General features: G+C 63.1%; 52 protein-coding genes and 2 pseudogenes (1 of these 54 running past the window's edge). 26 read left to right on the top strand and 28 right to left on the bottom strand.

The features are described 5' to 3' along the window. Positions 1-65: 65 nt before the first annotated feature. The 4 genes from AC1RKI_RS25500 to AC1RKI_RS25485 all read right to left on the bottom strand — a co-directional run bounded on the left by AC1RKI_RS25500 (position 66) and on the right by AC1RKI_RS25485 (position 5348). Positions 66-1880 (bottom strand): M61 family metallopeptidase, encoded by a 1815-nt coding sequence (locus AC1RKI_RS25500; RefSeq protein WP_492798274.1) that lies wholly within the window; start codon positions 1878-1880, stop codon positions 66-68. 186 nt (positions 1881-2066) lie between these two features. Continuing rightward, entirely contained in the window at positions 2067-3068 is a 1002-nt protein-coding gene (acuI, locus tag AC1RKI_RS25495) for an acrylyl-CoA reductase (NADPH) (protein ID WP_061953254.1), read from the bottom strand. Between the two features lie 107 nt (positions 3069-3175). Continuing rightward, positions 3176-3934 carry a DsbC family protein gene (locus tag AC1RKI_RS25490; RefSeq protein WP_244786175.1) on the bottom strand — a complete coding sequence of 253 codons (759 nt, stop codon included), beginning with the start codon at positions 3932-3934 and terminating at the stop codon, positions 3176-3178. A gap of 151 nt (positions 3935-4085) precedes the next feature. Next, positions 4086-5348 (bottom strand): UbiH/UbiF family hydroxylase, encoded by a 1263-nt coding sequence (locus AC1RKI_RS25485; RefSeq protein WP_061953258.1) that lies wholly within the window; start codon positions 5346-5348, stop codon positions 4086-4088. A 185-nt stretch (positions 5349-5533) separates the two neighbouring features. On the opposite strand from AC1RKI_RS25485, the gene ychF reads away from it, so the two are divergent. Together ychF and AC1RKI_RS25475 are read left to right on the top strand one after the other, a co-directional pair. Then, entirely contained in the window at positions 5534-6625 is a 1092-nt protein-coding gene (gene ychF, locus AC1RKI_RS25480) for a redox-regulated ATPase YchF (RefSeq protein ID WP_061953260.1), read from the top strand. 244 nt (positions 6626-6869) lie between these two features. After that, a complete protein-coding gene (locus AC1RKI_RS25475) occupies positions 6870-9812 on the top strand; it encodes an autotransporter family protein (RefSeq protein ID WP_492798271.1) in 2943 nt (980 codons plus the stop codon). Between the two features lie 152 nt (positions 9813-9964). On the opposite strand, the gene AC1RKI_RS25470 is transcribed toward AC1RKI_RS25475, so the two are convergent. Genes AC1RKI_RS25470 through AC1RKI_RS25460 form a run of 3 tightly spaced genes read right to left on the bottom strand, consistent with a single transcriptional unit; the run spans position 9965 to position 12599 of the window. Beyond that, entirely contained in the window at positions 9965-10465 is a 501-nt protein-coding gene (locus AC1RKI_RS25470) for a GDYXXLXY domain-containing protein (protein ID WP_150980947.1), read from the bottom strand. Beyond that, positions 10462-11589, bottom strand: a complete 1128-nt coding sequence (locus AC1RKI_RS25465) for a DUF4401 domain-containing protein (protein WP_492798269.1) — start codon at positions 11587-11589, stop codon at positions 10462-10464. Before AC1RKI_RS25465 ends, AC1RKI_RS25470 begins: the two co-directional genes overlap by 4 nt. Continuing rightward, positions 11586-12599, bottom strand: a complete 1014-nt coding sequence (locus tag AC1RKI_RS25460) for a DUF2157 domain-containing protein (protein WP_492798267.1) — start codon at positions 12597-12599, stop codon at positions 11586-11588. Before AC1RKI_RS25460 ends, AC1RKI_RS25465 begins: the two co-directional genes overlap by 4 nt. Before the next feature lie 178 nt (positions 12600-12777). Here AC1RKI_RS25460 and AC1RKI_RS25455 point away from each other — a divergent pair, with 178 nt between their 5' ends. Then, complete coding sequence (locus AC1RKI_RS25455) at positions 12778-13545, top strand: 5'-methylthioadenosine/adenosylhomocysteine nucleosidase (RefSeq protein WP_061953270.1); 768 nt, start codon at positions 12778-12780, stop codon at positions 13543-13545. A gap of 49 nt (positions 13546-13594) precedes the next feature. On the opposite strand, the gene AC1RKI_RS25450 is transcribed toward AC1RKI_RS25455, so the two are convergent. Continuing rightward, the gene (locus tag AC1RKI_RS25450) at positions 13595-13837 is read right to left on the bottom strand and encodes a hypothetical protein (RefSeq protein WP_061953370.1); all 243 of its coding nucleotides are present in this window, start codon (positions 13835-13837) and stop codon (positions 13595-13597) included. A gap of 156 nt (positions 13838-13993) precedes the next feature. On the opposite strand from AC1RKI_RS25450, the gene hemA reads away from it, so the two are divergent. From hemA to AC1RKI_RS25420, 6 genes are all read left to right on the top strand, one after another. Next, complete coding sequence (hemA, locus tag AC1RKI_RS25445; protein ID WP_061953272.1) at positions 13994-15298, top strand: glutamyl-tRNA reductase; 1305 nt, start codon at positions 13994-13996, stop codon at positions 15296-15298. 104 nt (positions 15299-15402) lie between these two features. Further along, complete coding sequence (gene prfA / locus AC1RKI_RS25440) at positions 15403-16485, top strand: peptide chain release factor 1 (RefSeq protein WP_150980943.1); 1083 nt, start codon at positions 15403-15405, stop codon at positions 16483-16485. Positions 16486-16657: 172 nt separating this feature from the next. Beyond that, positions 16658-16981 (top strand): hypothetical protein, encoded by a 324-nt coding sequence (locus AC1RKI_RS25435; protein ID WP_061953277.1) that lies wholly within the window; start codon positions 16658-16660, stop codon positions 16979-16981. Positions 16982-17127: 146 nt separating this feature from the next. Next, positions 17128-17991, top strand: a complete 864-nt coding sequence (gene prmC, locus AC1RKI_RS25430; RefSeq protein WP_061953279.1) for a peptide chain release factor N(5)-glutamine methyltransferase — start codon at positions 17128-17130, stop codon at positions 17989-17991. Positions 17992-18137: 146 nt separating this feature from the next. Next, positions 18138-18449 (top strand): Grx4 family monothiol glutaredoxin, encoded by a 312-nt coding sequence (grxD, locus tag AC1RKI_RS25425; RefSeq protein WP_061953372.1) that lies wholly within the window; start codon positions 18138-18140, stop codon positions 18447-18449. A 14-nt stretch (positions 18450-18463) separates the two neighbouring features. Next, entirely contained in the window at positions 18464-19081 is a 618-nt protein-coding gene (locus tag AC1RKI_RS25420) for a UbiX family flavin prenyltransferase (protein ID WP_244786180.1), read from the top strand. 168 nt (positions 19082-19249) lie between these two features. On the opposite strand, the gene AC1RKI_RS25415 is transcribed toward AC1RKI_RS25420, so the two are convergent. The 3 genes from AC1RKI_RS25415 to AC1RKI_RS25405 form a co-directional block, all read right to left on the bottom strand. Then, a complete protein-coding gene (locus AC1RKI_RS25415) occupies positions 19250-19474 on the bottom strand; it encodes a hypothetical protein (protein WP_492798264.1) in 225 nt (74 codons plus the stop codon). Positions 19475-19628: 154 nt separating this feature from the next. Continuing rightward, complete coding sequence (amaB, locus tag AC1RKI_RS25410) at positions 19629-21116, bottom strand: L-piperidine-6-carboxylate dehydrogenase (RefSeq protein ID WP_492798295.1); 1488 nt, start codon at positions 21114-21116, stop codon at positions 19629-19631. Between the two features lie 32 nt (positions 21117-21148). Continuing rightward, positions 21149-22342 (bottom strand): saccharopine dehydrogenase family protein, encoded by a 1194-nt coding sequence (locus AC1RKI_RS25405; protein WP_492798262.1) that lies wholly within the window; start codon positions 22340-22342, stop codon positions 21149-21151. 138 nt (positions 22343-22480) lie between these two features. Here AC1RKI_RS25405 and AC1RKI_RS25400 point away from each other — a divergent pair, with 138 nt between their 5' ends. Both AC1RKI_RS25400 and dapB read left to right on the top strand, forming a co-directional pair. Then, positions 22481-22930 (top strand): Lrp/AsnC family transcriptional regulator, encoded by a 450-nt coding sequence (locus tag AC1RKI_RS25400; protein ID WP_244786184.1) that lies wholly within the window; start codon positions 22481-22483, stop codon positions 22928-22930. A 118-nt stretch (positions 22931-23048) separates the two neighbouring features. Next, complete coding sequence (gene dapB, locus AC1RKI_RS25395) at positions 23049-23858, top strand: 4-hydroxy-tetrahydrodipicolinate reductase (RefSeq protein WP_492798260.1); 810 nt, start codon at positions 23049-23051, stop codon at positions 23856-23858. Between the two features lie 39 nt (positions 23859-23897). Here the strand turns inward: dapB and AC1RKI_RS25390 are convergent, their stop codons facing one another. From AC1RKI_RS25390 to AC1RKI_RS25380, 3 genes are all read right to left on the bottom strand, one after another. Then, entirely contained in the window at positions 23898-24668 is a 771-nt protein-coding gene (locus AC1RKI_RS25390) for a hypothetical protein (protein ID WP_492798258.1), read from the bottom strand. A gap of 100 nt (positions 24669-24768) precedes the next feature. Beyond that, positions 24769-25065, bottom strand: a complete 297-nt coding sequence (locus tag AC1RKI_RS25385) for a hypothetical protein (protein ID WP_150980939.1) — start codon at positions 25063-25065, stop codon at positions 24769-24771. Positions 25066-25262: 197 nt separating this feature from the next. Beyond that, positions 25263-26618: a chloride channel protein gene (locus tag AC1RKI_RS25380; RefSeq protein WP_233474140.1), complete on the bottom strand. Its 1356-nt coding sequence runs from the start codon at positions 26616-26618 to the stop codon at positions 25263-25265. Between AC1RKI_RS25380 and AC1RKI_RS25375 the strand changes: the two genes are divergently transcribed. Continuing rightward, positions 26536-26850 (top strand): hypothetical protein, encoded by a 315-nt coding sequence (locus AC1RKI_RS25375; RefSeq protein WP_223505969.1) that lies wholly within the window; start codon positions 26536-26538, stop codon positions 26848-26850. The genes AC1RKI_RS25380 and AC1RKI_RS25375 overlap by 83 nt on opposite strands. Before the next feature lie 177 nt (positions 26851-27027). Here the strand turns inward: AC1RKI_RS25375 and AC1RKI_RS25370 are convergent, their stop codons facing one another. After that, positions 27028-27978 (bottom strand): Bug family tripartite tricarboxylate transporter substrate binding protein, encoded by a 951-nt coding sequence (locus tag AC1RKI_RS25370; RefSeq protein ID WP_492798293.1) that lies wholly within the window; start codon positions 27976-27978, stop codon positions 27028-27030. A 120-nt stretch (positions 27979-28098) separates the two neighbouring features. Next, positions 28099-29592, bottom strand: coding sequence for an AMP-binding protein (locus AC1RKI_RS25365; RefSeq protein ID WP_061953299.1), 1494 nt, complete (start codon positions 29590-29592; stop codon positions 28099-28101). 129 nt (positions 29593-29721) lie between these two features. Between AC1RKI_RS25365 and AC1RKI_RS25360 the strand changes: the two genes are divergently transcribed. The 3 genes from AC1RKI_RS25360 to AC1RKI_RS25350 all read left to right on the top strand — a co-directional run bounded on the left by AC1RKI_RS25360 (position 29722) and on the right by AC1RKI_RS25350 (position 32617). Then, complete coding sequence (locus AC1RKI_RS25360) at positions 29722-30642, top strand: LysR family transcriptional regulator (RefSeq protein WP_492798256.1); 921 nt, start codon at positions 29722-29724, stop codon at positions 30640-30642. Between the two features lie 78 nt (positions 30643-30720). Continuing rightward, complete coding sequence (locus AC1RKI_RS25355; protein ID WP_061953303.1) at positions 30721-31263, top strand: winged helix-turn-helix transcriptional regulator; 543 nt, start codon at positions 30721-30723, stop codon at positions 31261-31263. Between the two features lie 4 nt (positions 31264-31267). Then, the gene (locus AC1RKI_RS25350; protein WP_411800733.1) at positions 31268-32617 is read left to right on the top strand and encodes an MATE family efflux transporter; all 1350 of its coding nucleotides are present in this window, start codon (positions 31268-31270) and stop codon (positions 32615-32617) included. Between the two features lie 50 nt (positions 32618-32667). Here AC1RKI_RS25350 and AC1RKI_RS25345 read toward each other — a convergent pair whose 3' ends face one another. Further along, positions 32668-35088: a carbohydrate-binding family V/XII gene (locus AC1RKI_RS25345; protein WP_492798254.1), complete on the bottom strand. Its 2421-nt coding sequence runs from the start codon at positions 35086-35088 to the stop codon at positions 32668-32670. Positions 35089-35349: 261 nt separating this feature from the next. On the opposite strand from AC1RKI_RS25345, the gene AC1RKI_RS25340 reads away from it, so the two are divergent. Next, positions 35350-36492 (top strand): metallophosphoesterase, encoded by a 1143-nt coding sequence (locus AC1RKI_RS25340; RefSeq protein ID WP_061953307.1) that lies wholly within the window; start codon positions 35350-35352, stop codon positions 36490-36492. A gap of 158 nt (positions 36493-36650) precedes the next feature. On the opposite strand, the gene ettA is transcribed toward AC1RKI_RS25340, so the two are convergent. After that, on the bottom strand, positions 36651-38318 hold the full coding sequence (ettA, locus tag AC1RKI_RS25335) for an energy-dependent translational throttle protein EttA (RefSeq protein WP_061953309.1): 1668 nt from the start codon (positions 38316-38318) through the stop codon (positions 36651-36653). Positions 38319-38457: 139 nt separating this feature from the next. Here ettA and AC1RKI_RS25330 point away from each other — a divergent pair, with 139 nt between their 5' ends. Together AC1RKI_RS25330 and AC1RKI_RS25325 are read left to right on the top strand one after the other, a co-directional pair. After that, on the top strand, positions 38458-38682 hold the full coding sequence (locus AC1RKI_RS25330) for a hypothetical protein (protein WP_061953311.1): 225 nt from the start codon (positions 38458-38460) through the stop codon (positions 38680-38682). Positions 38683-38724: 42 nt separating this feature from the next. Further along, entirely contained in the window at positions 38725-39222 is a 498-nt protein-coding gene (locus AC1RKI_RS25325) for a M48 metallopeptidase family protein (RefSeq protein WP_492798251.1), read from the top strand. A gap of 19 nt (positions 39223-39241) precedes the next feature. Here AC1RKI_RS25325 and AC1RKI_RS25320 read toward each other — a convergent pair whose 3' ends face one another. Beyond that, entirely contained in the window at positions 39242-40135 is an 894-nt protein-coding gene (locus AC1RKI_RS25320; RefSeq protein WP_420868778.1) for an endo alpha-1,4 polygalactosaminidase, read from the bottom strand. Positions 40136-40140: 5 nt separating this feature from the next. On the opposite strand from AC1RKI_RS25320, the gene AC1RKI_RS25315 reads away from it, so the two are divergent. The 4 genes and pseudogenes from AC1RKI_RS25315 (at position 40141) to AC1RKI_RS25300 (ending at position 42828) form a co-directional block, all read left to right on the top strand. After that, positions 40141-40353 (top strand): hypothetical protein, encoded by a 213-nt coding sequence (locus tag AC1RKI_RS25315; protein ID WP_492798249.1) that lies wholly within the window; start codon positions 40141-40143, stop codon positions 40351-40353. A gap of 390 nt (positions 40354-40743) precedes the next feature. Continuing rightward, positions 40744-42107: pseudogene (locus tag AC1RKI_RS25310) on the top strand (tyrosine-type recombinase/integrase). Positions 42108-42137: 30 nt separating this feature from the next. Next, positions 42138-42521, top strand: coding sequence for a type II toxin-antitoxin system RelE/ParE family toxin (locus AC1RKI_RS25305; protein WP_492798247.1), 384 nt, complete (start codon positions 42138-42140; stop codon positions 42519-42521). Beyond that, entirely contained in the window at positions 42505-42828 is a 324-nt protein-coding gene (locus tag AC1RKI_RS25300; RefSeq protein ID WP_492798245.1) for a helix-turn-helix domain-containing protein, read from the top strand. The genes AC1RKI_RS25305 and AC1RKI_RS25300 overlap by 17 nt, the downstream gene beginning before the upstream one ends. Before the next feature lie 357 nt (positions 42829-43185). Here AC1RKI_RS25300 and AC1RKI_RS25295 read toward each other — a convergent pair whose 3' ends face one another. The 6 genes from AC1RKI_RS25295 to dndC are packed head-to-tail and all read right to left on the bottom strand — an operon-like array spanning position 43186 to position 49913. Continuing rightward, the gene (locus AC1RKI_RS25295; protein WP_492798243.1) at positions 43186-44397 is read right to left on the bottom strand and encodes a DGQHR domain-containing protein; all 1212 of its coding nucleotides are present in this window, start codon (positions 44395-44397) and stop codon (positions 43186-43188) included. 15 nt (positions 44398-44412) lie between these two features. Next, complete coding sequence (locus AC1RKI_RS25290; protein ID WP_492798242.1) at positions 44413-44940, bottom strand: hypothetical protein; 528 nt, start codon at positions 44938-44940, stop codon at positions 44413-44415. Positions 44941-44956: 16 nt separating this feature from the next. Then, positions 44957-46498 carry a DNA translocase FtsK gene (locus AC1RKI_RS25285; RefSeq protein ID WP_492798240.1) on the bottom strand — a complete coding sequence of 514 codons (1542 nt, stop codon included), beginning with the start codon at positions 46496-46498 and terminating at the stop codon, positions 44957-44959. Next, positions 46495-48564, bottom strand: coding sequence for a DNA sulfur modification protein DndD (dndD, locus tag AC1RKI_RS25280; protein ID WP_492798238.1), 2070 nt, complete (start codon positions 48562-48564; stop codon positions 46495-46497). The genes AC1RKI_RS25285 and dndD overlap by 4 nt, the downstream gene beginning before the upstream one ends. Before the next feature lie 16 nt (positions 48565-48580). Beyond that, positions 48581-48793 (bottom strand): DNA modification system-associated small protein, encoded by a 213-nt coding sequence (locus AC1RKI_RS25275; RefSeq protein WP_492798237.1) that lies wholly within the window; start codon positions 48791-48793, stop codon positions 48581-48583. Further along, entirely contained in the window at positions 48786-49913 is a 1128-nt protein-coding gene (dndC, locus tag AC1RKI_RS25270; RefSeq protein WP_492798236.1) for a DNA phosphorothioation system sulfurtransferase DndC, read from the bottom strand. The genes AC1RKI_RS25275 and dndC overlap by 8 nt, the downstream gene beginning before the upstream one ends. A 386-nt stretch (positions 49914-50299) precedes the next feature. Here dndC and AC1RKI_RS25265 point away from each other — a divergent pair, with 386 nt between their 5' ends. The 4 genes and pseudogenes from AC1RKI_RS25265 (at position 50300) to AC1RKI_RS25250 (ending at position 54467) form a co-directional block, all read left to right on the top strand. Next, positions 50300-50626 carry a hypothetical protein gene (locus tag AC1RKI_RS25265; RefSeq protein WP_492798235.1) on the top strand — a complete coding sequence of 109 codons (327 nt, stop codon included), beginning with the start codon at positions 50300-50302 and terminating at the stop codon, positions 50624-50626. Between the two features lie 121 nt (positions 50627-50747). Then, on the top strand, positions 50748-51716 hold the full coding sequence (locus AC1RKI_RS25260) for a DUF932 domain-containing protein (protein WP_492798234.1): 969 nt from the start codon (positions 50748-50750) through the stop codon (positions 51714-51716). 73 nt (positions 51717-51789) lie between these two features. Further along, positions 51790-52482, top strand: a pseudogene (locus tag AC1RKI_RS25255) (YqaJ viral recombinase family nuclease); the annotation flags it as partial. 795 nt (positions 52483-53277) lie between these two features. Further along, a protein-coding gene (locus AC1RKI_RS25250; protein ID WP_492798291.1) for an IS3 family transposase occupies positions 53278-54467 on the top strand; the annotation gives its coding sequence in 2 pieces (ribosomal slippage) (positions 53278-53584 and positions 53584-54467; 1191 coding nt in all). On the opposite strand, the gene AC1RKI_RS25245 is transcribed toward AC1RKI_RS25250, so the two are convergent. The 3 genes from AC1RKI_RS25245 to AC1RKI_RS25235 form a co-directional block, all read right to left on the bottom strand. Then, positions 54459-55547, bottom strand: a complete 1089-nt coding sequence (locus tag AC1RKI_RS25245) for an AAA family ATPase (protein WP_492798232.1) — start codon at positions 55545-55547, stop codon at positions 54459-54461. The two genes, AC1RKI_RS25250 and AC1RKI_RS25245, sit on opposite strands and share 9 nt — an antisense overlap. A gap of 130 nt (positions 55548-55677) precedes the next feature. Next, positions 55678-55926 carry a hypothetical protein gene (locus AC1RKI_RS25240; protein ID WP_492798231.1) on the bottom strand — a complete coding sequence of 83 codons (249 nt, stop codon included), beginning with the start codon at positions 55924-55926 and terminating at the stop codon, positions 55678-55680. 154 nt (positions 55927-56080) lie between these two features. Continuing rightward, positions 56081-56733, bottom strand: partial view of a hypothetical protein gene (locus tag AC1RKI_RS25235; protein WP_492798229.1) — the 3' portion only. Its footprint extends 190 nt past the window's final position; the window shows 653 of its 843 coding nt (coding positions 191-843); its start codon lies off the right edge, out of view; it ends in the stop codon at positions 56081-56083.

Raw genomic sequence — 56733 nt, 5'->3', positions numbered from 1 at the left:
GTCAGTAGCCGAAGCGGTTGGGGTGATGCCGTGGCGACGCGCGCCACGACATCGTGACAATCAGATTACTGGCCCAGCCAGCGCGATCGTCCCGCATGCTTGCCCGCCTCCACTACCACCTTGTACTGCATGGCCGGCTCGCGCGCCAGTGTGACCGTCAGAATTTGCAGCTCGTCGCGGCGGAAGACGTGCAGTTCGACCGAATCGCCCGGCCGATAGCGCGCCAGCAATTTGTCGAGCTGGCCCGGCGCCACGCGCAGGCCGTCCACCGCAGCCAGCAGGTCGCCGGCGGACAGCCCGGCCGCCTGGCCCGCGCCGCCGTCCAGCACCTGGGTGACGCGCACCCAGCCATCTTCGGTGCGCGACTTGATGCCAAGCGCCGCGCCGACGGCCGGCTTCTGCGGCTGCGCGGCGATGCCAAAGGCGCGGAACAACGGCGCCAACTGGATCTCGCCGGTGCCTTCGGTCAGCGCGCGCAGCAGGCCGCCAAGCCGCAGGCCGGTGATCTCGTCGAACAGCGCGTAAATCTCGGCCTCGGTAACGCCGCGCTGCACCGCGCCAGGCGCGTAGAAATCGCGCCCGTAGCGCTGCCACAGCGCGCGCATGATGTCATCGAGCGATTTGCGGCCGCGGGTCTTTTCGCGGATCGTCAGGTCCAGCGCCAGCGCCACCAGCGATCCCTTGGTGTAATAGCTGACGATGGCGTTGGGCGCGTTTTCGTCCTGGCGGTAATACTTGGTCCACGCATCGAACGCGCTTTCGGCCACGCTCTGCTTGGTGCGGCCGTTGCCACGCAGCACGCCGTTCCACGTCTTGGCGAGCATGTCGACGTATTGCTGCTCGGTGACCAGCCCCGTGCGCACCAGGATCAGGTCGTCGTAATAGCTGGTGAAGCCTTCGAACAGCCACAGCAGCGGCGAATAGGTTTCCTGCTCGAGCCGGTACGGCACATACGCGGCCGGCTTGATGCGCTTGACATTCCAGGTATGGAAATATTCGTGGCTGCACAGTCCGAGGAACGTGCGATAGCCTTCGCTGGTTTCGGGGTTGCCGCGCACCGGCAGATCGTTTCGCGCGCACATCAGCGCGGTGCTGGCGCGATGTTCGAGACCGCCGTAGCCGTCGGTCGTCACCATCGTCATGAACACATAGCGGCGATTGCTGTCCAGAAACGGCGCGCGTTCGGTGCGCGGTTCGAACAGCCGAATCTGCGCTTCGCAAATCTGTTTCAGATCGCGACAGATGCGCGCCAGATCGAGTTGCGGCACCTTGCCCGTGAACACCACGTCGTGCTGCACGCCGCAAGCGCGGAAGCTGGCCAGCGCGAACGTGCCCATCTCGACCGGATGGTCGATCAGTTCGTCGTAGTCCGCGGCCTGGTAGCGGCCGAAACCATGGCGGCGCGCGCCGCCCGGTCCGCGCGCCTCGGGCAGCGCGGTGGCCACGCGCCAGTCCGCATAGGCCTGGCCGGCGGGAGGATGGATATCGACCGTGCAGGGCAGGTCATCCTGGCCCACCACGCGCAGGAATACCGAACTGCCGTTGTAGAAGGCGTGCGTGGTGTCCAGATGCGCGCTGCGCACGGACAGGTCCCACGCGTAGACCTCGTACGACAGCGTCAGCGGACCGGCTCCCAGCGGCAAGGCCGCCGCCTGCCAGGTTTGCTTGTCGAGCTTGGTCAGCGGCACGCGCACGTCGCCGGCATCGGCGCGGATGCGCACGATATTGCGGGCGAAGTCGCGAATCATGTAGCTGCCCGGAATCCACGCCGGTAGCGTGAAGACCTGACCAGCGGGATCGGGAATGTCCACCGTCACGGTAACGGCAAACAGATGGGCTTCCGGTTGAAGCGGGGCGATGGCGTAGCGGATCGGCGTCATGGCCACGATTGTAGCGTCACGTTTTGAAACAGCGTCCGCAGTGCGACGATCCGCGGATCGGTGGATCGGCGAAACGCTGGACCGTTGGACTGCATGGTCGCCGGAACGACGCCAGGCAGGCGCGCCGGAGCCCGCGACAATCGCAGGCTCTCGCCCCACAGTCGCAGGCTCGGCAGTGGCTCGCTGTCAGGCGTTCACATCCACCACCACGCGCCCGCGCATGCCGCCCTCCATGATCCGGTGGCCGGCATCGATGGCCTCGGCCAGCCGGATCTCGCGCGTGATGGCCTGCAGGCGGTCCGGCGCGAGATCCTGCGCCAGGCGATTCCACGCGGTCTGGCGCAACGGCATCGCCGCCATCACGCTGTCGATGCCGGCCAGCGTCACGCCGCGCAGGATGAACGGCGCCATCGACGCCGGAAAATCCATGCCCTGCGCCAGGCCGCATGCGGTGACCACGCCGCCGTAGCGCACCTGGGCACATGCATTGACCAGCGTGTGAGATCCGACCGAATCGACCACTGCCGCCCAGCGTTCCTTCTGCAACGGCTTGCCCGGAGCACTCAGCTCCGCGCGATCGATCACGTCGGTCGCGCCCAGCGCCCGCAGGAAATCGGCCTCCGCCGTTTTGCCCGTGGAGGCGGTCACGCGATAGCCAAGCTTGGACAGCAGCGCGATAGCCACCGTGCCGACGCCGCCGGACGCGCCGGTCACCAGCACGTCGCCGTCATCGGGGCGCACGGGGCCGTTGACGCCGCCGCGCTCCAGCGCCAGTACCGACAGCATCGCCGTGTAGCCGGCCGTGCCGATCGCCATGGCCTGTCGCGTAGTGAATGCGTCGGGCAGCTTCACCAGCCAGTCGCCCTTGAGCTTTGCGCGCTGCGCAAGGCAACCCCAATGCGTCTCGCCCACGCCATAGCCGTTGAGCACCACGCGATCGCCCGTTTTCCAGCGCGGATCGCTCGAATCGAGGACCGTGCCCGCGCCGTCGATGCCGGCCACCATCGGCCATTTGCGCACCACCGGCGAGCGCCCCGTGATCGCCAGTCCGTCCTTGAAATTGATCGTCGAATAGTCGACGGCCACCAGCACGTTGCCGTCCTCGGGCAACTGGCTTTCGTCGAGTTGCGCGATCTGTGCCTGTGTCTTGCCGTCTGCCTGGGTCAGCAGCAGTGCCTGAAACGTCATGATGTTCTGTCTCCCGTGGAATGTGGTCTGATGATCGATGGCGCAAATGAAAAGCGGCCGGACAGTGCCGGCCGCGTCTGACAGCCGGTTGGGGTCCGGCGTGCGGTTTACTTCTTGAGGCTGGCGAGCTTGCGTTCCAGCGTAGCGGCGTCGGCGGCGCCCGGAATCCGCGTGCCGTCGGTGAAGAACACCGCCGGCGTGCCGTTGATGTTCAGGCTCTGCCCGAGCGCCAGGTTGTCGTCAACCGGCGTCTTGCAGCTGCCGTTGCCCACCAGCGCCACGTGGTTGAGCATCCAGTCGCGCCAAGTCTTGGTGCGATCGGCCGAACACCAGATCTGCTTGGCCTTGACGCCGGAATCGGGCGACAGCACCGGGTACAGGAAGGTGTACACGGTAATGTTGTCCATCTGCTGGAAGGTCTGCTCGATCTTCTTGCAGTAGCCGCAGTTCGGGTCCGAGAACACCGCCACGCTGCGGCTGCCATCGCCCTTGGTCCACTTGATGGCGCGCGCCAGCGGCAGGTCCGCCCACTTGATCTTGTTGATCTCGGCCAGGCGTTCCTCGGTCAGGTTGGTGTTGGTCTTGGTGTCGATCAGCTCGCCGTTGAAGATGTATCGCCCGGTCGCATCGGCGTAGACCAGTTGGCCGCCGACATTGACTTCGTAGAGACCCGGCACCGGCGCCTTGGTCACGCTTTTCACCTCGGCGCGGCCGCCCAGCATTTTCTGGATCGACGCCTTGATCTTGTCGGCACCCGGCTCGTCCGCGGCCAGCGCGTGAAGCGCGTATCCTGCGACAGCCACGCCGCTGGCCAGGGCGGCCATTGCGGCGACGCGGGTGGATCGGCGGCGGAACAGTTGAAACATATTGACTCCAGGTAGCGATATGCCGGTCAGTGTGCCGGCTTGTATCTCATCGGTAAATCGTGGTTGGTCGGTTTGACCGCACTGCCGCGGCCGGTTTGGATTCCATGCTGCCTGTGTGATCGCTGCCTGCGTGCCGGTGCCGATTGTGCCTCTAACCGAGCGCCCGGCTGATCAGAAACCGTTTGAGCAACCCCTGACCGCCCACCACGCGCATGCCAAGGTTGCGCACCATCCGCGCGGGCGTGCCCGGCAGCGAGAACAGCCGATGCAGCCCGTCGGTGGCGGCGGTCAGCGAGAGCAGGTCCGTGGCGCGCGCGCGCTCGTAGCGGCGCAGCAGCCGCAGGTCGCCCTCATGGCGGAACGCCTCTTTGTCGGCCATGACGCGGCCAAGTTCCACTACATCGCGCAAACCCAGGTTCATGCCCTGCCCCGCCAGCGGATGCACCACATGCGCGGCGTCCCCGATCAGCGCGACATGCGGCTGGACGAACTGCTCGGCGCGTTGCAGCACCAGCGGAAAGCCCTGTGCGGGCGTAATGCAGCGCAAAGTGCCGAAATGGCGACCCACCGCGCCATTGGCCAGTTCACCAACCGTGGCGGCCAGCGCTTCGGGCGTCAGCGCCAGCAGATCGCGCGCGTGCGCTTCGTCGGCGGACCACACCATCGACACCCGTTGCCCCGGCAACGGCAGCATCGCCAGAATCTCGCCGTTGGCCGCTTCCTCGTCGGCCATCAGTTTTTCGGGGGCGCCGAGAAACCATTGCCATGCGGTTTCCTGATGCGGCAGCTCGCAGCGAAAGTTGGCCACCACACCCAGTTGCCGATAGCGCCGCTGCGTGGTTCCGATATGGCATTGCTGACGCACCCACGACCGCGCGCCGTCGGCGCCGACCAGACAATTGGCGCGCACGCGCTGCCCGTCGCCCAGCGTCAGCGTGACGCCGTCCATGTCGCGCTCGAGCGCCTCGGCGGTGCCGTCGAACCATTGCACCTGATGCTGAAACCGCAGCGCGGTGTCGAGCACGCGTTCGACGTGGCTGGATTCGATGATCCAGGCAAGCTGCGGCACGGCGGCCGCGTAGGCCGAGAAATGCAGGTCGCCATGTGCGGTCGGGTTGGTCTGCGCAGCGCTTTCATCGCCGAACACGCGCATGTCTCGCACCGGCTGGATGCGGTCCGGATCGAGCGCCTCCCACACGCGCAGGCGCTCCAGCAGCGCCTGAGAACTGGCCGAGAACGCATAGATGCGGCTGTCCCAGTCGTCCTCGCCGGTACGCGCGGTATCGCCCACCGGACGCGGCGCGATGAGCGCCACCTGCATGCCCTGCTGCGCCAGCAACAGCGCGCAGGCCTTGCCGACGATGCCACCGCCGACGACGGCGATCTGGAAGCGGGAGGTAGATTTTGACGACATGTGGAAGGTGGCGGCGTCAGACGCCGGCACGGCAAGTGCGGATATGGCTGGATTATAGCGACGTGATGGCGACGTCATGAGCGCCGCACTCCGGGGCCGGCGCCGCGCCCGCGGATCGCCAATCGTCCCCGGCCGCGGGCCCCCATCCGCTAGAATACGGCTTTCGCCATTTCCTGCCTGACACCATGAGCCTCAAATGCGGCATCGTCGGCCTGCCCAACGTCGGCAAGTCCACGCTGTTCAATGCCCTGACGAAAGCCGGCATCGCCGCCGAAAACTATCCGTTCTGCACCATCGAGCCCAATGTGGGCGTGGTGGAAGTGCCGGATCCGAGGCTTGCCAAGCTGGCCGAGATCGTCAAGCCCGAGCGCATCCTGCCGGCAACAGTTGAATTCGTCGATATCGCCGGCCTGGTCGCCGGGGCGTCCAAGGGTGAAGGCCTGGGCAACCAGTTCCTCGCCAACATCCGCGAAACCGATGCCATCACGCACGTGGTGCGCTGCTTCGAGGATGACAACGTGATCCACGTGGCCGGCAAGGTCGATCCGCTGTCGGACATCGAAGTCATCAACACCGAACTGGCGCTGGCCGACCTGGCCACCGTCGAGAAGGCGCTGGCGCGCTACGTCAAGCCGGCCCGCGCCGGCGACAAGGAAGCGCAGCGCCTGGTGGCCGTGCTGGAAAAGGCGCAAGCCGTGCTGGACCAGGCCAAGGCGGTGCGCACGCTGGATCTGGCGCCCGAAGAATGGGAAGCACTGCGCCCGTTCTGCCTGATCACGGCCAAGCCGACCATGTACGTGGCCAACGTACGCGAAGACGGCTTCGAGAACAATCCGCACCTGGACGCCGTGCGCGAATACGCCAAGACGACCGGCTCGCCGGTGGTTGCGGTGTGCGCCGCCATCGAGGCCGAGATCGCCGACCTTGACGATGCCGACAAGGCCGAATTCCTGGCCGACCTGGGCATGGAAGAACCGGGCCTCGACCGCGTGATCCGCGCCGGCTTCAAGTTGCTGGGCCTGCAGACCTATTTCACCGCTGGCGTGAAGGAAGTGCGCGCCTGGACGATCCACGTCGGCGACACCGCGCCGAAGGCCGCCGGTGTGATCCACACCGATTTCGAACGCGGCTTCATCCGCGCGCAGACCATCGCCTACGACGACTACATCGCCTTCAAGGGCGAAAACGGCGCGAAGGAAGCTGGCAAGATGCGCGCCGAAGGCAAGGAATACGTGGTCCACGACGGCGACGTGATGAACTTCTTGTTCAACGTCTAAGCCTCTTCGCTCCCCACGAAAAAGCCCGGCAAACGCCGGGCTTTTTTTGTCTCGACGTCAGCCCGCAGACACTGATCGGCGCCTGAATGCAAGGCGTGCTTCGACGTTGCCAGAAGCTGGCGCGTCACTAGTTTGTCGCCTGCGCGACGCCTATGCTCGTTTCGATTTGTGAACGAGGAGCAGGCCAATGCAGGACGGCGTTCGCAGGCCGAGTGGGTCTCCATGTCGCCAGGCGCGCTGGTACTTGCTCGCGCTGTTGCTGTGCATGGCGTGGAGCATGCCGGCGCAGCCGTGCTCGCTCGGATCGCCCAACCAGTTGCGCGCGGACGGCTGCACGGCGATCGTGCCCGCCAACCAGACTTACGATACCGGCACGGTCGCTCTGGCCTTCGGGCACGCGTTCTATGCCACCGGCGCAGGCGTGATCGTCGCCACCGCGGGCGGCCTGCAGTTGCGCACTGGCGGCGCCGAAGCCTACGGCATCGAGGCCGATTCGAAATCGTCGGTAACCGTGGACGGCGCTAGCATCGCCATCACGGGCGCCAATTCGCGCGGCGCCGTGGCGCGCAGCGGATCGTCGGTCAGCCTCGCCAACACCACCATCGACGGCAGCGTCGGCGATCGACAGGTCGGCGCGCAAGCGACCACAGGCGGTGCGGTCCAGCTGACCGGCGTAAATGTGAATATGTCAGGGACCGGCGCATACGGCGTGGCCGCCAACGGCGTGGAGTCGGTGCTGGTGGCGCGCGACGTCACAATCCACATGAGCGGCGCGCGCTCGACGACGGGCGCGACGGGTGTGGTGTCCGAGAATGGCGCCGATGTGCTGGTGATCGGCGCCAGCACGATCACGACGGTGGGCGACGATTCCTACGGCGCGTTCGCGCAACCGGCCGGCGTGGGAACGTCGCGGCTGGCGATCGATGGCCGCGAAGGCCGGGTGGAAATCCGCACCAGCGGCTTGCGCGCCCACGCGCTGTTCTCCCGTAGCACCGCCGATGTGTTGCTGGGCACCCAGATCGTCGCAGTAACGAACGGCGATGATGCCGAAGGCGCGCGCGCCGAAACCGGCGGCAGATTGCTGCTGGTCAACGGCCTGGTGCAGACCCGCGGCGCGAACGCGGCGGGGTTTCACGCGATCGACGCGGGCAGCCAACTGGTGTCGCAAGGCGCGGGCATCTCCACGCTCGGCAGCCAGTCGCACGGCTTGTTTGCCGAATCGGGCGGCGGGGTAGAAGTGGGCAATGCAGCCGTGATCACCAGCGGCGCGGGATCATCGGCGATGTACGTGACCGGCGTCGGCAGCTATGGGCTGGCAGACAGCGCGCGACTGAACACCCAGGGGAACGCCGCGCATGGCGTCATGCTCGAAGACGGCGGCACGATGACACTGCGGGGGTCGAGCGTTCGCGCCGAATCGCCGGACAGCGTGGCGTTGATGATCCACGGCGGCGCACCCATCAGCCTGAGCGCCACAGATACGTCATTCGCCTCATCCGGCACGACGCTGGCGGCGCGCAACGGCAGCGGCGTACTGAACCTGTCCGGCGTAACGATGACCGACAACAACGGCGTGCTGGCCGATCTCGACGCGGGCAGCGTCCTCGCGCTGTCGGCCACGGCTGGATCGCGCCTGGCCGGGGACGTGACGGGCGCCGGCAGACTGTCCGTCACGCTGGACGCCGGTTCGGCATGGACTGGCGGCGGCACTAATCTCGGCGACGTGACCCTCGGATCGGGATCCGAATGGAACGTGACGCGCGCGTCGGCCGCATCGGCGCTGACGCTTGCCGGCGGCACACTGACCTTTGCGCCGCCCGCCGTCAACGGCTTCAAGACCCTTTCGGTCGGCACGCTACGCAGGGCGAATTCGAGCGGCCTGTTCGCCGCGGATGCCCGCGGCAGCACGCTGGTGCTCAACGCCGTGCTTAACGAAGGCGGCGCGGGCACACAAGCTGATGAACTGCGTGTCGGCGCCAGCGCCAGCGGCGTGTATCGCCTGCTGGTGCAGCCCGCGGGCGGCACGGGCGCACTGACCAGCGGCGACGGCATCCGGCTGGTTCATATCGGCGCTGCCAGCCCCGATGTGGCGTTCAAGCTCGCCAATGGTCCGCTGCAGGCTGGCGCTTACGAGTACTTCCTGTTCCGCGGCGGATCGAGCGGCGCGGACGACTATTTCCTGCGCACCAACTTTGCAAACCCGGGCCAGCGGCCGGAACCCTCGTACCGCCCTGCCGCCATCGGCTACATGTATGCGCCCGCGCTGATGCGCGAGTTCGGATTCGCGACCCTCGGCACCGTGCACGAGCGCGTCGGCGACGCCGCCATCGCCATTGCGGAAGGCAACGCATCGACATCGACCCGCAGGGGCTGGGCGCGTGCCGCCGTGCAAACGCTCGACCAGCGTGGCGGCGGCGCCAGCTACAACAGCACCATGTTCTCCATGCAGGGCGGCGTGGATGTGTTTCGCCGCGCGCGCCCGGACGGCAGCGGCAGCCAGGCCGGCGTGACGCTGCGCCTGGGCAGCATCGATACCAGTACTTCGTACGCACCGCGCACACGCGTTGGCCTTGGCGCATCGACGGGATCGATTTCCACCAGCGCGATCAGCCATGGCGGCTACTACACGCACTATCTTGGCGACGGCACGTACGTGGACCTCGCGGGCGAATTCAACTACTTCGAGCATCAATACCAGGACGTCTATGCGACGCAGGCGCGCCAGAACGGCTACGGCGTCACCGTGTCCGCCGAGACGGGCAAGCCCCTACCCATTGGCAACATCTGGCGGCTGGAACCGCAACTGCAGATCGCCTACCAGTTTCTGCATGCGAGCAGCTTTGGGGACGCCATCTCGCAGGTGTCCGGCGGCAACGACAATGCGGTGCGGGGTCGGCTTGGGCTGCGGCTGTTTCGCGACGGGGAGGTCGACAACCCCGAAGCCGGTCATTTCCGGCCCTACATGACGGTCGATGTGCTGCGCGACTTCACGCCGCTGCCGGTGGTGTCGATGGCCGACGCATCGCTGCGGCCCGATCTGGCGCGAAACTGGTGGCAAGCCGGCGCAGGCGTGACGCTGCAGATGACAAAAGCCGCGCATCTGTTCACCGATCTGAAATACCAGCACGCGTTCGGCAGCGGGCGCGACGGGCTGGCGTTCCGCGCGGGAATGTCGTGGCGATGGTAATGCGCGCGCGCCGCGTTTCGTTGTTCGCCGCCGCGCGCGGTCGTGGACTCGGTTGTAGGATCGCTCATCGACCCGGATGAGCGCGAATGCATGCCGCGCGCCGCTTGGTCGCTCGGACGGGACGCGCCCAGCGAGGACGCATCCGCAGCGGCTCAGAGCGGGCGCAACTGATCGTCGCGTAATCCCACCAGCAATGCCCGCCCGTCCGCGTCGACCCGGAATTCGCCGTATCGCGCGTGCGCGTAGCGATCGGCCTGCCCCTCCTGGAAGAACCACGCATCGGTGGAGACCTGCACCAACGTTCCGCCCCAGCGCGATGGCACGGACTGCACGCGCAGCAGGTGTTCGTCGGCGGCCAGCGGCTCCCCTTGCGGCAAGCGTGCGAGAGTGCCTTCGCCGCGCGCATCGAGACGGATCACGACCACCGCCTCGCGCGAGGGCGCCTTCGCCTGCCGCCCGTACGCGGCCGTGATCTCCATGCCGATGGCAAAATTCAGCGCCATGTAGTCGCCCTGCATCAGCGAGCGGGGATCGACCGGGGCCAGGCGCAGGTACACCGTATCGCCTCTGGCCAGCAGGCGCTCCTTGTCGACGATGCCGGCCGCGGCGATGCCGATGCTCAGCAGCCAGGCAACAATGATCCAGCGCTTCATGCAACGGACTCCTTGCGCGACATTGCGATGGCCAGCGCGCGCGCCATCAACAGCAATACGCCGGCGCCCGCCAACGTGGCGGACTTTGCCAGCAGCGTCCAATGCAGCGTGCCGTAGTACCACACAAAGCCGATCAGCACGGTGCCGATGGCCAGGCCCAGCCATGGCAACGACCCACGCCGTAACGCCACGGCCATTGCCAGCACACCGGCGCTCACCGCCGGCGCGTACACCATCAATGCGCCGAAGGCCAGCGCGACGGCCAATACCGACGCGCTGACGCGCGGATCGCACGCCAACCGCTTGCATTCGATCAGCACCAGCGCAGCCAGCTCCGCACCGATCAACGCGCCGGCGAGCCAGAAACCGGGCGCGGGCCGCGCCGTGGCGGTGCCAAAGAGCAGATCCACCGGATGCGCAAACGCCGTGACGATCAGCGCGCCAGCCACGGCGAACAGCAGCGTGGCGTCGGCCGCCGGCTCCCACATCGCGTGACGGCCCGACGCCGCTGCGGCTGCCTCCTGCAGCGCGAATGTCAGCACCATGGCGAGCGCCACGGCAACCAGAACGCCGAGGGCCACCGGAATCGCCGTCCAGCGTGGCGCGACCAGATCGCCCAGGCCGATGCACACCGCCAGTGCGAGCGCCGACCACATCCCCAGTGCAGCGATGAAGCGATGCAGCCGATCGGGCACCAGCAGGAACAGCACGGCCTCCAGCAGCGCCACGCCCATCCAGAACGGCGCGGTATCCACGAGCCGGTTGGCCCCGATCACTTCCCCCACGCCGACCACCAGCATGCCCTGGCCGCCCAGGCTCATGGCCAGCGCGAACTGGCCCATCGCGATGCGGCCGCTTTCCTTTGCCTTGACGCGGAATAGCAGCATCGCGATGCCAATCATGACGATGCCGGTCACCGCCATCGCCACGCCATTCTCGCGCATGGACACAAACACGGTGCCGACCAGAAACAGCTGGAAGAACAGGGCGCCAAGCCAGCCTGCGCCGCCCATCAGCAGGCGGATCGGCCACGGCACGCGCTGCGTGGCAACGTAGTCCCCGCTCACCGCGCCGCGCGCGCTCAACTGGCTCCACAGCGTTCTTTCGATACGGTCGCGATTCATGCCGCACGCTCCCCTGCCGCGCGCCATGCGCGCAACAGCCATGTGGCCGCCACCACGGCCAGTCCGATCGTGATCATCGCCAGTAACAGGAACGCGCCGAATCCACCATCCCGATCGGCCAGCCATCGCCCCGCCGCCACGACGACCAGTCCGATGCCCGTCAGGCAGGCCAGGCTGAGCACGACGATATCGAATGCGCGCCAGCGGAACCAGACGATCAGTCCGACCAATGCCGCCGCACCGGTCAGCCAGCCGATCGGCGCGAAATTCCGGGACAGCATGCTCATCACGCCAAGCCATCCCGCATATGCGCAGACCAGCGTGCCGATCAGACGCGGGCCGGTCATGCCGCGGAATCCGAGGTGGCTGGCGTAGCGGGCAAGTCCAAACCACACTGCGAGTTGCAAGAGCGACGCGCCGAGCAGGAATGTCATCGTGTCGCGCGCCTGCGGCGCCGAGAACAGCAGGTCGATCATTGCGCCCACGCCAAGCCGGACACTGCAGTAGCGCAGCAACGCGACGTTGGCGACCACCAGCACGATCCACCAGTGCGGCGCGGCGCGCGCGGCCAGCGCCCATGGCGCCGCCAGCAACGCCCACAGCGAAAACAGCTGCCACGCATCGGCCCCGGTCTGGTACGTCTGCCCGATCACCGCCAACAGCATGCCGGACACGATCTGCGCGCCGGCCAGTGCCGCGTGGCCGGCCAGATCGCCGGACGGGCGCACATATGCCACCGCCGCCAGTACGCTGAGCAGCGCCGCGAGCAAGCCGAATTTTGCGAACTTGTGGAGTTCCGCCCAGTTGTAGGCGAAGAAGACAATGACGCCGGCACAGAGCAAGGCCGTGCCAAGGATCATCAGCGCGCGATCAAGCCAGCCATGCCAGGCAGCGCGATCGGGCAGCGTGGGTGTCCATGCCGTGCGCAGCGCGTCGGCGCCGAGGCGCCCTTGCGCGCGCCAATCGGCAAGTGCCTGCTGGACGCTGCGGCGAGTCGAAAAGGTTTCCAACCGGCAATCCCCCGAGTGACGACATGGGCAGCAATGTAGCAAAGCGGCTTGCCAAAGTCTCGCCGGCCGCCGCAATCTCGTCGAACGGCGACCGTCGCGCGCGACGCGCTTTCCCTGCGGCACGGTGGCCGGTATGCTGGCGCCGGACTCGACAACGGCGGCTTGCGCCCCAGACATCATGACGCTTGGCATACTCGCCGCCCTGCACGACGAAGTGGATGGCTTGATCGCCGCGATGCGGCACGAAGACGCGCGCGCCACCCGTATCACCATCGGCATGCGCGACTACTACCGCGGCACGCTGCACGGGCAACCCGTGGTGCTGGTGCTGGCGCGCGTCGGCAAGGTGGCTGCTGCGGCCACGACCGTGACGCTGATCCGCGAATTCGGCGTGGACGAGATCGTCTTCACCGGACTGGCCGGCGGCGTCGGACCGGGGGTCAGCGTGGGCGATATCGTCGTGGCCGATCGCACGGTCCAGCACGACATGGACGCGCGACCGCTGTTTCCCCGCCATGAAGTGCCGCTGTTGGACAAGGCCGAATTTCCGGCCGATCCCGTACTCACCGCTGCATTGCGCGACGCGGTGGCGCATTTTCTGCGCGACGACCTGGCCACGGCCGTGCCGGACGCCGTGCTGGCACGCTTCGGCCTGCATGCGCCGCGCCTGCATGTGGGCATGATCGCCAGCGGCGACCAGTTCATCAATTCCCCGCAGGCCGTGGCGACGCTGCGGGCCGAGCTGCCAGCGTTGCAGGCGGTGGAAATGGAAGGCGCCGCGCTGGCGCAGATCTGCTACGAATATGGCGTGCCGTTCGCGCTGATGCGGACCGTGTCGGACCGCGCCGACGACGCGGCCCATGTCGATTTTTCGTCGTTTTTGCGCGACGTGGCCAGCCACTATTCGAGCGCCATCCTGCGCCGATTCCTCGACGCCAGGGCCTGAATCGACCCACGCATCACACCGATTACCGACTTTTTTGTCGATTCACCCGTTACCGGCGCGGGCGCAAAAGGCCCCACGCCGCCACAAACAGCGCGGCGCCGACGATGGCCGCGCCCCAACCAAAAAGTTGCCCATCGGTGAAGAAATGGGCCGCGCGGCCGGCGTAAAAAAACGCCCATGCGCCCAGCGCGCCCAGCCACAGCGCGGCCGGCAGCGTGACCACGCGCCCGGCCGGATGCAGCAGTCGCCCCGCCAGACCGACCATCGCGCCCACCACCGCCAAGCCCAACATACCGTTCTCCTGTGTCTTTTTGGCCACATCGACGAGGCCGTGGCGTAACGATACTGCATGTCGCACTAATGGCCGGGTTTCCTGCAACCTTGTGGCGTGGCGGTATAATGATCGCCGCTTCCGGACCACGCGCCGGATGGCCACGACACCCCACAAATGCAACTGCTCGCGATCGGCATCAATCACACTACGGCACCCGTCTCGCTGCGCGAGCGCGTGGCGTTTCCGCTTGAGCAGATCAAACCGGCACTTGGCGCGTTGCGCACCCATCTGGCTGGCCGCAGCGGCACCGAGGCCGCCATCCTTTCCACCTGCAACCGCACCGAGATCTACTGCGCCACCGATGTGCTGCAGCCGGGTCAGGACGGTTTCGAGCACACGCTGCGCTGGCTGGCCCAGCATCACAACGTGCCCGCGGGTGAACTGGCGCCGCATTTGTACGCACTGCCCCAGTCCGAAGCCGTGCGCCATGCGTTCCGCGTGGCCAGCGGCCTCGATTCGATGGTGCTGGGCGAAACCCAGATTCTCGGACAGTTGAAGGATGCGGTGCGCACCGCTGGCGAAGCCGGCGCGCTTGGCACGTACCTGAACCAGCTGTTCCAGCGCACCTTCGCGGTGGCCAAGGAAGTGCGCGGCCAGACCGAGATCGGCGCGCACTCGGTATCGATGGCCGCCGCCGCGGTGCGTCTGGCGCAACGGATTTTTGAAAGTGTGTCGACGCAGCGCGTGCTGTTCATCGGCGCCGGCGAAATGATCGAACTTTGCGCGACACACTTCGCCGCGCAGCAGCCGCGTCAGATCGTGGTGGCCAACCGCACCGTCGAACGCGGCGAGAAGCTCGCCGAACAACTGGCCGGACAAGGGCTGACGACGCAGGCCATCCGCCTGCAAGACCTGAACGAGCGCCTGCACGAATTCGATATCGTCGTGTCCTGCACCGCCAGTTCGCTGCCGATCATCGGACTGGGCGCCGTGGAGCGCGCAGTCAAGCGCCGCAAGCATCGCCCGATCATGATGGTCGACCTCGCCGTGCCGCGCGACGTGGAGCCCGAAGTCGCGCGCCTGAACGACGTATTCCTGTACACCGTCGACGACCTTGGCGCCGTGGTGCGCGAAGGCAATGCGCTGCGCCAAGCCGCAGTGGCACAGGCCGAAGCGATTATCGAATCGCGCGTGCAGAATTTCATGCACTGGCTGGAAACGCGCAGCGTGGTGCCGGTCATCCGCGATCTGCAATCGGCCGGCGAGGCAATCCGCCAGGCCGAGCTGGAACGCGCACGCCGCATGCTGGCGCGCGGCGACGATCCGGCAGCCGTGCTCGACGCGCTGTCGGGCGCGCTCACGCGCAAGTTCCTGCACGGCCCCACGCACGCCCTGAACCACACCCAGGGCGAAGACCGCGAGGCGCTGCTGCGCCTGGTGCCGGGCCTGTTCCGCCAGAGCAGTCACTCCGAGCGCTAGCCTCGATCCCCGCCTTGCACCGGCATCCGCCGGCGCGCGGCCAATGCCTGCCGCTTCCGCACAATCGCCTGGGTTGTGCCCATGCCACGAATTCCGCCTATCCCATGAAAGCCAGCATGCTCAACAAGCTCGACCAACTGGCCGAGCGACTCGATGAAGTCAACGCCCTGCTTGCGCACGAAAACGCCACGGCAGACATCAACCAGTACCGCAAGCTGTCGCGCGAGCACGCCGAATTGTCGCCAGTGGCCGAGCAGTACGGCCAATATCGCCAGGCGCAGGAAGATCTGGCCACGGCCGAGGCGCTGCTGGGCGATCCGGAGATGAAGGACTTTGCCGCCGACGAGATCGACGCCGCGCGCGCGCGTCTCGAAACGCTGGAAAAGAACCTGCAGACGCTGTTGTTGCCCAAGGACCCGAACGACGATCGCAATCTGTTGCTGGAAATCCGCGCAGGCACCGGCGGCGAGGAAAGCGCGCTATTTGCCGCCGATCTGCTGCGCATGTACACGCGCTATGCGGAACGTCAGCGCTGGCAGGTGGAAGTCATGAGCGAGTCCGAGTCGGACCTGGGCGGCTACAAGGAAGTGATCGTGCGGATCGCCGGCGACGCCGCGTTTTCGAAACTGAAGTTTGAATCGGGCGGGCATCGCGTGCAGCGCGTGCCGGCCACCGAGGCCCAGGGCCGCATCCATACATCGGCGTGCACCGTGGCGGTGATGCCTGAAGCCGACGAAGTCGGCGAGGTCGAGATCAATCCTTCGGACCTGCGCGTCGATACGTTCCGCGCGTCCGGCGCCGGCGGCCAGCACGTCAACAAGACCGATTCCGCCGTGCGCCTGACCCACCTGCCCACCGGCATCGTGGTGGAGTGCCAGGACGATCGCAGCCAGCATCGCAACAAGGAAAAGGCGATGAAGGTGCTGGCGGCGCGCATCAAGGACATGCAAATGCGTGCGGCGCAGGCCAAGGAGGCGAACACGCGGCGCAACCTGATCGGTTCGGGCGACCGCAGCGACCGCATCCGTACCTACAATTTTCCCCAAGGCCGCGTGACCGATCACCGCATCAACCTCACGCTCTACAAGATCGACATGATCATGGACGGCGACATGGACGAACTGATATCCGCACTTGCCGCCGAGCACCAGGCCGACCAGCTCGCCGCGCTGGGCGACGACGCGTGATGCTTTGTAACTGAGGTAAATGCTTGAAACAGCACTGGCTTGTCAAATACCGCTGTCTATAATCGATTTCGACCAGACCACCCGATACGTCACTTTTTAATAGACCGACTGACGGGCCCTCGAAGTCTGGGTGGATGCCACTCCTCCAACAAACAAACCCAAGGACGAAATCATGAAAAAGTTGCTCGCGATTCTGATGATGACCGCCGCTGTGGCGGCCTGCAGCAAGAAGGAAGAAGCCCCCCAAACCAATGCCGACAGCGCGATGCAAAGCGCTGCGGAATCGGCCAAGGCCGCCGCCAGCGACGCCGCCGCCGCGGCAGCGAATGCAGCCGACGCAGCCAAGGCAGCCGCCAGCGGCGCTGCCGCCGATGTCTCCGTGGCCGCCGAGAAGGCCAAGGTTGACGCCGGCAACGCCATGGCGCAGGCCAAGGAAGCCGCCAAGGACGCCGTCAACACCACGGCCGACAAGGCCAAGGACGCCGTCAACAAGTAAAAGCCCTACGCAGGGAGGTGTCGAATCCAAGCGCCAAACGGCTTACACTAGACACCTTCCGCGAAGCGGCGCAAAAAACCCCGTCTGGCTGACGCCCGGCGGGGTTTTTTGCACGTACGCAATCCGTTATACCCAGACGTAAAACAATGCCCTCCAATGCTCCAGGTGCGCTCTCGGCTGATCCCACCGTGCGCGAAGCCCTGATCCTCGCCGCCATGGCTGGCTTGCCGGCGCTGGAGGCGCGCATGCTGCTGTGCCACGTCACCGGGCTGACGCGCACGCAGTTGATCACACGCGATCACCAACAACTGGATGCAGCACAACGTGATGCATTTTCGACGCTGCTGGCCAAACGGCTGACGGGCGAGCCGATGGCGTACCTGCTGGGCCAGCGCGAATTTTTTGGCCGCACCTTCCGCGTCACGCCAGACGTTCTGATCCCGCGCCCCGACACCGAGGTCGCCGTGGAAGCATCGCTGGCCCGTCTTGCCGATATCCACGCGCCGCGCGTGCTGGACATGGGCACCGGCTCGGGCGTGCTGGCCGTGACCATCGCGCGCGAACGACCCGACGCCGAAGTGTGGGCCACCGATGTGTCGGCCGGCGCGCTGACGGTGGCGCAGGACAACGCCCGGGCGCTGCAGGCCGACAACATCCGCTTCCTCGCGTCCGACTGGTACAAGGCGCTGCCGGACAACGAGCGGTTCCATTTAATCGTCAGCAATCCGCCCTACATTGCCGAAAGCGACCCGCATCTGGCCGAAGGCGACCTGCGTTTCGAGCCGATCGATGCGCTGACCGATCATGACGACGGCCTGTCCGACCTTGCACAGATCGTGGCGGGCGCGCCGGATCATCTGCTGCCGGGCGGCTGGCTGTTGCTGGAGCACGGTTACGATCAGGGCTACGCCACGCGTCACCTGCTGACGACCGCCGGTTTCTTCGACGTATTCACCGCCCGCGATCTGGGCGGCAACGAACGCTGCAGCGGCGGCCGCCGGCCGCACTAGGCCCGGCAATCCGGCGGACTGGCCACGTAGCGCGTTCGCCGCAAAGCGCTGGCCTGAAGGCCGGGCGCGATTCCGGTAAAATCCCGAGCCAATCCCCCATTTCTGCGATGCCTGCCTGGCGTCGCGCGCAACCGGAACATTTGATCATGAGTGACGTACAACAGAAGATCGACCAGATCGTGAAGGGCAGCCCCGTGGTCCTGTTCATGAAGGGCACGGCGCAATTCCCGATGTGCGGCTTTTCGGGCCGCGCCATCCAGATCCTGAAGGCATGCGGCGTGGACGCCCCGACCACGGTCAACGTGCTCGAGGACGACGGCATCCGCCAGGGCATCAAGGAATACGCCAACTGGCCGACGATCCCCCAACTTTACGTGAACGGCGAGTTCGTCGGCGGTTCGGACATCATGATGGAGATGTACCAGAACGGCGAACTGCAATCGCTGCTGAAGGCCTGAGCCCGCAGCCCACCATGTCCGTGATGCATGCAGGCGGCGCGCCGCAACGGCTGATCGTCGCCATCACGGGCGCAACCGGCGCTATTTATGGCGTCCGGCTCCTGCAGGTATTGCGGGATGTGAGCGGCGTGGAAACCCACCTGCTGATCTCGCCCGCCGGCATCATGAACCTGCAGCACGAACTCGACATCGGCCGAGCGGAAGTCGAGGCGCTGGCCGATGTGGTGCACAACGTGCGCGATGTCGGCGCGACCATTGCCAGCGGATCGTTCCGCGCCCAAGCGATGATCGTCGCGCCCTGTTCGATGCGCACGCTGGCCGCCATTGCCCACGGCCTTTCCGACAATCTCATCACGCGCGCGGCCGACGTCACGCTCAAGGAGCGTCGCAAACTGGTGCTGATGGTGCGGGAAACGCCGTTGAATCTTGCGCATCTGCGCAATATGACGGCCGTGACGGAAATGGGAGGCATCATCTTCCCGCCGGTTCCCGGCTTTTATCAAAAGCCGCAGTCGATCGCCGAACTGGTCGACCACACGGTCGGGCGCGTGCTCGATCTGGTGGATCTGCGCGATGTCGGTGAAACGCTGGCGCCGGGCTGGCCCGGGCTGAACAGCGCTCCGCTTCCCTAGCACCACCGCTGGCGCGCATCCGTTGCGCCGTTCCTTGGCACCTGGTGGCGGCCATCGTCGCCTGCGATCATGCCGTCGTGCCGTCCGCCAGCCGATACCGGCGCGCGCCACGGGACGCGCGCGGGCCATCGTCGCTATTCGACACTGCCCGGCGCGCTGGACGCCCGCCTACCAGTGCCGGTAGCGGCGTCCGTATCCGTAGTAGCCGCCATAGTATCCGCCGTAATACGGCCGGACCACCACGGCGGGCGGGCCGACATAGACCGGCGCGGGCGCAACCGCGACCGGTGCGGGTTCGACGGCCGGACCATACGGCGTGGGATATACGGCGCATCCGCCCAGCATTGCCGCGCCGGCCACTGCCAAACCCGTCACCATCCATTTTGCTTTCATTGCGACGTCCTTTTTTCACAGGCATTGAGATCCATCAATGCACTGCCCTTAAGAACGTTATACGGGCGGCTTTGGTAATACAGCGTCAAGCTGCTGTAACCCTTGTTACGATTCGCAACGTCTCGCCGAATGTAAGCGCACAGCGCCTCCGGCTTCAGACATCGAAGCGGATGCCCTGCGCCAGTGGCAGTGCATCGCCGTAGTTGACGGTATTGGTGGCACGCCGCATGTAGCCCTTCCACGCATCGGAGCCCGATTCCCGCCCGCCGCCGGTTGCCTTTTCTCCGCCAAAGGCGCCGCCGATTTCCGCGCCGCTGGTGCCGATGTTCACGTTGGCGATGCCGCAGTCGCTGCCGGCCGCGGACAGGAACGTTTCGGCCTCGCGCAGCGATTCCGTAAAGATGCACGACGACAGTCCATGCGACGCGGCGTTGTTGAGCGCAATCGCCTCGTCGAGCGAGGTGTAGGGCATCAGGTAGAGAATCGGCGCAAAGGTCTCGGTCAGCATCGTGTCGTGCTGCGTGTCCGTCAGCACCAGCGCCGGCCGCACGTAGCACGCATGCGGAAAGCGATCGACCAGCAGCCGTTCGCCGCCATGCACGACGTTGCCCTGCGCGCGGCAGCTTGCCAGCGCATTGGCCATCGCGTCTCCCGCCGCGGTGTCGATCAACGGGCCGACCAGCGTGCCGCCCTGCAGCGGATCGCCCACCGGCAGGCGCGCGTACACCTGGCGCAGGCGCTGCGTCACGGTTGCAATCAAGTCCACATGCACGAAGGCGCGTCGCAGCGTGGTGCAGCGTTGCCCAGCCGTGCCGGCCGCCGCGAACGTCATCGCTCGCAGCGTCAATTCCAGATTGGCGGACGGCGCAACGATCGCGGCGTTGTTGCCGCCCAGTTCGAGGATCGCGCGCTTGAAATGCGCGGCGCAGGCCATGCCCACTTCGCGGCCCATGCGCGTCGATCCGGTCGCGCTCATCAGCCGCACCGACGGATGCTGCACCAGAAGCTGGCCAAGCTGGCGCCCGCCGATCAACACGCAACTCAGCCCCGCAAACTGTGGGGCGTGCCCGTCGATCACGCGATCGAGCAGAGCCTGCGCGGCCAGCGCGCACAGCGGTGTTTTTTCGGACGGCTTCCACACCACGCCATTGCCGCACACCAGCGCCAGCGCTGCGTTCCACGCCCACACCGCGACCGGAAAATTGAAGGCCGAAATCACACCGCACAGCCCATACGGATGCCAGGTCTCGCGCATTGCATGGGCGGGCCGCTCGGACGCAATCGTCAAACCATGTAGCTGGCGCGACAAACCCACCGCGAAATCGCTGATATCGATCATCTCCTGCACTTCGCCCAGCCCTTCCTGCAAGATCTTGCCGGCTTCCAGCGCCACCAGGCGGCCCAGCGCGTCCTTGTGGGTGCGCAGCGTTTCCCCGAAACGCCGCACCACTTCGCCGCGCGCCGGCGCCGGTGTCAGCGCCCAGAGGCTTTGCGCGGCGTGCGCCCGCGCGATCTGCGCATCGGCATCGGCCGGCGAGCACACCGGCAACGTGCCGAACATTTCGCCATCGATCGGCGAACTCACGCCCAACTGACCCGACGCGACATGTTGCGCGCCGGCCCATGGCTGCGCCAAGCCCATGGCCCGAAAGCAGTCGGCAATTTCCAGTGCCTTCATGCGAGTGTCTCCTGTAGCGGATGGCGCGCGTAATGCTGACCAAAGCGATTGGCGAGGAATCGATCCAGCGGCATCGATTCCTGCCGCACGAATCCCGCCTGCGGCAGCACACCGGTCGCGACCAGATCCAGCGCCGTGCAAATGCCCGCGGCGGTGGTCAGCTGGATCGCATTGACGTGGCCGAGGCCGGCAAAATCGTCCATGCCGCCGATGCGCGCCGAGAACGATGCCTGCGTCAGCGGCCCGCGCTTGCCCTGGCCTTTCACGCCCGGCGGATGGCCGGTGGCGCTGGCAAACACAATCACCACGTCCTGCTGGGTGACCGGGATCGCGTGTTCGAAGATATCGCGCAACCAGTCCCGCCGTTCGCGCATACGCAAATCGTTCAACAGCAGCTTCATCTGCGCACAGTGACCCGGATAACGGATCGACTTGTAGTCGACCTGGCGCGCGCGGCCGCCTAGTGTCTCGGGCAGCGTGCCCAGCCCACCCGAGGTATTAAAGGCTTCGTATTCCACGCCGTCCAGCGCAAATGTCTCGAGTCCTTCCAGCGCGGGCAGTTCCACGCGACGACCATCGACGATCGCCTCGCACGGATTGCAGTATTCGTTGATCAGCCCTTCGGTGCTCCACGTCAGGTTGTACTTGAGCGCATTGCTTGGATAGCGCGGCAACGCGCCCACGCGCATGCGAAGCTCAAGCAGTTCGCCGCCGCCGCGCAGGAATTGCCGGGCCAGGTCGTTGCCGACCAGGCCGATGAAACCGGGCGCCAGCCCGCACTGCGGCATCAGCACCGAACGTGCGTCATTGGCCAGCGCGCGGATCGCGTGCGTGGCGGCGACGTCCTCGGTCAGATCGAAATAATGCACGCCCAGGCGCGCCGCAACCGTCGCCACGTGCACCGCCGCGTGAAACGGCAAAGCGTTCAGCACCGCGTCGGCACCCGCGAGCAGCGCCGCGCACGTGCCCGGCTCGGTGGGATCGCCAGCCCGCACGGCAATCGCGCGCGGCAGGCCGTCCAGCCGATGGGCATCATGATCGACCAGGCAAACGCGGTAGTCGCCGCTATCGGCCAGCATCGTGGCGATCACGCGCCCGATCTTTCCGGCGCCCAGCACGACAACCGAAAGCGGCCGCGGCGCGGCGGTCAGGTCACGCACGGCGGCGGGACCCAGCGAGGAAAGTTGCATGGCGGACTCCGTCAGTAATCGCAGGGATGACTGAAGTATGAGCAGCGTGACGCACGTTTTATAGCCACAAGATTGACGAAAGCCCGGCATAATCGGTCGTATCGACGTAGTAATTCGACGAATCGTCAGGTGACAACGATGGCCGACCTCGATCAGACCGATCGCCACTTGCTGGCGCTGCTGCAAGCCAACGCGCGGGAAAGCGCGGCCAACCTGTCGCGCGCGCTGGGCATCGCGCGCACGACCGTGGTGGCCCGCATTGCCCGGCTGGAACGGACCGGCGTGATTGCCGGGTATGGCGTGCGCCTCGGCAGCCGGATGGAGGACAACGCCATCCTGGCCTTCTGCGGCCTGTCGGTGCAGCCGAAGGCCGCGCCCGGCGTGGTGCGCGCGCTGCAGCGGCTGCCGGAGGTGGAAGAGCTTAATTCCGTCAGCGGCCCCGTCGACTACATGGCTGTGATCCGTTGCGACACGCATGCACGGCTCGATAAATTGCTCGACGAGATCGGTATGCTCGATGGCGTGAACCACACCACGACGTCGATCGTGCTGGCCAGGAAGATCGACCGCCGACGCGCGACCGATTAGCAGGCGCCCGCGCAATCGTCCGATCACGCCCTTCGGCAACCCGCGAATGCGCCCGGCCCGGCGCGGAACATTGCGCCGCGCTATGCTTGCAGCCCTTGCAACGATTCGGAGGACAGCAATGAGCGATCGTATTCGCGTGGTGGTGGGCGGCGTGACGGGCTGGGCGGGCGCGGAACTGGCGCGCGGCGTGGCGCATGCGTCCGATATGACGCTGGTGGGCGGCCTGTCACGCGGCGCGGCAGGACAGCCGCTGGCAAGCCTGACCGGCCACCGGGACACCTCGGGCGTGGCCGCCGCCAGCATCGACGCGCTGGGCACCACCCCCTATGACGTGTATGTGGAATACACCAAGCCGGCCGTCGCCAAGCAGAACATTCTGCAGGCGCTGGCCCATGGCGCGCATGTGGTGGTTGGCACATCGGGGCTTTCCGACGAAGACTACGCCGACATCGACGCGGCCGCGCGCAAGGCCGACCGCGGCGTGCTTGCGTGCGGCAACTTCGCCATCACGGTGGTGCTGCTGCAGAAATTTGCCGAGATGGCGGCGCGCCATCTCGATCATTGGGAAATCATCGACTATGCCAAGGCTGGCAAGGTCGACGTGCCATCGGGCACGGTGCGCGAGCTTGCATTCCGGCTCGGCGAGATCAAGCAGGCGGCCCAGGCGGTGCCTGTCGATCAGGTCAGCGGCCCGCGCGAAACACGCGGCGCAACGATGTCCGGCACGCAAGTGCATGCCGTGCGGTTGCCGGGCTATCAGCTTGGCGTCGAAGTGATTTTCGGCGCCGACGGACAGCGCCTGCACATCAAGCACGAAGCGGGCGACGGATCGAAGCCCTATGTTTCCGGGGCGCTACTGGCAATTCGCCGCGTGCATACGTTGCGCGGCGTGGTGCGCGGGCTCGACAAGGTCATGGACGGCCTCTGAAGCCGCCCCGCTCGCCAAGCCCACCCGCGCGCCGCTGGCTTACCAGCTGCCCGGGTTGATCGGCTTGGCGGGCGCTTTCTTGTCGGCCTTGTCCGATTTCTCGGCTTTCTCGGATTTCTCCGGTTTGTCACCCTTCTTCGCCGCGGCGGCCGAGGCCGGCGGCGGCGCCAGCGCCTTCGCCACATCGGCATCGCGGTTGGCCATCAAGGCGCGCGCCTGCGGCAGCAGCAGTTCGATCGTGCCCTCGCTGGGATTTTCGGGAATCGCGTAAAGCTCGACAGTCAGCGGCTTGCGCATCCAGCCGGCGTGAATGCTCTTCACCGGCTTGCCCGCCTTGTCCTTCATGTCGATGTTTTCCTGGCGAAACGGTTTGCCGTACCGTGCGTTCAGGGCCTGCGCGGCAGCGTCCTGGGATCGGATGCCATCGGTCGGCACGATCAGGCCCACCAACGCATTACCGTCGACAAACGCCACCAGTCGCGGACCATCCATGAAGGTTGGACGCTTGTCACGCGGCACGCCAACCTGGCGCATGACGCCGTCACCACGCAATTCCACGCAGTAGGCGTTGACATCCTTGCCGTCCGGCGACCGATGATCTGCGCAATCGGGCAGCGCAGGCAACGGGCTACCAATTTCGAGCGTATCGAGCATCGTCGAAAACTTGTCCTTGCCTTCGATAATCGATGCGGCGCTCGGGGCCACAGCGGGCGCGGCGGTAGAGGCAGCGGCGGGCGCTGCGGGTGCGGCATGGGCGACAACATTCGCCAGCAGGGCAGCCACGGCCAGCCCGGCAACAGTAAATCTCAAAACACGCTCCTGAAATAGGCTCCGCTTTGGAGCCCGCTCCGTGTTGAGGGTTCCTGCCGGGTCTGGCCGGCATCACGGTGTGATGCCTAACCGACAGGAATTAACGGAGCATATGCTTCACGGTCTGGAAGCATACCAGTGCGATGCCGATCAGCACGGCCCAAAGGATAAGACGCGGCACGGGGCTCGGCGGCAACTGGCGCACGGGCGTGCGTTGCACCAGCGGCGCGCGCATGCGCGAGTTGGTCTGCAGACCGCGCGTGTGCCAGATGGCGGTATCCGCGGCGAGGTCCGGCGCCGGCACGGCCGGCTTGCGCGGCGCGCTTTGCGCCGAGCCGTGCGGCGGGCGTTGTTGCGCGGCGGTTGGGCGCGTACCGCCCGGTCGTTGCGTGGCCATGTCCTGCTCCCCGAAAGGCGTCGAAGCCCACTTCACCGACGAGTCAATGTGCCGCCGGTACACAGGCGCGGCTTGGCGATCTGCTGCCGCCGGTGCGCGCGCGGCACATGGTAAGACATCGCCGATAGCGCCGCCATCGGGTCGATCGTTCGAACGGACACTTCAGCGGCGCGCCCACAACGGTCTGTAACAGGCTGTTACGGCGAAGGTTGCCGGCGGCCGATCGCCATCGCTTCGCGGCGGAACGCGTGGCCCATATGGTGATAGAACGGATGCGGATTGAACTGTCGCGACAGGAACGACGCCAGCAGCGAAGCCGCGAGCAGATAGATGGTCAGATCCTGCGTGCGCGTCATTTCCATGACGATCACGCTGGCCGTGATCGGCGCCTGCGTGGCCGCCGCCAGGAATGCAGCCATCGAGACCAGCGCCAGCACGCGCGGTTCGGCCATGCCGGTCATGAAATGCGCGATGTTTTCGCCGATGCCGGCGCCGATTGCCAGCGAAGGCGTGAAGATCCCGCCGGGAATGCCGGCGAAATACGACACAACGGTCGCCACGAACTTGGCAATGCCAAACCACAGCGTGCTGTGCGATTCGCCGTTGATGAGTCCGGATGCCTGCTCATAACCGGTGCCAAAGGTGGCGCCGGCCGTGGCCCAGCCCAACGCCGCGACCACCAGCCCGCAACCGAAGGCCACCGCCACCGGATGCTCCGACAGCCAGCCGCGCCACGCGCGCGGCGCCAGGCCCGGTACGCCGGCGATCAGGATTTTTGCAAACAGGCCGCCCATCACGCCGTTGACCACCGCGCAAAGCAGCACCGGTCCCCACGCGCTGGTCAGCACCAGCATCGGCACCTTGACGCTGAAATAGGGGTTGTTGCCGAATATGGCCAATGAAAGAAAGCCCGCGGTCAGCACGCCGGACAGCACCACCCTGTCCCAGCGCACAGCCGTGCCGCGGCCCAGTTCCTCGATGGCGAACACCACGCCGGCCAGCGGCGTATTGAACGCCGCGGCGAGTCCGCCCGCCGCACCTGCGGCGATCAACGCATTCGGATGGAAGCCGATCCGGAACTGCAGCTTCTCGTGACACCAGCGTCCCCACGAGAGCATTGCCGCCGCGCCGACCTGCACCGACGGCCCCTCGCGCCCGACCGACGCGCCGGCCAGCAGCGCGCCCGTGGTCAGCAACACCTTCCACATCGACTGACGGAACGACACGAGCACGGTCTGCGCCGTACTCGCGGGCGCCAGTGTCACCGCCGCAATGACTTGCGGAATGCCGCTGCCGCGCGCCTGCGGGGCAAAGCGGATCGTCAGCCAGCGCAACGCGGCAAGGCCAAACGGCAGCATGACGAACGCCAGCCATGGCGTGGCTCTGGTGACCGAGGCATTCCAACGCAGCGCCAGTTCGGCGATATAGGCGAACACCATCGAAAACGCGGCCACGCCGCCGGCGCCGCACATGAACACCGCATACCGCATCGACGTGCGCGAGATGCGTCCAACCTGCCGGCTCTTTCGATCCGCCGCCCTGCGCGCGCGCAGACGGAGCTCGCGCAGGCGATCCGCACGCGTTGGCGGCCCCATAGCGGGCTCCGGCCGCGCCGATGATGCACCGGACGATTCAGACGGTGCGGCCGCATCGGAAACCGTTGCGCCCGATCTGGAAGCGGAAGACGAAGAAGGATGCGCAGAGCGCGAAGCGTCCGATGAAGAAGAATCAGGCGGCTCGACAGAATCTGTCATGGCGGGAATGCGGCAGCGTGCGTGGAACTGAAGGGGGCGAAGTCGTCGACGCAGCGAGACCACGTCGACCACCCCGAACTATACGCCCCATCGGCCAGCCGACTGCCGCTGGATGCCATCTGCCATCGCCACCGACTTCCAACATCGCCAGTGCCATCGACATCGACATCGACATTGGCAGTGGCAGTGGCACCCGCAGGTTCAGCCGTCAGTCCAGGCTGATGTGGTTATCCCGAATGACCTTTCCCCAGCTTTCGCGGTCGGCGGCCACGTAGCGATCGATTTCCGCCTGGGTGCGCGGCGCTTGCACCAGTAATCCCAGCGCGCTGAACGTGTTGCGGAACGCGGCTTCGGTCAGGACATGCGACGCAGCGGCCTGCAGCTTGGCGACGGCTTCCGGCGGGGTCTGCGCGGGCACCGCAAGGCCGAACCATGTCGCGGCATGGAAATTCGGATGGCCGCTTTCCGCCACCGTCGGCACGTTCGGCAGCACCTCGAGCCGCGAGCGCCCGGTCACGGCCAGCGCCTTGAGCTTGCCCGCCTTGATATGCGGCAGCGATGTGCTGACCACATCGACCATCAATTGCACATCGTTGGCCAGCAATGCCGACAACGCGGGTGCGCTGCCGTTGTACGGCACATGCGTCATGTCGATGCCGAGTTCGGACTTCAACATTTCCGTCGCCAATTGCAGCGGATTGCCAAGTCCCACCGACGAATAGTTGAGTTTGCCGCCGGCTGCCTTGGCATACGCGGCAAAGTCCTTGAGGTTGCTGGCCTGCACCTGATTGTTGGTGACCACCACCAACGGCACTTCGATGCCAATCAGGATGACCTTGAAGTCCTTCGGGTCGTATCCCGTCTTCTTGTAGAGCAGCGGATTCAGCACCATGCTGGCGCTGGTGCCCATCAGCACCGTGTAGCCGTCGGGCTGCGCACGGGCCACGCTCTGCGTGCCGACCATCGTATTGGCGCCGGGGCGATTCTCCACCACAACTGGCTGCTTCAGCCCACGCGTCATGCCTTCGGCCAGCGCGCGGCCGAACTGGTCAGTGGATCCGCCCGGCGTGTAAGGCACAACCAGTTTGATCGGACGCTCCGGCCACGCCGCGAACGTTGCAGGCGCGGCGACAGCGACGCCCAGCGCGGCGGCCAGCATCAGCACGATTCTTCGATTCATGTGTTGTCTCCTGTGTCTTCTTTGTTGTTTGTTGCGTTGGCGATGCGCTTCGAAAGCGGGCTCTGGAAAGCGGCAATCGGCGACGCCAATCGACCGCGGCTATACGCGCCGTTGGCGGCCGGCCCAATGCTGATCGCGCAATCGCCGCTTGGCGAGCTTGCCGGTTTCGTCGCGCGGCAATTGCGCGACGATCTCGATGGTGCGCGGCACCTTGAAGCCGGAAAGCCGCCCACGTAACCACTCCACAACCGCTTCAGGCGCGACGCTGGCGCCCGCAACCGGCTGGATCACGCCATGCAGTCGTTCGCCGTATTCGTCGTCAGGCACGCCAAACACCACGCAATCTGCCACGCCGGGATAGTTCGCAAGTTCATGCTCGATCTCGGCCGGGTAGATATTCACGCCGCCGGAAATCACCATGTCCGAGGCCCGATCGCAGATGAACAGGTAGCCGTCGGCATCGACATAGCCAAGGTCGCCCAGCGCGACGCGGCCGTCGACATCGATGGCGCGCCGTGCCGCATCGTTGTTCAGATAGGTGAAGTCGGGATACGCGGGCTGGCGGACATAGACCAGCCCCACTTCGCCGGGCGCGCACGGCTTGCCGTCCTCACTCAGGATCCGAATACTGGCATCGTCGACGGGACGCCCTGCCGTGCCTGGGCGCGACAACGCGTCGGCAGGCGTGGCCACGGTGATCATGCCGGCTTCGCTCGACGCGTAGGTTTCGTGAATCACCGGTCCGAACCACTCGAGCATGGCGCGCTTGGTTTCCGGGGCGCACGGCGACCCGGTCGACGCCACAAAGCGAATCGATGACAGGTCGTACCGGGCGCGCACTTCCGGCGGCAACTTCAGCAGCCGCACGTACATGATCGGCACCAGATAAAGCACGTCGATGCGGTGCTTTTCGACCAGCGCCAGGACCTGCTCCGGATCGAAGCGCGGCGTAAGGACCAGCCGCTCCGCGATCTGCAAGGCATTCTGCACAAATACGCTTGGCGCGCTGTGATAGAGCGGCGCGGACATCAGCGCGCGGCATCCGGGAACGATGCCGATCGCCTTGGCTACGACAGACCGCATGCGGGCGAGCTGATCATCGAGCTGGTCGAGCGGCACGGGCTGGCGCAGCACGCCCTTCGGCCGCCCGGTCGTGCCGGACGTATAGGCCAGGTGCCCGCGCGGCGCAACGCGCGGCCCGTCGTAGGGGGCTCGCGTCTGGAGCCACGGCTCATATTCGATTGCATCGGGGTGCGCGCCATTGACGCTCAACACCACCATTCCGGGCGGTAGCACCGCCTGCACGGCCGGAAGGAGATCGGCATCGGCAATCAACACGCGCGCGCCGCTATCGTGCAGCAGGAATCGCACTTCCTCGGCCGTGAAGTGCCAGTTGATGGGGCAGTAGTAGGTGCCCGCCGTGCGGCAGGCAAACACCACGTCGGCAAAAACGGGATCGTTACGAAGCAGCACCGCCACCACGCCGCCCTCGCCCAACCCCAACTGCCCCAGTCCGCCCGCCAGCCTCGTGCCGCGATCCAGTACGTCCGCGCCCGCGCGATGCAATGATTCGAACCAGAGGTCTGCGGCCATGCGATGTCTCCTTGTAATTGCCTTATGACTAGCAGCGGATCACTTTAACGACGCGCGCCTGCATCGACAATCCCTTCCAGCGGAATCACAATGTTGCGTCAAACTTGACGTTGCTTTCGGATTCGTCGCATGGACCTCAATCTTGTTCAAGCTTTTGTGGATATCGTCGAGGCCGGCAATCTGGCGGAAGCCGGCCGGCGGCGCGGCGTCACGCGTTCCCAGGTGAGCCGCCAGTTGGCCCAGTTGGAGGAGCAGGCCGGGACGATGCTGTTGCGGCGAACCACCCGCCGGCTCGAAATGACCGACGCGGGCCAGTCGCTGTATGAGCATGGCTTGCGCATCCTGCAGGAAGTCGCCGCCGCGCGCGCCGAAATCGACAGTCTGGGCAAAACCCTGCGCGGCCATGTGCGCGTCAGCGTGCCGACCGGCCTTGGCGATGCGTTCATCGCGCCGCTGCTGCTGCAGTTTGCCGAACGACATCCGGGCATCTCGCTGCGCGTGTTCTTTGCCAACCGCGTCACCGATCTGATCGCCGCCGAGATCGATGTCGCGTTGAAGGTGACCTCCGAACCGCCGCTAGATACCGTGGCGCGCGAAGTCTGCGCGATCCGCTGGCAACTGTGCGCATCGCCCGAGTATCTGTCCCGGCTGCCGCCACTGAACAAGCCCGCCGATCTGACCGCGTGCCGCTTCCTGTGCCCGCCATACACATCCAGACGATTCTTATTGACCCTGGGTCGGGATTCGACATGCGGGCCGGAACGCGAGGATGTCGAGATCACACCCTATCTGCAATCCGAACACTTTCCGTTCCTGATGAACGCGGTGCGCCAGGGCCACGGCATCAGCCTGCTGCCGCGCTACATGGGCTGGGACGATGTGCGGCGCGGGTCGCTGGTGCCGGTGCTGCCGGAATGGAAACCCGAAGGGCTGGGAAACCGGCTTTACATCATCACCACGCCCAACCCGCATCTGTCGATGGCCACGCGGGCCCTGATCGGATTCCTGCGCGACGCGATCGCCGGGCTGGAGGTGTTCTCGGCCGCGTAAGAACAAAATCCCGGCACACTTGCGATTTGCAAGCTATGATTCCCTGAACTTGCATTTCAAAAGTAAAAAGGGGAGACCATGGCGCCTACAGACTTTGCCAGCATGCCCTGCCCTGTCGCCCGTTCGATGGCGATGCTGGGCGAGCGCTGGGCCATCCTGCTGATGCGCGAGGCGTATTACGGCAGTTCGCGTTTCGATGAGTTCGAGAAGCATCTCGGCATTGCGCCCAACATCCTCAGCGCGCGCCTCAAGACGCTGGTGGAGCACGGGCTGCTGGCGAAAGTGCCGGCGCCGGGCGGCGGCGCGCGCCATGTGTACCAGTTGACCGAGATGGGACGCGACTTCTTTCCCGTCTACGTGGCGCTCAAGTCGTGGGCCGACCGTTGGCTGGCCGATGAAAAGGGGCCGCTGACGGTGCTGGAAGACCGGCGCGAGGGCAACGAGATCGTCGCCGGTCGGCTGACGCGGGCCGACGGCAGCGCAATCGGCGTGGACGATCTGCGCGTGCGGCCGGGCCCAGGGGCCGGCCGTTATCTGCGCGCAAGATTTGGCGATGTCGATGGCCAGGATCGGCCCGTCGAAAACGCTCCCAGCAAGGAGGCGGCCGATGAGCAAGCCTGAGGCGATGACCCTGGGCGGTGCCGCGACGCCGGCCGAACCGATTTCCTCCGCCGACATTGCGCGCCGCATTGCTGTGCTGGCCGCGCCGACCAGCCTGGTGGCCTTTCTCCAGGCCGGCGCGCAGTTGATCGAAACGTGGCTGGCCGCCCGTCAAGGCACGTCGGCGCTGGCCGGCTGGGCCGTGGTGCTGCCGTTTGCGCTGCTGCTGCAACAGATGTCCACCGGCGCGATGGGCGGCGGCGTGGTCTCGGCCATCGCACGCGCGCTGGGGGCCGGTAAGCGCGAAGACGCCTCTTCGCTGGTGATCCACGCGCTGATCATCGCGGTCACGGCGGGCTTGCTGTTTGCCATTGCGCTGGCCGGATTTCCGCGCGAAGTGTTCGGCGCAGTGGCCGGCGCGACGGCGGCCGAAGCGGCGGCGCAATACGCCATCTGGCTGTTCGGTGCGGGCGCGGTGCCCGCGTGGCTGGCCAATACGCTGGCGTCAGTGCTGCGCGGCGGCGGGCGTCATGCGTTGGCGGCGCGCGTGTTGGCCGGCATGTGGATCGCTTTTCCGATCGTGTCGTGGTGGTTTGCCGAGCCGCTCGGCATGGGCCTGGCCGGTATCGGAGCGGGGCTGGCGCTGGTGTCGTGGGGCGCGGCGCTGGCGATGGCGTGGGTGGTGATCCGCGGCGGTGCGGGGTTCGTGCCGACCCTGCGCGTCAGGCCGTCGGGTGCCCTGTTCTACCGGATCCTTTCGGTCGGACTGGTGGCCTGCGCGCTGGCGTCGGTAGCCAATCTGACGACGATTCTTGTGACCGCGCAACTGCGGCATTTCGGCACCACGGCGGTGGCCGCCTACGGCATTTCGGCGCGTCTGGAATTCCTGATGATTCCGCTGGCCTTCGGCGTGGGATCGGCGCTGACCGCGCTGGTCGGGCGCGCGGTGGGCGCTGGCGACTGGCATACGGCGCGCCGCACCGCGTGGGTCGGGGCGCTGCTTGCGCTGCTGATCGCCGGGAGCGTGGGCGCGGCCGTCGGTCTGGCGCCGGAGCAGTTCGCACGGCTGTTCACGCGAGACGCGGAAGTCGCGGCCATTGCTGCGCGCGCGCTGTCGTGGGTCGGGCCGGCGTTTGGCGGCTTCGGCCTTGGCATGGCACTGTACTTTGCGTCGATGGGTGCCGGACGCATGCGCTGGCCGATCATCGCCGGCCTGAGCCGCATCGCGCTGGCCGCGGGCGGCGGCTGGTTGCTGGCCAATATGGCCGGAATGGGCCTGGACGGCCATTTCCTCGGCGTCGCGCTGGGCATAACGTCGTATGGCCTGATCACCGCCGTCGGCGTGCGAAAGACGGAATGGTCGGCACGCCATTGACACGCGCAGCAAGCTGACCGCGCGATGCCGGCGCGGCGCCGGGCCGCCGTCTAGCGACGGAATCCGTGGAAGTGGCCGCCGCCGCCAAATCGCCCGCCGGCTCCTTGCGCGAACCTGCCCTGCCACTGCTGGGCAGCAGCGTTGCCAAAGCGCTGCTGGCCCACTTCGCGCGCCTGTCGTTGCTGTTCGAGCTGGTTGTGAACTTCACTGTTCTGTTGCACAGGTTCCCAACCGTTGCTGGTGTGCTTCTGCCATCCGCCGTCCGTGTGTTGGTAGACGTTGCCGTCGTGGCCGGCATAGACGTTACCGTTATTCCAGACCACTGCGTTGTCCTTGTTCGGATTGGCGACGAAACCGCGGCTGCCAGCGGCGTACTGCCCGGTCTGGGCGTTTCCAGCGATACCGGCTTCGGCGGCGCCCACGCGACCTGTCTGCGCGTTATAGCCGGCCGCCTGACGGCCCGCCGCGTAATTGCCGGTGTATTGATTGCCGGCCACGCCGCCGCGCGCCGCGCCTTCGCGCCCGGTGGACGGATTGGCGAACGACCCCTGCCTGCCGGCCGCAAAGTTGCCGGAATAAGGATTGAATGCCGCGCCCTGGCTACCCTGGAATCGCGCGCCGGTGGTCGGGTTATAGCCGGCGCCGGCGGTGCCGCGCCATTGCGTGCCCGTCCAGCTGTTCCAGCCCTCGGCATGCGTCACCGTACCCTGTCCCCAGCGGCCATAGAAGTTGGCTGAATTGATATTGACGAAGCTTGCGCCGCCATACCAGTACGGGCCCCAGTACGGCGCCGCCGCGCCCCAGATCGCGCCCGCCGCGAAACCGAACGCAAACCCTTCGGCCACGCCGATGCCGAATCCCGCGCCGTATCCATAAGTCACCGGATAGCCGTAGTAATAGCTGCCGACGTATGGCGGATAGACGTAGCCGGTGCCATATACCACCGTGCCGTCCGGGCTCACCACCACGCCCATATAGCCGGGCGTGTAGCCCACCACGACGGTCGTCGGCGTGACCGAATAGATCCGCACATAGGTGACGTAGTACAGCGGCGAACTGGGAGGGATCGTGTAGATCGCCGACGGCACCTCGGTGGCAACCTGCCACGGGCCGCCCGGCGCGCTGGCCGTGAACCAGACGCCGTTGGCGACCGCGTAATAGTGCGAGCTGTCGGTCTCGATGACCGGCGTGCCGGTATTCACGGCGTAGTGCAGGGACGTGCCCGAAATAGGTTCGAACTTTGGCGTGCCGTCGTAGGTGACCGCGATGGTCGCCTTGCTGCGTGACACCGACGCCGTCTGCGGAATGGTGGCGGCGATTTCCGCCTCGCGCGCCTGCGGTGTACCGGGCACCGACACCAGCACATTGGACTTGGGATCCTGTGGCGAGATCTTTGCGAAGTCGGCCGGCAGCTGCGAGCCGGGCACGTATTCCCACGGACCGTTCAGCATCGAGGCGCGAAACCATCGGCCCGATATCAGTACGTAGGTCTGATTGTTCGCGGGATCGACGAAGACCGCGTGGTCCGCATTCGCCATCGTCAGCAGCCCCGCGCCGCCCACCGGCTTCATCTGCGGCTCGCCCGTCGTGATGATCAGCTCGGCCGGCCGCGTCGCCATCAGCACGACCGGCGCGCGCGCCGGCTTTTTGCCATCGGCCGGCAACATGGGATCGGGCTTCGGCTGGCCCGTCGCCGCCGCGATCTTGCCGGCCGCGCCGAGCAGCGCAGCCGGCGGACTGGCGACGACTTCCCACGCCCCGCCCGCCGATTCCGATCGATACCAGTAACCGGCCGCCTGCAGCCACATCTCGTTGCTCGCGTCGCGCAACAGAAGTGCCCGGCTGTTGATGGCGCGCTGATAACTGCTGCCCTCCACGGCGCGCCAGACCGGGTCGCCGTCCACATGCACCAGAATCGTCGGCGTGGTGGCGAACAGGATCTGCGGCGCATCGTTCTTCACCGGTACGCGGTCGGCCTTCGCCAGTTGCTGGGACACCGCGTAGCTGGCCTGCAGTTCCTCGAGCGGCACGGTCAGGCCCTTTGACGATAGGCGGGCGATCAGCGCCTGGCGAATCTTGTCGGCGGCGTCAGGGCGTGTTGGCACATCGACGCTATCGATCTGAATATCGGACAGTTGCACCAGCGAAGACGGCTTGTCGATATCTGCCTGAGCCGAGAAACGCACCACCCCGTAGGTTGGCGTCGCCTGCTTTGCGCCGATCGCCACCGCCGCGCGACCCGAGATCCGGTTGCCGTCCCACTTTTCGATTTCCGGCTGGTATAGCTCGACATGGTCGCTGGCCACATCGAAGTTGCGCGGCCAGCTTAGCGGCGCCAGCTTCTGCGCGGTGTTGGCCGCTTGGGCGTGAGCCGTGCCGATCACGAGTGCGCCGGGCGCGGCGGTCGACACCAGTACGGCAGCAATCAGCATCTGACCGATCGGGGTACGCTTCGGCTTGGGTAAGGACATGGATTCTCCGACAGGGATGGGCAGCATGCGGCACGCGTGCAACTCGACGAATCTAATTTAGTGCGATGGCGGGAACAACGCGCATCGAAAACATTCATCGGTCATAAATAAATCGGACAGATCGCACAACACGCCAATACTATGGTGTGCATCTTGCTTCGCTGGATTGGCCCGATTTCACTGAAGATGCGAAGCATTCGCCCTTGAAGGCGAGCGGCAGCAACCTCACCTACACCCGAATCCGACTCTGAAACCCCCGCCATGAGTTCCAGGCGCTTAAGCCGCTCCCTGCTGTTTCCGGCCGCCATCGTCACCGCGCTGCATGTCTACATCGGCGTGCGGCTGTTGCCCGATCTGCCGGTGCCGATGGCGGTCCATGGCTTGGCCGTGCTCTGGCTGATCGCCTCCACGCTGCTGATTCCTGCCGCGCTGATGGCGCGTCGGTTGTCCACTACCTGGGCGGACGCGCTGAGCTGGATCGGCATGCTCGCGATGGGATTTTTCTCATCGCTTCTGGTGCTGACATTCTTGCGCGACATTGTCCTGCTGGTGGCGACGATTGCGGGCTGGCAGCCGAACTGGCTGCGCGCCGACAGCGCGACGACGGTGGCGCTGCTGGCAATCGCCGTTTGCGTGATCGGGTACATCAATGCGCGCAGTCTGGCCAAAGTGGTAAAGATCGACGTGCCCATCGCCAACCTGCCGGATGCATTCCACGGCTTCACGATCGCGCAGATCAGCGACATCCACGTCGGGCCCACGATCAAGCGGCCGTATCTGGAACGCATCGTCGAGCGCGTCAACAGCCTGCAGCCCGATGCGATCGCGGTGACCGGCGACCTCGTCGACGGGTCGGTGCGCGAGCTGTCGGCCCACACCGCGCCGTTCGCCCGGTTATCGGCGCGGCATGGCGCCTACGTGGTCACCGGCAACCATGAGTATTACTCGGGCGCTGAAGCATGGATCGCGGAATTGCGACGCCTGGGACTGCGCGTACTGCTGAACGAGCACGTGGTGGTGCGGCGTGGCGATGCGTCGCTAGTGCTGGGCGGTGTGACCGATTTCACCGCGGGCGGATTCATCGAGAGTCATCGCAGCGATCCGGCGCAAGCGCTGCTAGGCGCGCCGTCCGATGCCGCGGCACGCGTGCTGTTAGCGCATCAGCCGCGCACCGCCCCGGCCGCCGCTGCCGCGGGTTTCGATCTGCAGTTGTCGGGACATACGCATGGCGGACAGTTCTGGCCGTGGAATCTGTTCGTGCCAATGCAGCAGCCATATGTGCACGGGCTGAATCGACTCGAAAATCTCTGGATTTATGTGAGCCGTGGCACCGGATATTGGGGACCGCCAAAGCGATTCGGTGCGCCGTCGGAAATTACGCTGGTGCGGCTGGTAAGGGCATAACGAAAGGCGGGACGCTCGGCAAAACCGGCGCTCATGGATGCGCCTTGCCGAAGCGCCAATATGAAAAAGGGGCGAACCCCGGCGGCAACGATATTGCCTTCGGGATCGCCCCTCGCGTTTCGCTCCATGAGCGGAGCGATCGCGCTTTCAGACTGCCATCAACGCATGATCGGCTTGTAGCGGATGCGCTTCGGCTTGGCGGCCTCTTCGCCCAGACGCTTCTTCTTGTCGGCCTCATATTCCTGATAATTGCCGGGGAAGAACTCCACATGCGAATCGCCTTCGAAAGCGAGGATGTGGGTGGCAATACGGTCCAGGAACCAACGATCATGGGAAATCACCATGACGCAGCCGGCAAATTCCAGCAACGCGTCTTCCAGCGCGCGCAGCGTTTCCACATCGAGATCGTTTGACGGCTCATCGAGCAGCAGCACATTGCCGCCCGCGATCAGCGTCTTGGCCATATGCAAACGACCGCGTTCGCCGCCCGACAATGTACCGACAGTCTTTTGCTGATCGCCGCCCTTGAAATTGAAGCGGCCGATATAGGCGCGCGACGGGGTTTCATAACGGCCGACGGTCAGGACGTCCGAGCCGCCCGAGATTTCCTCGAACACGGTCTTGCTGCCGTCCAGCGCATCGCGGCTCTGGTCGACAAACGCCATCTTTACCGTGGGTCCGATCTTGATCTCGCCGCTGTCCGGTTTTTCCTTCCCAGTCAGCATCTTGAAAAAGGTCGACTTGCCGGCGCCGTTCGGGCCGATGATGCCGACAATGGCGCCCGGCGGCACCTTGAAACTCAGGTTGTCGATCAGCAGGCGATCGCCATAACCCTTGCTGACATTTTCGAACTCGATGACTTCGTTGCCGAGGCGCTCGCCGACCGGGATAAAGATTTCCTGGGTTTCGTTGCGCTTCTGGTATTCCTGGCTGTTCAGTTCGTCGAAACGCGCCAGACGAGCCTTCGATTTGGCCTGGCGGCCCTTCGGGTTTTGGCGCACCCATTCCAGCTCCTTGTTCAGGGCTTTCTGACGCGCCGATTCGCTGGCCTCTTCCTGCTTCAGGCGATTTTCCTTCTGCTCCAACCACGAGCTGTAATTGCCCTTCCACGGAATACCGTGGCCTCGGTCGAGTTCCAGAATCCATTCGGCCGCGTTGTCGAGGAAATAGCGATCATGGGTGACAGCCACCACGGTGCCGGGAAAGCGCGTCAAGAACTGTTCGAGCCAGTCGACCGATTCGGCATCGAGGTGGTTGGTCGGTTCGTCGAGCAACAGCATGTCCGGGCGCGATAGCAGCAGGCGGCACAACGCGACGCGACGCTTTTCACCGCCGGACAGATTGCCGATCTTCGCGTCCCACGGCGGCAGGCGCAGCGCATCGGCAGCAATATCGAGCTGCAACTCGGCGTTATTGCCATCGCTGGCGGCGAGGATCGCCTCATATTTCGCCTGCTCGGCGGCCAGCGCATCGAAATCCGCATCGGGCTCGGCATACGCGGCGTAGATTTCGTCGAGTTTCTTGCGTGCTTCGAATACGCCGCCAAGCGCGGCTTCCACCGATTCGCGCACGGTCTGCTCGGGATCGAGTTGCGGCTCTTGCGGCAGATAGCCGATATTGAGGTTCGGCATCGGCGTGGCTTCGCCCTCGATCTCCTTGTCGAGACCGGCCATGATCTTCAACAGCGTGGACTTGCCCGAGCCATTCAGGCCCAGCACGCCGATCTTGGCACCGGGGAAAAAGGACAGCGAAATGTCCTTGAGAATGTGGCGCTTGGGCGGAACGATCTTGCCCACGCGGTTCATGGTGAAAACGTACTGTGCCATGGGATGCGTGTTCGGTTGGATTTCGGGGAATGGCGGCAGTGTAGCAAACCGATCGACCTGCAACGGCCCGCTGGGCACGCTTGGAGCGCGGCAAGTACAATATCGGGTTCTCATTTCCGCAGATTTTCCACCGATTCCAATGAGCAAACCCGCCCTTACCCTGAAGTTCAAGTGCAAGAAGTGCACGAAACCCGTCACCCTCTATCTGCAGAAGACGTCGGCCTGCTCGCACATCACGCCTTACCAGGGTTTCTGCAAATGCGGCGAACTGATGCGCCACGCCACTGGTGACAAGGACGCTGTGGAATCCTTCGTGAATTCGATGGATAACAGCTGGATGCATCACCATCATCACCACCACTAAATCGCTGTGACGGGCAGCTGGCAACCGGGCGTAAAAGACCCGATGCGTTTTCTGGGCGGTTATCCGTCCAATGTGCTCGACCAGGTGCGCGCCGCCATATCGGCAGGTACGCTGGGCGATCATATTGCCCGCCGCTATCCCGAGCGACACAGCGTCCAGACCGATCGCGCACTCTACGAATACACGGCCGCGATCAAGCAGGAATATCTGCGCAGCGCACCGCCATTGCACAAGGTCGGTTATGACGCGCGGCTCGACACCGCGCAGCACGCGCTGGGTCTGCACACGGCAATTTCACGCGTACAGGGCGGTAAGCTCAAGGCGAAAAAGGAAATCCGCGTAGCGTCGCTATTCAAGGAAGCGCCACCGGAATTTCTTCGCATGATCGTCGTGCATGAACTCGCGCACCTGAAAGAATCCGATCACAACAAGGCGTTCTATCGGCTTTGCGAGCATATGGAACCGCGATATCACCAACTGGAATTCGATACGCGCCTTTTTCTGGCGTGGCGCGAGATGGAAAAGGCGAGCGGCAGATAGCCCGCCCGCCGCCGTCCACTTAATCGCAGCTATATCGGAATTTGTCGTTCAGCGCCAACGGCAAGACCAGGGTCCGCAAGCTCAATGCCTTCGCCTTGGCACAGAGCGTCTGGCGCGTGGTCGCGTCCTTCCATTTGGTCTGATACTCGACGTTGAACACCGGCTTGCCTTGTACGGTAAATGCTGAATAACCGCTGCATTCGTTGTACTGGAAGCACTGCTCGTTGACCGCAAAATCGAAAGCCGAGGCCAGATCGGATAGTTGCGCCACGCCGTTCTTCAGACCCACCGCCAGACCACGCGCGTGTGCTTGCGTCGCCAGGAACCGGTTGTAATCGAGTTGCGTCGCTGCCGTCAGCGGGAAGCCGGGCTTGTTCGTGTAGCCATCGACATTGTCGGGATCGACGCCGTCGCACCCCTTCGATTTCGCCAGGTCCATGCGAGCCATCATCACGGCACGCACATTCGCCGAGCGCGTATCGAGCCAGCGCTCGCCAGCCCAGCCGTCCAGCGCATTGCCCATGTCGGCCGCTTTGAATTTCGAAAAATCGGGCCGCCAGTTTTCACTGCTGCCTGCCGAAAAATAGCAGACGACACGCTTGCCCTGCGCCTTCAATGCATTGATAGTGGCTTGCGGCGTATCGAATAAATCGATGTCAAAAACCGCGGCGTTGTAACTGGTATTGATCGTGCCTTGCAACTGCAATTGCCAAGTGTCGTTAACCGACGGCATCCACCGCGCCGGATCAGTTGTGCTACTCATCAGCGCGGAAGGAGAAAGCGTGGTGGCCTCCGAAACGCGCACCACCGATCCACCATCATCGTCCCCACCACCGCCACACGCGGCCAGTGTCCCGACGACAATTGCCGCAATCCAGCGCCCAATGCGCAGGCCCCCCAGTTTGCTAAGCATAGCGATTGACCCTCCTGTTTAACCCAACGAAACACCGCAATTTGACCGGTTATATCCGCACCGCGTGGCCGGTCACCGGCGCGATGGCTGCCCTTTTTGGCAAGGGTCGAAGTGGCGCAAAGCCGATTATGCGCGAGACGGCCGTCGTCGCCATGACGATGAAAAGTCACTGGTGGAAAAGCGACACCGCCACGTGGGCCGCACCGGGCAACCATTGATCGCTTGTCTGCTGACGTGCTATCGGAACGGGAAAATGTCGACTTGAGCGGGGTGCGGGTCGGCACGGGATTGCCATCGCTCCCGAATTGATGAAGTGAGGAATGATTGGCGATGCCCAAAGCAAAAAAGCCACGCGTGAGCGTGGCTTTTCACAGAAATTTGGTGCCGGCTGCAGGACTCGAACCCGCCACCTGATGATTACAAATCATCGAAGAACGGCATTCATCGATGTTGATCGACGTCCGTGTAACCGAAAAATTCGTTATGAATAAAGGGATTCGAGACTATACCTGATGATACCCGCATTGACCGGGATGGACTTAATATCGCACAATTGGGTTACATGGCGGTTACATGGAGCCGTGTAACCCGATTTCCTGATTCAGAGAATGGCCAAGGTCAACTTCACCGCCGCGCGCGTCGATGCGCATCGATGCCCACAGGGCAAAGCACAAGCCTTCCTGTGGGATTCAACGTCACCCGGCCTAGGGCTACGCGCCACAGCAAGCGGGGCAAAGTCCTACATCTTTCAGGGCAAGATTCACGGGCAGACTGTCCGCCTGCCATTGGCGACCCACGAAGCTGGACGATCAGCAAAGCCCAGGAAGAGGCGCGCCAACTGCAGATACTCGTCGATGCCGGCCACGATCCGCGTGAAGTCAAGGCGGAACAGCGCGCCAGTCATGAGGCTAGGCGAGCAACTGCAATCCGGGAAAGCGTGACCGTCGCCGACGCGTGGGCCGACTATCTCGACGTCTTGCGCACTAAAATCTCCCCGAAGACCAAGAAACCGAGATCCCTCGGCTATATCAACGACCACCTCAAACTCGCTGCACCAGGTGGCGAACTGACCAAACGAGGCAGCAAGAAGACGGAGCGCGGGCCGCTTTACCCGCTGATGGCCCTGAAGCTGTCAAACCTTACGGCTAAAACGGTTGGCGCATGGCTGGAATCCGAGGTGCCGGCTCGCCCCACCAGCGCTGCGTATGGCTTCCGCATGCTCAAGGCGTTCGCCAAGTGGTGCGAAGGCGAGGACAAGTACGCTGGGATCATTCCATCGGATTGCTGCACGTCCCCCAAAGTCACCGGGGCGTTGCCGGGCATCAGCACCAAGGAAGGCGACAGCCTGCAGAGAGAACAACTCGCCGCATGGTTTTCCGCGGTTCGCGCCTTGCACAATCCAGTACAGTCTGCGTATCTGCAAGGCCTGCTCATCACGGGCGCACGCCGGGAGGAACTCGCTGCCCTGCGCTGGGAAAATGTCGACTTCCAGTGGCGAAGCCTCCATATTGCAGACAAGATCGAAACCGGGCGTGTGATCCCCCTTACACCCTATCTGGCCTCCCTATTGCTCGATCTGAAGCACCTCAATGAAACGCCTCCCAGCAGGCGTCGCCTGCGCAGTCTGGAAGGCCGGGGACAGAAATGGGAACCGTCACCCTGGGTATTTCACAGCCTCAATTCCGAGAAGGGGCGAATTGCCGAGCCGCGCTACGCGCACAACCAGGCTATTGAAGCTGCCGGCCTGCCCCATGTGACGCTGCACGGCTTACGCAGGTCATTCGGGACCCTTTCCGAGTGGTGTGAGGTTCCCGTGGGAGTCGTGGCGCAAATCCAAGGGCACAAGCCATCTGCACTGGCTGAAAAGCACTACCGGCGCCGGCCGCTGGACATGCTACGGATGTGGCACGACAAGATCGAGGCATGGATGCTGGAGCAGGCTGGCATCAAATTCGATTCAGCCCAACTTTGAAACTATGCCACCAAGTGGCATAATACGACAATGAAGAGAGTGTTCAAAACCCGGCACTTCCAGCGCTGGATGCGCAAGTCCGGGCTGACGGATGCGGCCTTGTGCGAGGCGGTCGAGGAAATGGTTGCCGGGCTGATCGATGCCGACCTTGGAGGCGGTGTTGTAAAGAAGCGGGTTGGCCTTTCCGGGCGCGGCAAGCGTGGCGGGGCCAGAACGCTCATTGCAACGAACAAAGGAACCCGTTGGTTCTTTGTGTTCGGATTCGAGAAAAACGAACGCTCGAATATCAGTGACAGCGAACTCGATGCCTTGCAGAGTCTTGCTGCAGATTTGCTTGCCAGAACGTCCGGCCAGCTCGACCTTGCGGTGGCCGACGGAACGCTACAGGAGATTTGTCATGGCGACCAAAGGTAAAGCCAAAAGCGCGATCCTTGGTGCCGTTCAAGAAACGGCGGCCGATCTGCATCGGCTCGGTTTTATCGACAAACGGAAGATGCAGAAGTACGAGGCCCTCTGCCTCGAACCCGTGCCGGAATACAATGCCGCGAAAATACGCGCGTTGCGCGCCCGGTTTCATTTGAGCCAGGCGGTGCTTGCTGCTGCACTCAACACCAGCGCCTCGACGGTGCGTAAGTGGGAAATTGGCGACAAGCGGCCGAGCGGACCTTCTCAAAAGCTGCTGAACCTGATTGACAGGAAAGGACTCGAAGCTGTTCTTTAAGCTCGAGAGCAACTGTGTCGCCAGCGTCAGGCGGCATACCTGTTCCCTCATGCCCCGAGAAATGCCCCCAAACTGTTCCGGTACCAACGGAAATACCAACAAAAACCTGTGGTAGCGCAGTTCGAGTCCCGCAGGCTTTCACGCCGCAATATGTCCGCGCAATGACTCGCTGAGGCCCGACGTACTGATCGTCCACGAAATCCTGGGAACACCGACCCTAATGCGGGCCCGTAGGGACTGAGGAACCCACGGCACGGCAGCACGGGCTCCTCTTTTTTGGTACGTTCTGCACGCTATCTACCCCAGCCTAGTCCGCAATACATCGCAGTTGACTTGGCCGCACATTGCGATGGTGGCTCAGAGCCCGCAGGCTGCGACTATGGCGCGCTTTATAGTCGTCCTTCCGGCTCCACTTGCATTCTTGAATGCGTCAGCAGCGAAGTCTATGTCTGCCGCTGGCTTGAGAGTCCCCTCGAAACGAGATACAGATATATCGCGATCTTCATTCGCGTTCTTGGCTACGAGCTTCAGAACGTCTAACAGCGCTTGTACCCCAACGGTCTTCGTAATGTAAGAGTCTTTGGGGGCACCTCGCCAGAAAATTTTCTCGCACGCATTCAGATAGTTGCGAGTAAGGATGTAGAGCACTTCATCTTGTCCAGCAAGATATAGTTCTCGTAGTACCGAGCGGTCAATTCGACCTTGGCTGAGAATTGCGCGAGGTTTGCGGCTACCTTCCAACATAGCGGCAGTGTCGCGCTTCGGGTTGCTGCTTATCAGACGAAGAACTCCGTCAACAATCACAGCAGTGGATACTCGCCAGTTCGCCTCTGCCCCCAATGTCTTGAGCTCTTCGTCCGTCTCCGCAGCGATTACAACGCGTCCTTTAAGAGGGGATTCTGAGTCCGTGCCAAGCCTGCGAGTAATGAAAACAGCAAGCTTGTCCGGGCTCCACTCCTCCGGATCTTCATCCTCAAGGTTATAGCCAAACAATTCATATGTCTGACTTTTGTCAACTGCCTTCTGCGTCGAATTGATCGTGGCAAATAGCTGGGCCTGGAATGGCTTTGGCAAACCAAGGAACACTGAGCAAATCAACTGCATCTTCAGACGGTCCGGATTCTTGACCTGCGCGAAAGCAAGCAGTCGGTGTTGTCCGTCGATGATTGCGGCCAGCTTTTCCTTTGTCGGAATAGTGAGCATCGCGCTTCCGTCGACACCGTCAGAAATGCTCCAACGTGGGTCAGGTGTCCCTGACTGTGATGCTTCGTCAGGACCAGTCTCAAGCAGACCATCCTCCTGCCGAAAGTTCGCCGCCAAGATGATTGTGTTGGGAAATGCTGAGTCCGCGCGAGATATGTATTCTGCTATTTGCTGAAAGCGTTTCTCCTGTAGTGGGCGTTGCGTTCCCTCAAGAACATAGATGCTGCGTTCTGCATCCCACTTGGCGGTTAGCTTGTCGCTGTACGAGACTTGAAGCAAAACCTCGGCGGGAATAACTGCAACGTAATACACCCCGATGGGCTGGACAACTCGAAGAGCCGGCACACTCAACGGAAACGTGACCATGTCATCCTCTCAGCGTCACTTTGTTTTGTAATCGGAAAGATTGCCCGGCAGCGTCTTTGTCACTGCTCCCCCGGTCGGAGCGTCAGGATCCCTCAGTCCTGGAGACTTGGCGTTGGCTAACCACCAAACCACCAAGGCAGCAATGGACGCGAGTGTCCAGGGCCAGATGCCCGCATGACCAGAGCCCACGCCAGCGGTCGCAAGGACAGCGCCAACGAAGGCTAGAAACAGAACGAACTGTGCCAATGCGCGTAGGGCTTTGCTTTCCGATTCCTCGATAATGAGCTGCGTGCATGACGTGCCCACGAGTGCGAAGAAAAAGGTGATAAGGGATGTGATAAGTCCGTCTAGTGGATCGGTCGTTCCTTGTGGTCGAGTAAGTTTGAAAAGCTCGACCCATGTTCCAATGCCACCAATCCCGACAACAATTGCCAAAAAAAAGAAAACAAAAGTTGGAGACTCGAAGGGCTCAACTGCGCGCAGAGCCAACTCATGCTTTAAGGCCGCCCAATGCCGAGTCCACTCTCTCGAATCTGTTGCCATGGCATCCCCGTTGTTCTTAGATCTTTTTTCCAATGGCGGCCACTACCTGATCTGTCTTCAGAAGTAACCCATGAGCGCGGCGCAGCGGTTCACCTGGCATCTTCAAAAGCATATCGCCCTGCCCAAGTAGGTTCTCCGCACCGGTCTCATCCAAAATGATCGTAGACTCCGTGCCCTTCTGAACCGTCAGGGCAATCCGCCCAGGGATATTGCTGCGAATGAGGCCTGTGAAGGTTTTCGCGTCCGGTCGTTGCGTGGCCAGCATCAGGTGAATGCCAGCGGCTCGGGCCTTCTGCGCCAAGCGGGCAATCAATGGTTCGATGTTCTGATCTTGCATGAGCAGGTCGGCCATCTCTTCAATACACACGACGATGTAGGGCAACGTCTGACCATTGCGACGCGCTTCACCGATGTTGCTGACACCGAGGCGGTTAAACATGCCGTAACGCGTGTCCATCTCAACGACCAGCTCCTCAAGCATTTCCCTTGCAGCAGTCACCTCAGTCGCGATTTCATTGCGATAAAGGTTCGGCAGCTTGGCGTACGGCCGGAACTCCACTTGCTTCGGGTCGATGAGCGCAAGTTGCAGGGTGTCCAACGTGTGGCGCAGCAGAAGAGACAGAAGCAGCGAGTGCAAGCAAACGCTCTTGCCCGAACCCGTCGTGCCGCCAACCAACAGGTGCGGCGCAGCAGTGAGGTCGAAGCTAAGGTCTTCGCCGGTAACAGACACGCCCGCATAAACCATCAGCTGGTTTTGGTCACGCAATCCGGATTGTGCCCATTCGCGCAGCCGTTCGATGCCAACGGTCTTCCACGTGACCTTCGAGCGAGGCAGATCAATGAAGACGGTTTTTGCTTCGTCGCCGTTAGCGACGGTCGGCAACGCCTCGCCTAAGTTCATGGCAAGGCCCAGCTGCGACATGCTGCGCTTAAGCTTGGCGGAGTCGGCCAAGTTCATCAGAAGCACGCGATAGCGCGTGATGCGGGGGCCGTGGATGGCCTCCTTGACTTGCACCTTGATGCCAAGTTCGTCGAGTGCCTTTGCCAGTGTTACCGATGCGTCTTCCGGGGCCTTCTCTCCACCGAGGCTAGCATTGTCGCGCACCTTGGCGGGCTTGCGGCTCGAGAACTCGGGCATATCTGAACGGCGTTCAACCAGAGTCTCAATGAACTTGTCGTAGTTCTCGCCACTCGCCTTCCAGTCCGCCCAAAGTGACAGCGCGCCCCGATGCCAGTGGGCCCGGATTGCCAGACGCAGGCTGTCCATGGAATCGACAACCGGGCCGCCGTGCGCGAGCGACTGAGTCACGACCAATCCGACCCAAGCGCCAATGTTCTCGGCAGTGAAAAGCGAGGACGCAGGGATATCTCGCCCCTGCCCATCAATGACCATATCTAACAACTCGCCCATTGCCAGAGAACGACCAATTGCGAGTCTGGCAACCTGTGCCTTGGTCTCGAGTGCCAAGTGCTGCCGGAGCTGGTCAGTGTAGCCGTCGGCCTCCAGGCTAGTTTTGTAGCGGGAGCTCAGTGCCTGTTGGAGGTCTAGGTCGCTCATGCGGTACCTCCAAAATACTTGTTTGGAATCACGGTTGTTCTTCCCATACCGTCACCCACATCTTCATGCGCAAGAAGGAAGGTGACGCTGACATGCTTCTTGATGCGCTTGTAGAGATCGACATCGATTTCTTCGTCTTGCGACAGAAGGATGACTTGGCGGGACGTGTTACCAATCCAGAAATCAAGGATGTTCCGGCGGTGCTTGCTGTCCAGCCGCCCCAGCGGCGTGTCGACCACCAAGGGTGCCTTTACCTTCGAGACCTCCGCCAAACCAGCGATCAAGGCCGTGGCAAAGATTTGGTTCTCGCCTGCGGATCGATCGAACGAAATTTCCGTGTTAGTCTTGCTGAGGACGTGCGTCGTGCCATCGTCATCAATGACGATGCGCGAAACTTGCGTCTTGTGAGCCAGCTGCTTGTAGACTCGAGTCATCGCGTCGGAAAGGGCTTTGATCTTGAGCGGAAACAGCGCGGGAATGACTTCGTCGACAACCGCGCGCACGCGCTCAGACTTGCTCAGAAGCTGACGGACCGGACTGGTCTCATCGCGGCGCTTCGCTTCCTGCTGGTACCGAGAGCGCGTGTTGTTGACCGTGACCTCCAGACCAATGACCTCGCGGTCATCATCGCGAATGTGCGCCTCCGTGTCGTCGATTTCCTTCGAGATACGGTTCAGGTTTTTCTTCAGATCGGCCAACGTACCGTCGCGATCGATGCCTTCAACTCGTGAAATCTTGCGATTGAGCTCCTCAATGCGGGCGGTCAAATCGCGCTGCCTGCCCAAAAGCTCCATTACCTCCTGCTGACCCACGTCAATAGAGTCGAGGAACGACAGCGCACGCTCACGCAGGCTCTCGTGCAGATAGCTGTGAGTGATTTCATCGGCACAATTCGATGGTGGTGGATGGAACAGTGAGGCCCAAGCGGTCTCGATACGGCCCTTGATAGCGGCGACCTGAGCATCAGTGAGGTTTGGCGAGATTTCGGGCGCGCTAGCGCCGAGGAATGCATTCTCAAACTTGGCACGCTTGGGCTGCAATGCCCGGCACTCGGCATGCCACTCGGTGAGGGCTACCTCACGCTGCAGTTGAGTCCGGAAATCCTGCAAGAGGCTCTTGGGCATCAGGTGGAAGGGCAGCTTGTCGGCCAGGATTCGCTCCAAGGCCTTCTGCACTTCACGCTGTCCGCCACGCAGTTGCTCCCGCTCTTCGACTAAGTCCTTGACCGTCGCGATGTCGCCGCCGCCACCACCAGCAGCGGTGATGCGCTCGAAGAATGAGCTCCGCTCGGCTTTCAGTTCCTCAAGACGCTGCCGGCTCTGCTCCGCATCGACCTTCAAGGCTTCAAGCTTGGCCTCGTCGACGGTCAGTGTCTCCAGCATGCGATCGATGTTCTGGTCGTCGACGTTGGCAATGCCGGACCGCTTGGCTGCCTCGAAGCCCTTGAGTCGCTCGGCCAAGTTCCGCAGCAGCATCACGCCCAGCAAACCTTCCAAGCCCTGCTTGACCTGCTCGACGCGATTTTGGTCAGCTAGCTTCTTGACTTCTTCGCCGTCGAAGAAGAAGAACGGTGCCACGTGGGCAGGCACGAAACGGTCGTCCAGCATGTCCGACAACAGGAAACCAGCTTTGCCGTCGGTTTTTGGCAGGCCGGGCACGCCGCGGGTCACTTCGCGGACGACGGTTTCATCTTCGAGCCACGCGCCCGTCGAGGTGCGGAAATACCAGCGACGCAAAATGTCGATGCCCTTGGTCTTCGTCTTTTGGACGACCACGCGCACCGACATGATGTCTTCGCTTGCGCGACGGGCTTCACCATTGAAGGCCCCCTCCAGAAAGGAGGGATAGCCCTTGAATCCGTCCGTCTTCAGGCCAGCGCGCGCCAAGTGAACGATGGCGTCCTTACCATACAGGCACAAATACAGCGCCTCCAACACGGAGGTTTTGCCATACCCATTGATACCCCCAATTAGAACGATATTCCGCTCGCCTTCTGGCTCAGGGAAACTGAATTCTGCGTGCCGATAACTCTTGAAGTTTGTCAGCTCAATTTTTGAAATCCACAAAGCACGGCCCCTGTTTTTATTCCATACCGCCGAGAATTTCCTCGAAGCGCGCGTTGATACCAGCCGCTCGTTCTTGGTGCTGTCGCTCTCGCTGCAGCGCCACCAGGTCCGTAATGACGTCCATGGGAACCTTGTGCTTCGCGCAAACTGCCCGCAAGATTTCGTTCGCCTCCGGGTCGGCCCATAGGGGCAGGTCAGCAACGCCACTATCTTCGTAGGTGTCAAGCATTTGCCAGCGTCTCCTCTTGCTGCAGGTCCATCGCCCAATACTTGTGTATCAAGTCAAGCTCGTCGTCGGTGATTAGCTGAGCACCAAACTCGGCCTGAACCGCCAGTAGGCGGTCCAGGATTTCTTGCCGAGCCTGGATAGTGAAGGGTCCAGGGATGTGTTTGCCCGACACATCGAAGGTCAGGCGCCCGTTGCGCCGAATAGCGCTGCGCTTGGTCCGATCGTTACGAATGGAGACCAGCCAATCACGGAAGGCGATGAGTGGCTTGTAGGCATGCTGGCCAGAGTCCACAAAACCCTGAAGGCTCTTGTCTTTCTCCACGACCGTACAGGTCCAACAGCCGAACCGGCTGTTCTTTGTGCCGCAACCCGGGGCTTCGTCCTTGCTCAGCACCACTGGGCACTCGCCGCCCTCGGCGTCACGGTAAAGCTGGAACAGCTTGGTGTGCGTGCCACCCCAAGGAGCAGGGAACGAGCCGAGAATTTCCCAGACATCGTCCGTCGTCAGGTCGACAATGGGGCGGAAGATGTAGGCGCCCGTAATGCTCGAGTGGGGGTTAAGGTTTGAGCCACGGTCGTTTTCGTACTTGTCCACCGTACGCATGCGGCGGACGCTCTCAGTTCGACGCACCCCGAGGACGACCACTGCTGCGCCGTGCTTTGAAACGTTGTCCTTGATGTAGGTGCTCGTCGGCTGGATTTTCAGGCGGTCGGTGCACCAGCGCATTTGCTGGTTCGGGCTCGGATATCCCTTGCCAATGAGCAGAACCCAAAAGGTCTTATCTGGGTCCGGGCGAGTACGGGCCACGGTGATGGGAAGGCTCAAGCTGTCCACGGCAGCCTGAATCTGGCGAGACACATCGTCCAGATGCGCCATTACCAAGGGGCTCTCAACCATCGTATCGTTCGAAACGATGTGGACGGGGCGGGTGCGCTGGCTGGGCGGGATAGCCTGGAGGGCCTCGAAAACGGCATGGGCGACGACTGTTGAGTCCTTGCCTCCCGAAAATCCAACAATCCACGGGTAGGATTGCGCCGTCGAGAGGTACTCATCCTTAACGTGCTGGACGATCTCAGACCACCTCTCCTGGATTGGTCGATTGGCTTCTTCTAAAATCACGAAATGTTCCTCAAATGCGTCCAATTACGGCCTGGACGGCAAATAATGCTCCTAGACGCCGTAAGAAACCGTCGAAGGTTGCGCAAGATTGAACGCCGTGTCTATCTTTCACTAGCTAACCTACATTTTACCGGAGTCGTCCGGGGAGTGACCGAGGGCAAGTGCTTTATTCTGGGTGCTTTCTCGAATCCGTCGAACTTTGGGTGCCCGCGATGCAGGCAGAGTGCACCTCTGGCAGCCGGCTAGGCAACCCCCCCGCAGGGGTCATAGGCGAAGCGACAGAGACCCAAAATCCTAGAATTCTTCACCCACATATCACCTCCGTGAGCATCCATCCGGAATGCCTGGGCAGCGTCACCTGCCCTGAATCGTCACGAGGCTGATATATGAACCCTTTGCTTTCTTGTGCCCGCTGTAATTCCACTCGCATTGCCACACGCGACTATGCCCGCAAGGCTGGTGGCGCCGTCGGTGCAGCGGCCGGTGCTGCTGGTAGCGCGGCGGCGGCGCTGGGCGGTGCCGAAGCTGGTGCAGCTGTCGGCATGGTCGCCGGCCCGATTGGCTCGCTCTTTGGTGGTTTGGCTGGAGCGATTTTCGGAGCCCTGGTCGGCGGTGCTGCTGGTTGTGCCGCTGGCTCCGCCATCGGCGAACAGATCGACACCCATGTGCTCGACAACCACACCTGCCTGGATTGTGGTCACGTCTTCAGCTAGCAGCCACGCACATCCTGACGCCTGACGGCGTTTCCGCTTTTGCCCAGCTCGATGCCTACAGCCCCCCCCGGCTGTAGGCATTTTTGCCTTCTGTTTCCCATTAACTATCAGGAGATCTTTTATGCACCTTGTCACCAGCATGGCCTACGCCAACGAAACTCCGTGGCACGGCATCGGCAACCAACTCGCCCCCAACCAGCCGATCGAGATGTGGGCGCGGCAGGCCGGCATGAACTGGCAGATCGAAGAAGCCGAAGTGCGCTTCGTCTCAGGTAGCGCCGGCTCCGCGCTCGGATCGATACACGCCTTCCCTGAGCAAAAGGTGCTTTACCGGTCCGACACCAAAGCGCCATTGTCAGTCGTATCCCGCCGCTTCAATGTCGTGCAGCCCCTTGATGTACTGGATTTCTATCGCGACCTGACCGAAGTCGGTGGATTCGAACTGGAAACTGCTGGTGTTCTCAAAGACGGCAAAAAGCTCTGGGCGCTCGCCAAGACGGGCCAAAGCGCAACGCTCAAAGGCCGTGATCGCGTGAATGGCTATCTGTTGTTGGCCACCGCCGCAGATGGAACGATGGCCACCACTGCACAGTTCACGTCCGTTCGCGTCGTCTGCAACAACACGCTCGCCGTAGCGTTGGGCGACATCACCGGTGCCGTAAAGGTACCGCACCGCAGCCAGTTCGATGCCCAGGCAGTGAAGCGCCAACTCGGTATTGCCATCTCATCTTGGGATGGCTTCATGGCTCGAATGAAAGCCCTGTCCGAACGCAAAATCAACGATGCTGCAGCGGAGGCCTTCTTCCGTCGTGTGCTGACCTATCCGACAACCGGAACTGGTACGGCGGCATTGGCCACCAACGACAGCGCTGTCAAGACAGTGCAGGAGTTGTTTGCCGGCCGCGGTAGGGGTGCCGAAATGGCTTCCGCAGCAGGCACCGCATGGGGCCTGCTCAACAGCGTCACCGAGTTTGTCGACCACCAGCGTCGCGCGCGCAGCGACGACCACCGGCGCGATGCCGCATGGTTCGGTGCGGGGGCCACTCTCAAGCAGAAAGCTTTTGAGGAGGCCATGAAGCTCATCACATGAACCCTTTTCGCAACCGCATAGATGCCCGGTCGGGATTACTCCCACCGGGCATTTTTCATTGTTGGAGGTTGATATGTCTTTGCCTGAATCCGCGGGGCGCCGCAGCAGCCGCCCTGCATTACGGTTGGTGGACACGAAGAACTTGCCCCGCGAAGACTGGCTTGAGGTGAGAAAACGTGGAATTGGTGGCAGTGATGCCGCCGCAGCCGTGGGCCTAAATCCGTATAAATCGCAGCTGGAACTCTGGCTGGAGAAGACCGGCCGGGATGCCGAGCTACCAAAACCCGATCCCAGCAACACTCGGGAGCCGGTCTATTGGGGGACTCTGCTGGAACCCATCGTCGCGGCAGCATATACACAGCAGACCGGTCATCGGGTGCGCAGGGTCAACGCAATTCTCCAGCATGCTGCTCACCCATTCATGCTCGCCAACCTAGATCGGGAAGTCATTGGTGTTCCCGACGTGCAGATACTGGAATGCAAGACCGCAGGAGAATTTGGCGCCCGACACTGGCAAGACGGCGTACCCGAGTACGTGCAACTCCAGGTGCAACACCAGTTGGCAGTCACAGGCAAGCAGGCTGCCGATGTCGCCGTGCTGCTGTGTGGGCAGGCGCTGGAAGTCCATCGGATCGCGCGGGACGATGTGCTGATTGCTCAGTTGATCGAGCTGGAAGGTCAGTTCTGGCGCTACGTCGAGACCGATACCTTACCGCCCGGGGATGGCTCCGAATCGGCCGACCGCGCGCTGCGCTGCCTATATCCCCGCGATACTTGCTGCTATCGAACATTATTGATCTCGTTGGTTGTTATGCCAACGGATCAGGTCATATGGTAGAAAATTATTGGCTGAATATCTCCGGGGATAGATGACCTCAAGACTGGAGATCCGAGATCAACAGACGTAACCCACAAGGCCTACGTCTGTTGATCGTAGATGGATTTTTCATGAGTAGTTCTCTTTTAAATATCTCCCACATAAACCCATTACATAGGGGCTGCAGTTTTTGATTGACTATTCAGTCGACGAAAGAATGACACCCGACCTGAAGGGTGTTGAGAAATTATGATGCTGATATCGATTTTTTCTTCCTCCGGATATGCAACTGACATGAAAAGCAAATGGCGCGGGGATTGCGCCAATTGCCGTTCACGTTCTCCTTACGTCACGTTGCGCAAAGTGTTCGATCATGAACGAAATCCGCCTTTGTTTTCCATGAAGCTCATAAAAAAATCCCGCATTGTGCTGCGGTCAGTCATCTCATATGTTCTCTGAGGTTCCTCTGCCTGCCCTGCTTGCCTTGGTTGCCCTGAATGCCCTGCTTGCCCCGAATCACCCGCTTGCCCTTCGTCTGCATGGCCCAAGTTGATCAGAGCTTCAAAATGTCGCTCTCTCTCCGGCAGCGACCACTCGTACCACGCCCCTTGATCATCGGTTACCCGAGTCGAGATCACATCTGGAGCGGCCCCACGTATCTGAGGACACAAGGACTCTCTTAAAATAAGGGATAGTCTTGTGCCTATCAGTAAGCCTAGTCATTACGTGGAACCCATCGAAATTATGACCGAGCCGGAGCGCCGTCGTCGGCGCACGGCGCAGGAAAAAGTCGCTATCGTGCAGGAGACGCTGGCCCCTGGCGCCTCGGTGTCTGCCGTGGCCCGGCGGCATGGCGTGAATCCGAACCAGGTGTTCGGCTGGCGCAAGCAATACCAGGAAGGCAGTCTGGCAGCGGTGCAAGCTGGCGAAACTGTAGTCCCGGCATCGGAGCTAGCCGCCGCGATCAAGGAAATCAAGGAACTGCAGCGCCTGCTTGGGAAGAAGACGATGGAAGTCGAGATCCTGAAGGAGGCTGTTGAGTGGGGCCGCTCAAAAAACCTGATTGCGCGCTCGCCCTTGCTGCCGGGGGACGACCATTGAAAACGGTCTGCGAAGTTCTCGGCGTAGCGCGCTCCGGTGTGGCGGTGAAACGGGTTCGTCCGTCCGATTGGCAAGATGGTCGCAGCGCTAGAGTGACTGACGACACGGAACTGGTCGAAGAAATCCAGGCCCACGTTGCGCACCTGCCAACCTACGGCTACCGGCGCATCTGGGCGCTGCTGCGCCGCACTCGCGAGCTGGTCGGCGCACCGCGCACCAACCACAAGCGCGTGTATCGGGTCATGCGCGAGCATCATTTGTTGCTGCGCCGTCCCGGCGTGCGCCGAGACACTCGGCGGCACGACGGCCGCGTGGCCGTGGACAGGAGCAATAGCCGCTGGTGCTCCGACGGATTCGAGTTCCGGTGCGACGACGGCACGCCGCTGCGCGTGACCTTCGCACTGGATTGCTGCGACCGAGAAGCGATTAGCTGGGCGGCAACGACTGGCGGCCATAGCGGGGACGTGGTGCGCGACGTCATGCTGGCTGCCGTCGAACAGCGCTTCGGCACCACGCATGCCCCGCAGCCCATCGAATGGCTTACGGACAACGGCTCGGCCTACATCGACCACCGCACGCGCAGCTTCGCTCGCGAACTGGGCCTGGAGCCGCTGACAACGCCGGTACGTTCACCGCAGAGCAATGGCATGGCCGAATCGTTCGTGAAGACCATGAAGCACAACTACGTCGCCTATATGGACAAGGCCGACGTGCCAACGGCACTCTCTCGCCTGGCCATTGCGTTTGAACACTACAATGAGCGCCACCCGCACAAAGCCCTGAAATATCGCTCACCGCGCGAGTTCAGACGGACTGCAGTGTCATCAACCTAGCGGTGTCTGCGTGCCCTGAGGTATAGGGGCAACTCCAACATCCAGCTTTCCACTCGCGCCGCGCAACATCTTGCGCGTTATGCCCTCATCCTCCGCAAGGGCATAAGCTTCGTTAGCCGGGATCGGGCCATCTTCCAGTAGTCGCAACAGGAACTCCTGCGCCCTGTTGCGCGGGCTGGCCGCCATCTCGTCCTTGTTTCCATCCGCCGCCCACCGTCGGATTTCTTCGGCGGAAGCGGGAAGCACCTGGTCGTGCCAGATGAGCCGGGAGGTGTCAATTTCACGGCCATCAGGGGCAGCCACCCATGCAGGGTGCATTTCATAAAGCCGCCCGCCACCGGGCTTGCAGAGATTACTCTTGGCACAAGTCAAGACGCCGACGGAAGGAGCATCGGGAGCTTGCCCCTGAATGTTGACCCGCATGGCGATCAGCACGTGGCGCGCCAAGTTGCTGAAAGCCTGGCTTCCGGCTAGGCTCTTAACCAGGTCGCCCTTTTTCGCCTCCTTGACGAGGTGCGCGATACCTATGACGGTGATGCGGTATCTGTGTGCTATCTCGACCAGCTTTATCAAGTCTTGTCGGACTTTCTTGGCGTTCGATCCACCGCTGGAGACGACTTCCATCACCGTGTCGATCACCAGCATCTTGACATCGCCGATCTGCTCGATTTGCCTGATCAAGCCCGGCAAGTCTCTCTTGAAGTCAAAGCTTCGCCGGCTGCTAAACTCGATGACATCACCGACGAAGAATATCTTCCTGTAGTTCGCCCCGGCTGCATCCAGCCGAGGCTTCAACGTGCGCCGCCAGTCGTCTTCGCAAGTCCAGATGAGAGTACTGCCGTACTGAGCGTGCGTGCCATCGGGAAAGATCCCTCGATCCGTGCCGCTATTGCTAAGCGTAGCCGCCCAATCCATCGCGATCAGTGTTTTGCCTGCGCCGCCGTCACCACCAAGAATGACTAACTCCCCTTCGGGGAGCCAACCTTTCATGTGCCAGTCGGACGCGACGGAATCCACTTCGTCGGCGCGAACGAGCTCAACACCATCCTCGGGCGAAGCGTAATTGATTACTTTTGACATGTATGCCCCGATCTAGACCGCGGCCATGCGGCTGATATGAAGCGCCGTGTCTTTCGGGGTATTGCCGTACCGATCATGAATCTGGCCAAGCAGCTAGGGACGACGCCATTCAGATAGATTGGTACGCCGCTCATGCGGCACCGCCTTTGCCGTCGGTAGCGGCGTCATTCGGAGCAATCGTGCCGCGCTTGGTGACGATCACGGCGGGCCACAAGAGGCGACCGTTCGCGTGCTTCTGGGGCACGACGCCGAAGTAGCTGCCGGTCTGGCAGTAGCGCTTGCGGGCCGTTTGTTCTTCGATATGGTTGTGAGCGGCAAAGGTCTTGGTTTGCCACGGATACGCGGTGTGTTCGACTGAACGATTTTGAGTAGCGTACATCTCTGTTCCTCATCGGCCGGAATGCGGGCCTGTGCGCTACGTTGATCAAACGCGATCAACGTAACGCCATGATCCGATTCGAGAAACAGATGCTGAACCAGAGCGTCGGTAACCGTCGCTTATCGACGGCTACCGACGGAATCTTTCGTGAGTTTTAGCTCTTTTGCTTTTCGCGCAGCCTACGCAACCGGGCGCCAAGCGCATCTTCGGTCAGACGGCCCATCATGGTTCCGTCCTTCTGTACGGTATTGGCTTTATAGATAAGGGCAGATACGGTCGCCTTCTTGGTCTGGTACTGCTCGATGCGGCCAGTGAATGGAGGGGCCTCATCCAGCGCCATTCCCTTGAGCTGTAGCCAGACTTCCTTGGTGGCGTCAGAAGCCGCCGCCGTAATGGCTGCCGCAATTAAATGATCCAGATCGTGTAGTCTTTTTTTCCCCAAGAGGGAGACACGCCGACCATGGTTAGAGGCCGGTTGCACTGCGACCTCGGCCTGTGACGCAAATTGAGTTTTTTGCTCCTCATCTGCCGTGGCTAATAATCTCAAAGCCGCCAACTCGTCGTCTACGGATACCGCGAAAGGGTGCTGGTTAGAGCCGGGCGGGTAAATATGCCGCATAAACTCCAGCAGCTTGGGAACATTCCAAGAGGCTTCGCCAGTAGCGTTGCACCACTTCAGGAATTCATCCGATACGATCTCATCAAGGGGCATGATCCCGCCGCGTGCATCGTTGCAATATTCGTCCAGCAACCGACTCGCGAACTGCAATTGACGCGGTGTCGCGGGCAAATCGGGGTCATCAAGCT

Source organism: Cupriavidus sp. GW822-FHT06G04, assembly GCF_058799075.1.
Note: the sequence above shows the minus strand (reverse complement) of the source record. Positions and strands in the feature narration are given on the sequence as shown.

Coding starts and splice junctions, on each gene's coding strand:
- AC1RKI_RS25500 (WP_492798274.1), bottom strand. CDS start 1,880: ATGACGCCGATCCGCTACGCCATCGCCCCGCTTCAACCGGAAGCCCAT.
- acuI (WP_061953254.1), bottom strand. CDS start 3,068: ATGACGTTTCAGGCACTGCTGCTGACCCAGGCAGACGGCAAGACACAG.
- AC1RKI_RS25490 (WP_244786175.1), bottom strand. CDS start 3,934: ATGTTTCAACTGTTCCGCCGCCGATCCACCCGCGTCGCCGCAATGGCC.
- AC1RKI_RS25485 (WP_061953258.1), bottom strand. CDS start 5,348: ATGTCGTCAAAATCTACCTCCCGCTTCCAGATCGCCGTCGTCGGCGGT.
- ychF (WP_061953260.1), top strand. CDS start 5,534: ATGAGCCTCAAATGCGGCATCGTCGGCCTGCCCAACGTCGGCAAGTCC.
- AC1RKI_RS25470 (WP_150980947.1), bottom strand. CDS start 10,465: ATGAAGCGCTGGATCATTGTTGCCTGGCTGCTGAGCATCGGCATCGCC.
- AC1RKI_RS25465 (WP_492798269.1), bottom strand. CDS start 11,589: ATGAATCGCGACCGTATCGAAAGAACGCTGTGGAGCCAGTTGAGCGCG.
- AC1RKI_RS25455 (WP_061953270.1), top strand. CDS start 12,778: ATGACGCTTGGCATACTCGCCGCCCTGCACGACGAAGTGGATGGCTTG.
- AC1RKI_RS25450 (WP_061953370.1), bottom strand. CDS start 13,837: ATGTTGGGCTTGGCGGTGGTGGGCGCGATGGTCGGTCTGGCGGGGCGA.
- hemA (WP_061953272.1), top strand. CDS start 13,994: ATGCAACTGCTCGCGATCGGCATCAATCACACTACGGCACCCGTCTCG.
- prfA (WP_150980943.1), top strand. CDS start 15,403: ATGAAAGCCAGCATGCTCAACAAGCTCGACCAACTGGCCGAGCGACTC.
- AC1RKI_RS25435 (WP_061953277.1), top strand. CDS start 16,658: ATGAAAAAGTTGCTCGCGATTCTGATGATGACCGCCGCTGTGGCGGCC.
- prmC (WP_061953279.1), top strand. CDS start 17,128: ATGCCCTCCAATGCTCCAGGTGCGCTCTCGGCTGATCCCACCGTGCGC.
- grxD (WP_061953372.1), top strand. CDS start 18,138: ATGAGTGACGTACAACAGAAGATCGACCAGATCGTGAAGGGCAGCCCC.
- AC1RKI_RS25420 (WP_244786180.1), top strand. CDS start 18,464: ATGTCCGTGATGCATGCAGGCGGCGCGCCGCAACGGCTGATCGTCGCC.
- AC1RKI_RS25415 (WP_492798264.1), bottom strand. CDS start 19,474: ATGAAAGCAAAATGGATGGTGACGGGTTTGGCAGTGGCCGGCGCGGCA.
- amaB (WP_492798295.1), bottom strand. CDS start 21,116: ATGGGCTTGGCGCAGCCATGGGCCGGCGCGCAACATGTCGCGTCGGGT.
- AC1RKI_RS25405 (WP_492798262.1), bottom strand. CDS start 22,342: ATGCAACTTTCCTCGCTGGGTCCCGCCGCCGTGCGTGACCTGACCGCC.
- AC1RKI_RS25400 (WP_244786184.1), top strand. CDS start 22,481: ATGGCCGACCTCGATCAGACCGATCGCCACTTGCTGGCGCTGCTGCAA.
- dapB (WP_492798260.1), top strand. CDS start 23,049: ATGAGCGATCGTATTCGCGTGGTGGTGGGCGGCGTGACGGGCTGGGCG.
- AC1RKI_RS25385 (WP_150980939.1), bottom strand. CDS start 25,065: ATGGCCACGCAACGACCGGGCGGTACGCGCCCAACCGCCGCGCAACAA.
- AC1RKI_RS25375 (WP_223505969.1), top strand. CDS start 26,536: ATGAACACCGCATACCGCATCGACGTGCGCGAGATGCGTCCAACCTGC.
- AC1RKI_RS25370 (WP_492798293.1), bottom strand. CDS start 27,978: ATGCTGGCCGCCGCGCTGGGCGTCGCTGTCGCCGCGCCTGCAACGTTC.
- AC1RKI_RS25365 (WP_061953299.1), bottom strand. CDS start 29,592: ATGGCCGCAGACCTCTGGTTCGAATCATTGCATCGCGCGGGCGCGGAC.
- AC1RKI_RS25360 (WP_492798256.1), top strand. CDS start 29,722: ATGGACCTCAATCTTGTTCAAGCTTTTGTGGATATCGTCGAGGCCGGC.
- AC1RKI_RS25355 (WP_061953303.1), top strand. CDS start 30,721: ATGGCGCCTACAGACTTTGCCAGCATGCCCTGCCCTGTCGCCCGTTCG.
- AC1RKI_RS25350 (WP_411800733.1), top strand. CDS start 31,268: ATGACCCTGGGCGGTGCCGCGACGCCGGCCGAACCGATTTCCTCCGCC.
- AC1RKI_RS25345 (WP_492798254.1), bottom strand. CDS start 35,088: ATGTCCTTACCCAAGCCGAAGCGTACCCCGATCGGTCAGATGCTGATT.
- AC1RKI_RS25340 (WP_061953307.1), top strand. CDS start 35,350: ATGAGTTCCAGGCGCTTAAGCCGCTCCCTGCTGTTTCCGGCCGCCATC.
- ettA (WP_061953309.1), bottom strand. CDS start 38,318: ATGGCACAGTACGTTTTCACCATGAACCGCGTGGGCAAGATCGTTCCG.
- AC1RKI_RS25330 (WP_061953311.1), top strand. CDS start 38,458: ATGAGCAAACCCGCCCTTACCCTGAAGTTCAAGTGCAAGAAGTGCACG.
- AC1RKI_RS25325 (WP_492798251.1), top strand. CDS start 38,725: ATGCGTTTTCTGGGCGGTTATCCGTCCAATGTGCTCGACCAGGTGCGC.
- AC1RKI_RS25320 (WP_420868778.1), bottom strand. CDS start 40,135: ATGCTTAGCAAACTGGGGGGCCTGCGCATTGGGCGCTGGATTGCGGCA.
- AC1RKI_RS25305 (WP_492798247.1), top strand. CDS start 42,138: ATGAAGAGAGTGTTCAAAACCCGGCACTTCCAGCGCTGGATGCGCAAG.
- AC1RKI_RS25300 (WP_492798245.1), top strand. CDS start 42,505: ATGGCGACCAAAGGTAAAGCCAAAAGCGCGATCCTTGGTGCCGTTCAA.
- AC1RKI_RS25295 (WP_492798243.1), bottom strand. CDS start 44,397: ATGGTCACGTTTCCGTTGAGTGTGCCGGCTCTTCGAGTTGTCCAGCCC.
- AC1RKI_RS25290 (WP_492798242.1), bottom strand. CDS start 44,940: ATGGCAACAGATTCGAGAGAGTGGACTCGGCATTGGGCGGCCTTAAAG.
- AC1RKI_RS25285 (WP_492798240.1), bottom strand. CDS start 46,498: ATGAGCGACCTAGACCTCCAACAGGCACTGAGCTCCCGCTACAAAACT.
- AC1RKI_RS25275 (WP_492798237.1), bottom strand. CDS start 48,793: ATGCTTGACACCTACGAAGATAGTGGCGTTGCTGACCTGCCCCTATGG.
- AC1RKI_RS25265 (WP_492798235.1), top strand. CDS start 50,300: ATGAACCCTTTGCTTTCTTGTGCCCGCTGTAATTCCACTCGCATTGCC.
- AC1RKI_RS25260 (WP_492798234.1), top strand. CDS start 50,748: ATGCACCTTGTCACCAGCATGGCCTACGCCAACGAAACTCCGTGGCAC.
- AC1RKI_RS25245 (WP_492798232.1), bottom strand. CDS start 55,547: ATGTCAAAAGTAATCAATTACGCTTCGCCCGAGGATGGTGTTGAGCTC.
- AC1RKI_RS25240 (WP_492798231.1), bottom strand. CDS start 55,926: ATGTACGCTACTCAAAATCGTTCAGTCGAACACACCGCGTATCCGTGG.